Origin of the sequence: Undibacterium sp. Di24W (assembly GCF_049340325.1) — a bacterium.
Lineage (GTDB): Bacteria > Pseudomonadota > Gammaproteobacteria > Burkholderiales > Burkholderiaceae_D > Undibacterium.
Genome location: NZ_JBMPOP010000003.1, coordinates 57,672 through 115,342 on the forward strand (window position 1 = coordinate 57,672; position 57,671 = coordinate 115,342).

Annotated in this window: 51 protein-coding genes and 1 other RNA gene (1 of these 52 only partly in view); 35 read left to right on the forward strand and 17 right to left on the reverse strand. The window is 45.4% G+C overall.

The annotated features are described in order from the left end of the window. The 11 genes from ACO0KZ_RS06575 to ACO0KZ_RS06625 all read left to right on the forward strand — a co-directional run. Positions 1–1,201 carry the 3' portion of a multidrug effflux MFS transporter gene (locus ACO0KZ_RS06575; protein ID WP_422993985.1) on the forward strand. 17 nt of this gene lie to the left of the window's left edge, so the window shows 1,201 of its 1,218 coding nt (coding positions 18–1,218); its start codon lies beyond the left edge, outside the window; the stop codon is at positions 1,199–1,201. 395 nt (positions 1,202–1,596) lie between these two features. Beyond that, positions 1,597–2,607 carry a porin gene (locus ACO0KZ_RS06580; protein ID WP_422993987.1) on the forward strand — a complete coding sequence of 337 codons (1,011 nt, stop codon included), beginning with the start codon at positions 1,597–1,599 and terminating at the stop codon, positions 2,605–2,607. Between the two features lie 218 nt (positions 2,608–2,825). Continuing rightward, positions 2,826–3,365 carry a DUF3016 domain-containing protein gene (locus ACO0KZ_RS06585; protein ID WP_422993989.1) on the forward strand — a complete coding sequence of 180 codons (540 nt, stop codon included), beginning with the start codon at positions 2,826–2,828 and terminating at the stop codon, positions 3,363–3,365. Positions 3,366–3,626: 261 nt separating this feature from the next. Further along, positions 3,627–4,391, forward strand: a complete 765-nt coding sequence (gene trmB / locus ACO0KZ_RS06590; RefSeq protein WP_422993991.1) for a tRNA (guanosine(46)-N7)-methyltransferase TrmB — start codon at positions 3,627–3,629, stop codon at positions 4,389–4,391. 116 nt (positions 4,392–4,507) lie between these two features. Next, on the forward strand, positions 4,508–5,680 hold the full coding sequence (locus ACO0KZ_RS06595; protein ID WP_422993993.1) for an MGDG synthase family glycosyltransferase: 1,173 nt from the start codon (positions 4,508–4,510) through the stop codon (positions 5,678–5,680). An 85-nt stretch (positions 5,681–5,765) separates the two neighbouring features. Continuing rightward, positions 5,766–6,257, forward strand: a complete 492-nt coding sequence (locus tag ACO0KZ_RS06600) for a hypothetical protein (protein ID WP_422993995.1) — start codon at positions 5,766–5,768, stop codon at positions 6,255–6,257. A 276-nt stretch (positions 6,258–6,533) separates the two neighbouring features. After that, on the forward strand, positions 6,534–6,965 hold the full coding sequence (locus ACO0KZ_RS06605; RefSeq protein WP_422993997.1) for a GntR family transcriptional regulator: 432 nt from the start codon (positions 6,534–6,536) through the stop codon (positions 6,963–6,965). A 107-nt stretch (positions 6,966–7,072) separates the two neighbouring features. Further along, positions 7,073–8,029, forward strand: a complete 957-nt coding sequence (locus ACO0KZ_RS06610) for a TraB/GumN family protein (RefSeq protein WP_422993999.1) — start codon at positions 7,073–7,075, stop codon at positions 8,027–8,029. 71 nt (positions 8,030–8,100) lie between these two features. Next, on the forward strand, positions 8,101–8,967 hold the full coding sequence (locus ACO0KZ_RS06615) for an ABC transporter ATP-binding protein (RefSeq protein WP_422994001.1): 867 nt from the start codon (positions 8,101–8,103) through the stop codon (positions 8,965–8,967). Positions 8,968–8,977: 10 nt separating this feature from the next. Further along, positions 8,978–10,417 (forward strand): hypothetical protein, encoded by a 1,440-nt coding sequence (locus ACO0KZ_RS06620; protein ID WP_422994003.1) that lies wholly within the window; start codon positions 8,978–8,980, stop codon positions 10,415–10,417. 70 nt (positions 10,418–10,487) lie between these two features. Continuing rightward, positions 10,488–11,972, forward strand: coding sequence for a hypothetical protein (locus ACO0KZ_RS06625; protein WP_422994005.1), 1,485 nt, complete (start codon positions 10,488–10,490; stop codon positions 11,970–11,972). Positions 11,973–12,026: 54 nt separating this feature from the next. Here ACO0KZ_RS06625 and recQ read toward each other — a convergent pair whose 3' ends face one another. From recQ to ACO0KZ_RS06640, 3 genes are all read right to left on the reverse strand, one after another. Next, positions 12,027–13,862, reverse strand: a complete 1,836-nt coding sequence (recQ, locus tag ACO0KZ_RS06630; RefSeq protein WP_422994007.1) for a DNA helicase RecQ — start codon at positions 13,860–13,862, stop codon at positions 12,027–12,029. Between the two features lie 10 nt (positions 13,863–13,872). Next, positions 13,873–14,712 (reverse strand): undecaprenyl-diphosphate phosphatase, encoded by an 840-nt coding sequence (locus ACO0KZ_RS06635; protein WP_422994009.1) that lies wholly within the window; start codon positions 14,710–14,712, stop codon positions 13,873–13,875. Positions 14,713–14,828: 116 nt separating this feature from the next. Next, a complete protein-coding gene (locus tag ACO0KZ_RS06640; RefSeq protein WP_422994851.1) occupies positions 14,829–15,053 on the reverse strand; it encodes a YkgJ family cysteine cluster protein in 225 nt (74 codons plus the stop codon). On the opposite strand from ACO0KZ_RS06640, the gene ACO0KZ_RS06645 reads away from it, so the two are divergent. From ACO0KZ_RS06645 to ACO0KZ_RS06665, 5 genes are all read left to right on the forward strand, one after another. Next, the gene (locus ACO0KZ_RS06645; RefSeq protein ID WP_422994874.1) at positions 14,980–15,132 is read left to right on the forward strand and encodes a hypothetical protein; all 153 of its coding nucleotides are present in this window, start codon (positions 14,980–14,982) and stop codon (positions 15,130–15,132) included. The two genes, ACO0KZ_RS06640 and ACO0KZ_RS06645, sit on opposite strands and share 74 nt — an antisense overlap. A gap of 217 nt (positions 15,133–15,349) precedes the next feature. Beyond that, positions 15,350–15,994, forward strand: coding sequence for a TetR/AcrR family transcriptional regulator (locus ACO0KZ_RS06650; RefSeq protein WP_422994011.1), 645 nt, complete (start codon positions 15,350–15,352; stop codon positions 15,992–15,994). Between the two features lie 270 nt (positions 15,995–16,264). Continuing rightward, a complete protein-coding gene (locus ACO0KZ_RS06655) occupies positions 16,265–16,915 on the forward strand; it encodes a protein-L-isoaspartate O-methyltransferase family protein (protein ID WP_422994013.1) in 651 nt (216 codons plus the stop codon). Between the two features lie 41 nt (positions 16,916–16,956). After that, entirely contained in the window at positions 16,957–17,280 is a 324-nt protein-coding gene (locus ACO0KZ_RS06660; protein WP_422994015.1) for a rhodanese-like domain-containing protein, read from the forward strand. 116 nt (positions 17,281–17,396) lie between these two features. Further along, complete coding sequence (locus ACO0KZ_RS06665) at positions 17,397–18,716, forward strand: TolC family outer membrane protein (protein WP_422994017.1); 1,320 nt, start codon at positions 17,397–17,399, stop codon at positions 18,714–18,716. 66 nt (positions 18,717–18,782) lie between these two features. Here the strand turns inward: ACO0KZ_RS06665 and ACO0KZ_RS06670 are convergent, their stop codons facing one another. Further along, positions 18,783–21,272, reverse strand: a complete 2,490-nt coding sequence (locus ACO0KZ_RS06670; RefSeq protein ID WP_422994019.1) for an adenosylcobalamin-dependent ribonucleoside-diphosphate reductase — start codon at positions 21,270–21,272, stop codon at positions 18,783–18,785. A 349-nt stretch (positions 21,273–21,621) separates the two neighbouring features. On the opposite strand from ACO0KZ_RS06670, the gene ACO0KZ_RS06675 reads away from it, so the two are divergent. Then, complete coding sequence (locus tag ACO0KZ_RS06675) at positions 21,622–21,990, forward strand: FeoA family protein (protein ID WP_422994021.1); 369 nt, start codon at positions 21,622–21,624, stop codon at positions 21,988–21,990. Then, entirely contained in the window at positions 21,987–23,897 is a 1,911-nt protein-coding gene (gene feoB / locus ACO0KZ_RS06680) for a ferrous iron transporter B (protein WP_422994023.1), read from the forward strand. The genes ACO0KZ_RS06675 and feoB overlap by 4 nt, the downstream gene beginning before the upstream one ends. A 22-nt stretch (positions 23,898–23,919) precedes the next feature. Here the strand turns inward: feoB and ACO0KZ_RS06685 are convergent, their stop codons facing one another. The 5 genes from ACO0KZ_RS06685 to ompA form a co-directional block, all read right to left on the reverse strand. Beyond that, a complete protein-coding gene (locus tag ACO0KZ_RS06685; RefSeq protein WP_422994025.1) occupies positions 23,920–24,339 on the reverse strand; it encodes an SRPBCC family protein in 420 nt (139 codons plus the stop codon). A gap of 100 nt (positions 24,340–24,439) precedes the next feature. Next, positions 24,440–24,799: a transfer-messenger RNA gene (gene ssrA / locus ACO0KZ_RS06690) on the reverse strand. A gap of 82 nt (positions 24,800–24,881) precedes the next feature. Then, positions 24,882–25,559 carry an HAD family hydrolase gene (locus tag ACO0KZ_RS06695; protein ID WP_422994027.1) on the reverse strand — a complete coding sequence of 226 codons (678 nt, stop codon included), beginning with the start codon at positions 25,557–25,559 and terminating at the stop codon, positions 24,882–24,884. Continuing rightward, positions 25,556–26,281: a bifunctional 2-polyprenyl-6-hydroxyphenol methylase/3-demethylubiquinol 3-O-methyltransferase UbiG gene (gene ubiG / locus ACO0KZ_RS06700; protein WP_422994029.1), complete on the reverse strand. Its 726-nt coding sequence runs from the start codon at positions 26,279–26,281 to the stop codon at positions 25,556–25,558. The genes ACO0KZ_RS06695 and ubiG overlap by 4 nt, the downstream gene beginning before the upstream one ends. Positions 26,282–26,482: 201 nt before the next feature. Next, positions 26,483–27,157 (reverse strand): outer membrane protein OmpA, encoded by a 675-nt coding sequence (ompA, locus tag ACO0KZ_RS06705; RefSeq protein WP_422994031.1) that lies wholly within the window; start codon positions 27,155–27,157, stop codon positions 26,483–26,485. A gap of 602 nt (positions 27,158–27,759) precedes the next feature. Here ompA and gyrA point away from each other — a divergent pair. The 14 genes from gyrA to cysM all read left to right on the forward strand — a co-directional run bounded on the left by gyrA (position 27,760) and on the right by cysM (position 44,104). Further along, positions 27,760–30,405, forward strand: coding sequence for a DNA gyrase subunit A (gene gyrA, locus ACO0KZ_RS06710; RefSeq protein ID WP_422994033.1), 2,646 nt, complete (start codon positions 27,760–27,762; stop codon positions 30,403–30,405). A 143-nt stretch (positions 30,406–30,548) separates the two neighbouring features. Next, positions 30,549–31,655 carry a 3-phosphoserine/phosphohydroxythreonine transaminase gene (serC, locus tag ACO0KZ_RS06715; protein WP_422994852.1) on the forward strand — a complete coding sequence of 369 codons (1,107 nt, stop codon included), beginning with the start codon at positions 30,549–30,551 and terminating at the stop codon, positions 31,653–31,655. A gap of 197 nt (positions 31,656–31,852) precedes the next feature. Continuing rightward, positions 31,853–32,926, forward strand: a complete 1,074-nt coding sequence (gene pheA, locus ACO0KZ_RS06720) for a prephenate dehydratase (RefSeq protein WP_422994035.1) — start codon at positions 31,853–31,855, stop codon at positions 32,924–32,926. A 184-nt stretch (positions 32,927–33,110) separates the two neighbouring features. Continuing rightward, positions 33,111–34,019: a prephenate dehydrogenase gene (locus ACO0KZ_RS06725; protein ID WP_422994037.1), complete on the forward strand. Its 909-nt coding sequence runs from the start codon at positions 33,111–33,113 to the stop codon at positions 34,017–34,019. A gap of 113 nt (positions 34,020–34,132) precedes the next feature. Beyond that, entirely contained in the window at positions 34,133–35,470 is a 1,338-nt protein-coding gene (aroA, locus tag ACO0KZ_RS06730) for a 3-phosphoshikimate 1-carboxyvinyltransferase (protein ID WP_422994039.1), read from the forward strand. Then, the gene (gene cmk, locus ACO0KZ_RS06735) at positions 35,467–36,153 is read left to right on the forward strand and encodes a (d)CMP kinase (RefSeq protein WP_422994041.1); all 687 of its coding nucleotides are present in this window, start codon (positions 35,467–35,469) and stop codon (positions 36,151–36,153) included. The genes aroA and cmk overlap by 4 nt, the downstream gene beginning before the upstream one ends. 144 nt (positions 36,154–36,297) lie before the next feature. Beyond that, the gene (gene rpsA / locus ACO0KZ_RS06740; RefSeq protein ID WP_422994043.1) at positions 36,298–38,013 is read left to right on the forward strand and encodes a 30S ribosomal protein S1; all 1,716 of its coding nucleotides are present in this window, start codon (positions 36,298–36,300) and stop codon (positions 38,011–38,013) included. A gap of 27 nt (positions 38,014–38,040) precedes the next feature. Next, positions 38,041–38,346: an integration host factor subunit beta gene (locus ACO0KZ_RS06745; protein WP_186889975.1), complete on the forward strand. Its 306-nt coding sequence runs from the start codon at positions 38,041–38,043 to the stop codon at positions 38,344–38,346. A gap of 210 nt (positions 38,347–38,556) precedes the next feature. Continuing rightward, on the forward strand, positions 38,557–38,883 hold the full coding sequence (locus ACO0KZ_RS06750; protein ID WP_422994045.1) for a LapA family protein: 327 nt from the start codon (positions 38,557–38,559) through the stop codon (positions 38,881–38,883). 37 nt (positions 38,884–38,920) lie between these two features. Further along, positions 38,921–40,096, forward strand: a complete 1,176-nt coding sequence (gene lapB, locus ACO0KZ_RS06755; RefSeq protein ID WP_422994047.1) for a lipopolysaccharide assembly protein LapB — start codon at positions 38,921–38,923, stop codon at positions 40,094–40,096. A 140-nt stretch (positions 40,097–40,236) separates the two neighbouring features. Further along, positions 40,237–41,610: a UDP-glucose dehydrogenase family protein gene (locus ACO0KZ_RS06760; RefSeq protein ID WP_422994049.1), complete on the forward strand. Its 1,374-nt coding sequence runs from the start codon at positions 40,237–40,239 to the stop codon at positions 41,608–41,610. A 25-nt stretch (positions 41,611–41,635) separates the two neighbouring features. Further along, entirely contained in the window at positions 41,636–42,550 is a 915-nt protein-coding gene (gene rfaE1 / locus ACO0KZ_RS06765) for a D-glycero-beta-D-manno-heptose-7-phosphate kinase (protein ID WP_422994051.1), read from the forward strand. A gap of 125 nt (positions 42,551–42,675) precedes the next feature. Then, entirely contained in the window at positions 42,676–43,029 is a 354-nt protein-coding gene (locus ACO0KZ_RS06770; RefSeq protein ID WP_422994053.1) for a ComEA family DNA-binding protein, read from the forward strand. A 172-nt stretch (positions 43,030–43,201) separates the two neighbouring features. Beyond that, on the forward strand, positions 43,202–44,104 hold the full coding sequence (gene cysM, locus ACO0KZ_RS06775; RefSeq protein ID WP_422994055.1) for a cysteine synthase CysM: 903 nt from the start codon (positions 43,202–43,204) through the stop codon (positions 44,102–44,104). 128 nt (positions 44,105–44,232) lie between these two features. Here cysM and ACO0KZ_RS06780 read toward each other — a convergent pair whose 3' ends face one another. The 5 genes from ACO0KZ_RS06780 to ACO0KZ_RS06800 all read right to left on the reverse strand — a co-directional run bounded on the left by ACO0KZ_RS06780 (position 44,233) and on the right by ACO0KZ_RS06800 (position 50,045). Continuing rightward, entirely contained in the window at positions 44,233–44,544 is a 312-nt protein-coding gene (locus tag ACO0KZ_RS06780; RefSeq protein ID WP_212674312.1) for a hypothetical protein, read from the reverse strand. Between the two features lie 270 nt (positions 44,545–44,814). Continuing rightward, entirely contained in the window at positions 44,815–45,915 is a 1,101-nt protein-coding gene (gene mltB, locus ACO0KZ_RS06785; protein WP_422994058.1) for a lytic murein transglycosylase B, read from the reverse strand. A 147-nt stretch (positions 45,916–46,062) separates the two neighbouring features. Beyond that, on the reverse strand, positions 46,063–48,027 hold the full coding sequence (locus tag ACO0KZ_RS06790) for a transglutaminaseTgpA domain-containing protein (protein WP_422994060.1): 1,965 nt from the start codon (positions 48,025–48,027) through the stop codon (positions 46,063–46,065). A 56-nt stretch (positions 48,028–48,083) separates the two neighbouring features. Beyond that, the gene (locus tag ACO0KZ_RS06795) at positions 48,084–49,085 is read right to left on the reverse strand and encodes a DUF58 domain-containing protein (protein WP_422994062.1); all 1,002 of its coding nucleotides are present in this window, start codon (positions 49,083–49,085) and stop codon (positions 48,084–48,086) included. A gap of 39 nt (positions 49,086–49,124) precedes the next feature. After that, on the reverse strand, positions 49,125–50,045 hold the full coding sequence (locus tag ACO0KZ_RS06800) for an AAA family ATPase (RefSeq protein ID WP_422994064.1): 921 nt from the start codon (positions 50,043–50,045) through the stop codon (positions 49,125–49,127). Positions 50,046–50,452: 407 nt separating this feature from the next. Here ACO0KZ_RS06800 and ylqF point away from each other — a divergent pair, with 407 nt between their 5' ends. From ylqF to ACO0KZ_RS06815, 3 genes are all read left to right on the forward strand, one after another. Beyond that, positions 50,453–51,394, forward strand: a complete 942-nt coding sequence (gene ylqF, locus ACO0KZ_RS06805; RefSeq protein WP_422994066.1) for a ribosome biogenesis GTPase YlqF — start codon at positions 50,453–50,455, stop codon at positions 51,392–51,394. Between the two features lie 26 nt (positions 51,395–51,420). Further along, positions 51,421–51,948 carry a hypothetical protein gene (locus ACO0KZ_RS06810; RefSeq protein WP_422994068.1) on the forward strand — a complete coding sequence of 176 codons (528 nt, stop codon included), beginning with the start codon at positions 51,421–51,423 and terminating at the stop codon, positions 51,946–51,948. Positions 51,949–52,065: 117 nt separating this feature from the next. Beyond that, the gene (locus ACO0KZ_RS06815; RefSeq protein WP_422994070.1) at positions 52,066–53,748 is read left to right on the forward strand and encodes a M28 family peptidase; all 1,683 of its coding nucleotides are present in this window, start codon (positions 52,066–52,068) and stop codon (positions 53,746–53,748) included. A 124-nt stretch (positions 53,749–53,872) separates the two neighbouring features. Here the strand turns inward: ACO0KZ_RS06815 and ACO0KZ_RS06820 are convergent, their stop codons facing one another. From ACO0KZ_RS06820 to ACO0KZ_RS06830, 3 genes are all read right to left on the reverse strand, one after another. After that, on the reverse strand, positions 53,873–54,535 hold the full coding sequence (locus ACO0KZ_RS06820; RefSeq protein WP_422994072.1) for a GntR family transcriptional regulator: 663 nt from the start codon (positions 54,533–54,535) through the stop codon (positions 53,873–53,875). A gap of 259 nt (positions 54,536–54,794) precedes the next feature. Next, on the reverse strand, positions 54,795–56,219 hold the full coding sequence (locus tag ACO0KZ_RS06825) for an aldehyde dehydrogenase family protein (protein ID WP_422994074.1): 1,425 nt from the start codon (positions 56,217–56,219) through the stop codon (positions 54,795–54,797). 113 nt (positions 56,220–56,332) lie between these two features. Continuing rightward, positions 56,333–57,244 carry a dihydrodipicolinate synthase family protein gene (locus ACO0KZ_RS06830; protein ID WP_422994076.1) on the reverse strand — a complete coding sequence of 304 codons (912 nt, stop codon included), beginning with the start codon at positions 57,242–57,244 and terminating at the stop codon, positions 56,333–56,335. Between the last annotated feature and the right edge of the window lie 427 nt (positions 57,245–57,671).

Below are 57,671 nucleotides of genomic sequence, written 5' to 3' on the forward strand. Positions count from 1 at the left end.
ACTCAGTAACGCCGGTCTGGCGACTCTGCTTGCCGCCTTGTCCATGTTGGGGCCGTTTTCGATTGATGCTTATTTGCCGGCATTTGCGTCGATACAGGCTAGCTTAAATACCTCGTCGATTGAGGTACAGCAAACCTTAACTGCATATATGCTGTCGTTTGCGGTGATGACTTTGTGGCATGGTGCTTTGTCGGATTCGTTTGGTCGTCGTAATGTCGTGCTGGTCGCCCTGGTGGTATTTGCGATTGCTTCATTTGGTTGTGCCTCGGCGCATAGCGTGCATTATCTCTGGGGCTTTCGCATTATGCAGGGTGTTGCTGCTGGCGCTGGGATGGTGATAGGCCGGGCGATTGTGCGTGATCTATACTCGGGTGCGCCTGCGGAACGATTGCTGTCGTTGGTGACGATGATCTTTTCGATTGCACCGGCGATTGCGCCGATTATCGGCGGTTGGGTGGTTTCTCATTCGGATTGGCGTACGATTTTCTTGCTGCTGTTTGCTTATACCGTTGTGCTATTTATTAGCTGTTATAAATTCTTGCCAGAGTCCTTGCCTGTCGAGAAGCGGCAGCCTTTTAATGTCGAGTTCTTGTGGCGTAGTTATGGTGATGTATTTAAGTCGCCAGGTTTTCATTTTATGGCAGGGACCATTGCTTGTAATTTTGCTGGGATATTTCTGTTTATCTCTTCGGCGCCTGCGTTTGTCACGCAACATTTGAAACTTGATGCACAGAGCTTTGGTTGGCAGTTTGTGCCTATGGTCGGCGGTATTTTTTTGGGCTCATTGGCTGCCAATCGTTTGGCTGGGCGCTTGACGATTCCTAAGCAGATCAGTATTGGCTTTATGTGTTTGATGGGCGCTGCTACGGCAAATGTTTTGTTTCATTTCTTTTCAGCACCGATGTTGCCTTGGTCGGTTATACCTTTGTTTTTCTATGCCTTTGGTATGTCTATCGTGTTTCCAGGCGCGACTTTGATGGTACTGGAATTGTTCCCAAACATTCGCGGTATCGTTGCTTCCTGTCAGTCCGCTTCCGTTACTTTACTTAGTGCATTTGTGGCTGGTGTGATGGCACCAGCGCTGGACCATTCTGTGTTGTCGTTGGCCTTAGGTCAGTTTGGTTTTGCATCCATGGGTTTGATACTTTGGTATAGTGGTCGTGCTTATCAACGTGCGCGTAGCCGTGCAGGACATCAATAGAATGCGATGTGTTGTTCGATAAGTAAAGTCTCTACTTTGCGCGGGAATGTTTTTAATAAGGCAAAGAATTGCTGCGTTGCGGTATTTTGTTGGTGATCATGTTCTGTGTAAATGTCACAATTTATGACACAGTTTTTGTTTGTCATCACTTCTGTCATAATTACAAAGCTGAATCCAGCTATCATTCACGACTTATCGGTTTTTCACTGGTATTAGACTTTGATTAAAAAATTAAACAACGTCATCAAGTTGTCATTTTTGATGGTTACACTGCGCACTGTCATTGGATCGCTGTGTTGGTTCAAGGCTTCAAAAAAGACTTGTAGACCGTTTTTGCCGCAGGTTTTTATGCACTGCAGCAAAAAATAATTTTTTAATTTTCTGGAACGTAAACTATGAAAAAATCAATTCTTGCACTGGCACTGTTGGGTGCATTCTCTAGTGCTGCTATGGCGCAGTCTTCTGTCACTATCTACGGCATTATTGATGCTGGCGTGGCATACAAAGATGCAGGTGCAGGTAAGCTCACGTCCTTGGATAGTGGTTTGAATTCCACATCACGTCTGGGTTTCAGAGGTACAGAAGCTTTGAGCGGTGGTTTGAAAGCAAACTTCAATTTGGAAATGGGTTTGAAATCAGATACAGGCGCAAACGATGCAGCTATTTTTGCACGTGGCGCATGGGTAGGTTTGTCTGGTGAAGATTTTGGTTCTGTGAACTTTGGTCGTCATAAGTCTTTGACTTACATCTACGGCGCACAAATCGATCCATTCATGGATGGTTTGTTAGGTAAAACTGATCTGATGTTCAAGATCAACAACGTACGCGATAACTCTATCACTTACACATCAAATAGCTTCAGTGGCTTCTCAGTTGCTGCTCAATACGGTTTCGGTGAAAAAGCAGGCGATGCAACGGCAAATCGTGTTACTAGCGTTGCTGCTTCTTACATCAATGGCCCATTGAACGCAAATATCGTTTGGGATCAAATGAAAGATGCGAACGGTAATTTGGCAATCGGCGGCGAAAAATTGTTGGCTGGCGCTTCTTACGATTTGGGCAAAGATTTCTACGGCGTTAAATTGAATGCTATGTACGAAGAAATCAAAGGCTCTACTAGCTTGACTAACTTGAAAGAAACCAAAGAACAGTTGTACGTTATTGGTGGTTCAATCAAAGCAGACGCGAGCACATTTATCCTCAGCTACACTGATTCCAATGTAAAAACGAGCGTGAATGCAAATTCTAGCCGTATCGCTTTGGGTTACACTTATGATTTGTCTAAGCGTACTAACTTGTACGCATCAGTAGCAAACGTTAAAAACGAAAAATCAGTCAAAACCTTGGCTGATTTGAACGGTGCAACTGCACGTTTGTTCAACGTTGGTATTCGTCATAAGTTCTAAGCAAGTGACTAAGTGAGAAACTAAGGGTAATTCTCCTTAAGTTTTTGCTAAAAATAAAAACTGCCTGTGCAAATTTGCCAGGCAGTTTTTTTATGTCAAAAATTGTCGGAAGAATGCGGGTAATTTGTGAGTAAAGTGTACAAACGCTTGTTTCTAAAAATGATTGAACTACAATGCAGGCACTAGTTTCATTTTGTTTTGTAATGTGAGGTGTCATCATGAAAAAACTTTTATTGAATTGCTTTTCTACATGCGTGTTTTTGGGAGCATTTTCCGGCGTTGCTCACGCAGGAGAGGCCAAATTAACATGGGGAAATCTGGATAATTTCAGTGATATTAGCCCCGGCTATGAAATGAAAGATGCTTTTCGTGAGCGTTTAATGAAAGAGTTTGGTTTGGTTTTTTCAAATTTTGCGAAGAAGCTGCCTGATGGGTATCAGTTAGATGTGGCGGTGAGTGACGTTGATTTGGCCGGTGATGTGCGGCCTAATATGTCGTCTGCCAATCAGATCCGATTTATGACTTCAATTTATTGGCCACGTATGAAGTTTCATTATGAATTGCGTAACGAAAAAAATGAGGTAGTCAGTGTTGGCGATGAAGAGTTGCGCGATATGGATTATCTTGGTCGGGTGCGCATACCATCTGGACATACCAGTTTTGAGTACGAAGAAAAAATGATATCGGATTGGTTTAGAAAACAAACAAATGCAGGTGTGTTTCCATCCAAAGACTTGAAAGCTGTCGCAGCAAAGTAATTATCGATAGGTTTTGGAAGAAATTAGCTTATAAAGGCTGATCTTTTAGTGGGTTGGCCTTTTTTTATTACACTCATAACAATCGGCTAAGTTTGCCAATTGTCCCTGAAGCCACGTAAAATGGCGCCTTTACGAAGTAAGCATGCTTTAATTGGGCTGAAGTAAGTTGAAATTGGCTCAAGTAAGCTAATCAGCCTAATGAAGCAATTAGCGTAGGCAGTCATTGCACATTTACTTCATTCACCTTCCTTCTATTCGATTATGTCCACAGATAAACCACATGCAGACGTGCGAGCGGCTGACAAAGATGCTCTGGCTGAAGAAATACATGAGCCGCGCAAATCACTTTTTTATGATCCGACAGAGCATCGCATCCGCAGTTTCGTAACACGCGCTGGGCGTTTGTCTGATGCGCAGGCAAAAGCGATAGCGACACTGGGGCCTAAATTTATGATCCCCTATCAAAAATCTTTGCTGGATGTCGATGCTGTATTCGGACGTCATGCACCGACGGTATTTGAAATCGGTTTTGGCATGGGCGAAACCAGCGCAAAAATCTCTGGTTTAATGCCAGAGAAAAATTTCATTGGCGTTGAGGTACACACGCCAGGTGTTGGTAGTTTGTTGAAATTGACCGATGCTGCGGGTTTGCAAAACCAAAGGATCATCCAGCACGATGCGTATGAAGTATTGACTAATATGATTGCACCAGCATCTTTGGCTGGCGTGCATGTGTTCTTTCCTGATCCTTGGCATAAGGCGCGCCACAATAAACGTCGCTTGATACAAGGTCCTTTAGTCGCCTTGCTCGCATCGCGTTTGCAAGTCGGTGGCTATCTGCATTGTGCTACCGATTGGGAGGAGTATGCGGTGCAGATGTTAGAAGTGCTGAGTGCTGAACCGACTTTAAAGAATACAGCAGATGGCTATGCACCGCGCCCTGATTATCGTCCAGTAACTAAGTTTGAAAACCGTGGTTTGAAACTGGGACATGGTGTTTGGGATTTGGTATTTGAGAAGAAGTAAGTTTGCTTCTTTATAGCTGATGTGGGTGTATTTTGATGGCGTGCCTCGATAGTATCGCTCTCGCATCAGCCTCCTGTCACAAGCCTGTCATGTAGTCTTTGTAATATCTGGCACATATGGCAGATATTCTAGAACCCGCAGGTAAAAAAATCCTCATACTCAGTGTTTCCGCAGGTGCCGGGCATGCCCGCGCCGCCGAGGCGATACGCGCCTATGCTGCGCTACACGATCCTGTTAGCACCGTCATTCATCTTGACGTAATGGATTATGCGACGGCAGGTTTTCGCAAAATCTACACAGATTTTTACATCAAGCTCGTCAATAAGGCCCCGACTTTGTGGGGTTATCTGTATAACTTCACTAACGAAGCAAAACGCGATAGCAGCATCGAGCAATTGCGTCGATGTTTGGAGCGCTGGAATGCGAAAGCACTGTTGCGCGAGATAGAAAAATTTCAGGCAGATGCGATTATCTGTACACATTTTTTACCTGCCGAGATGTTGGCTCGATTAATCGCTAGGAAAGAGTTAGCTTGTCCGGTATGGGTACAAGTGACTGATTTTGACTTGCATAGAATGTGGGTGCATGAAGGGATGACGGGCTACTTTGCAGCGAACGAAGAAGTCGCGTTTCGTATGCGTGCCCATGGTATCGCAGCTCAGCAGATTCATGTCACAGGAATTCCTATTGTGCCCGCTTTTACGCAAGTTCTAGACCGAGCGGTTTGTGCGGATGAACTTGGCTTAAGTCCAGATAAATTGACCTTTATGCTGATGGGTGGTGGTGCGGGCTTGGGTAATATGGAAGTGCTTGCCCAGCACTTGCTCAGCATGCGATGTGATGATGAAGACAGCGATGCAGCATTTCAGTTGATCGTGTTGACTGGCAAGAATACGCAAGCCTTACAGGCATTGCAGCAACTCGCAGAAAGCTATCCGCAACGTTTATTTCCGTGTGGTTTTACGACGCAAGTCGAGCGCTTAATGATATGTGCGGACGTGATCATTACCAAGCCAGGTGGGTTGACGACTTCTGAATGTCTGGCATTGGGCTTGCCTATGATAGTCAATGCGCCGATTCCCGGACAGGAAGAACGCAATGCTGACTATGTGATGGAGCAGGGCGCTGCGCTCAAAGCGGTCGATAGCCTCGCTTTAGAATTCAGATTGCGCGAGCTGATTGCGCATCCAGAAAAACTGCAAGCAATGCGAGCGCAAGCGCGACGCTTGGGGCGTCCACATGCGGCGCAAGCGGTATTTGAACGAGTGATTGCTGATCTTTCCAAATAGCCGGCTAAGCGCTATGTAATTACTTGGGCGGTCATTTGAATCTAGCAAAGTGAAATCAATAAAATCAGCACTAAGGATAGTTGCGATGCGCACAGCACACATGAATTGGAAAGGTTTGTTTTTGACCGTATTTTGGGTCAGTCTGATGGCGATATTTTTCGCTCAGGTTGAGATACAAATCGAGGGCGGTGCAGGTTGGGCGACCAGTTTACCAACTTGGCGACTCGAACAACATTGGTTGCTCGATATTTTTTGGGGCGGGCGTGCCATGACCGGCTATCACGCTTGGATGTTTCCATTCATCGCAATGATTTTTCACTTACCATTTTTCTTTTTACAAACGTGGAATTGGCGCTTACAGGCTCGTGCTTTGGCGTGCATTATGTTGTTCTGGATCGTGGAAGATTTTCTTTGGTTTATGTTAAATCCGGCGTTTGGCTGGCAGCGTTTCAATCCGGTGGATGTGTTTTGGCATAAGCAATGGTGGTGGGGTGCGCCTAAGGATTACTGGACTTTTTCTGTGTTAGCAATTGTTCTGTTTTGGTTTTCTTTTAGGGATCGCGTGAAATCCACTTAGTATGCTTGGCCGGTTCTTTCTAACATGGGCAGGTTCCTATGTTTCAATCGAATCGAGCCGTGATTTCAGACCACTGGCAGTCAGCGCCCAGAGTTTTTACACTTTCTTCTTTCCTATTTATGGCCTGCTTCGTGCCAGACCTGGCTTGAACCGACGCACGTCGTAGCCGACTTGTGCGCGTCCCAGTCATTTCAAGTTCTTGCTAAAAAATAACACTTGAAAATTCAAATATACTGTATTAGTATATGCATACAGTGAATTCAAGAAGACGTTCTTATGGCAATAAATCGAGATTTATCTCCTGATATTTTTCAAATCGCAACAGGCAGTAGTGAGCCTATTTATCGACAAATGGTTGAGCAGTTGCGTCGTCAAATCTTGGGAGGGCAAATTAGCGCAGGGGATGCCATGCCATCGGTGCGAGAGGTGGCGACCGCTTTAGGGGTTAATCCTATGACCGTGTCAAAAGCCTATAGCTTGCTCGAAGGTGATGGTTGGCTAGCTCGTCGTCGCGGGCTAGGCATGGTGGTTGCCGAACGCGAATCACAGTTTGCTTTGGCTGAATCGCGTCTTGAACTGATACGCCCTAGCTTGCAAAGAGTCGCCATCGAATCGCAGCAGTTGAAATTGCAATCCGAAGCGGTATTGCAGTTATTTTCAGAAATTTTAGTTGGTGACAAGGGTGACGTTAATTCGGCGACGAATTAATTTTTGTGTGTTTTGTTATCGGTTTGCCGTGTTTGCGGTGTTTGCTTTTGGGTTTGCTTTAATTTGTTTTTAAATTTTTTTAAATTCATTAAATTCTTAGGAAAATCATGATCTCTATTTTTCAACATATCTGCATCACTATCTCAAAATTTCTGGTGATGAGTTTCTTGGGTTTGTTTGCCTTCTTGTCTTCTGCTGCGCATGCAGAAACGCGGGTCACGACCAATGACAATAAAGCGATAGATGCCTCTGCATCTGCGACTCGCGGCCTCTTGTTTGAAATTAAATCGGGCAAAAATGTTGCCTATTTATTCGGCTCTATCCATATCGCTAAAGCGGATTTCTATCCTATGTCGCCCAAGGTTGAAGCGGCTTATTCGCAGGCCGATACGGTCGCGATAGAAGCTGATACGTCCGATGCACAGGCGGTGCAAGCCATGATGCCTAAACTAAGTTACGCAGCGCCAGATAAGTTAGAAAATCATATTACACCCACTACTTGGAATAGCATGAAAAGTGTATTTGGGCCGGCAACCGAGCAAATGCAAGGGTTTAAACCTTTTGTCGTCACTTCCGCATTGGCAATGCAAGTCGGTATGCAAATGGGTTACGACCCAAAGCAAGGTATTGACCTGCATTTTATTAATCGCGCAAAAACAGATAAAAAATCACTAGTGGAGTTAGAGAGTCTCGATTTTCAAGCCAGTATCTTAGGTGGTTTATCGGATGAAGATGGTGATGCTTTGCTCTCGTCCACGATAGAGTCCTTAAAAAATCGTGAATTTTTTAGAGACTTAACAAGTATAGAAATGGCCTGGAAAGCGGCTGACGCTGATGGCATTGCAAAATTATTTGTCGAAGCAGCCAACAAAGACGCCGCATCCAAAAAAATGATGAAGCTGCTGATGGATGATCGCAATGAAGGTATGGTCACGAAAATTAATAGCATGATGACGAGCGGCAAGAAGCTGTTTGTCGTCGTTGGTGCTGGCCATTTAGCTGGCGAGAAAAGTGTGGTCGATCTTTTGAAAAAACAAGGTTTGGAAGTGAAGCAGATTCGTTAATTGAGAAGGCATCCTTACCCCCTCAATAAACTTCATTTGTTTGAACATGATTAGAATAATTAGGACATCGTATGCACGCACCGATAAGTATTAAAGGTTTGAGTAAGCAATTTAAACCACAAAGGGTTTTAAAAAATCTGGATTGGGAAGTGGAGGCGGGTAGTATTGTGGGCCTTTTAGGGCGCAATGGTGCTGGCAAGTCCACCTTGATTGAATGCTTATTGGGTCTGCGTGACGCAGAACCTGAGAGCGAAGTGCGATTGTTTGGCGACGATGTCCGCCATTTATCTGAAAGTACCAAAGCAAAAATTGGCTACGTGCCGCAAACCAGTGATTTGTTTGAATGGCTGACACCGCGTCAGATGTTGGCGTATTTTAAAGCTTTGTATCCACACTGGAATGATGCAAAAGTTGATAATTTGATGCAGCGCTGGGATCTGCCTTACGACAAAATTATCAGCAAATTCTCCGGTGGACAGAAGCAACGTTTATCTATCATTAGAGCCTTGGCGCATGATCCTGAACTATTGATTTTAGATGAACCGGTTGCCAGTCTCGACCCGGCTGGTCGTCGTGATTTTTTACGCGAAATTGTGGATAGTGTGATCGATCAAAATACGACCATCGTGTTTTCTACCCACATTCTGTCTGATCTGGAACGCGTTGCAATGAAAGTCGCTTTTTTATCGAATGGCAGAATTGTCCATCAACAAATGCTGGATGACTTGATGGAGGTGAGCTTACAGGTGACTGGGCCATCGGCCATCGTTACACAACTTGGCCCGCAAAAAACTTTGCAAAGCACCATTTTGAATGACGGTAATACGCGTCTGTTGGGACAGTGGAGCGAAACACAATGCGGTCAAATCATGGCGCGCAGTGATCTGAAAGTCGAACGATTGAGTCTCGAAGACTTATTCATAGAAATGACAAGATAAGTTAATACTCATGAAACCGATATTTCATATTTGGCTGGCACCCTTGTATTCTCGCTGGAATTTAGGGGACAAGAAATCCTTGTTAGTGTGGATCTCGATTCTTCCACTCTTGGGCTTACTGATTGGAATTGCGATCGTGTTAGCAGGTGATGGCAAGAAGTCTTGGATAATCATTCCCGCTGCATTTGCTATCGGAGTCGCGTTGATTTTAGGAATGCTTGTTTTCTTCTGGGCTATTTTACTGATACTTAATATTGGCACACAATTTTCCCCAATCAATGCGCATTTAGTGCCCGGTTTTACGCGGCATTTAAAGAGAGCGTTAGCAATACCCGTGCTGTTGTTGCCTGTCATTCCGTATCTTGTTTTGGGCTTTGCCAAATCGTATTGGGTGCCATCCCTGTGGTTTTTATTTGTATTGGTTTTGCTTGGCTATACGTGCAGCATTCGAGTTCGATGGTTACTGCTTATACCGATTGTTATGATGTTTCAATTAGATCGTTTGTTGCACCTTCATTCGGTCTTTTTGTCGCAATGGTCGAACACTAGCTTGTTTCTCTATAGCGTCTTATTAGTATTGGCTGGATTTGTAATTACCTACACCATGCTAACTTGGGCATTTGCGTTTCGTGGTGATCCTTTATTCAAGTCAGCGAATGCTTACCGAGGTCGATTCTCTAGCATCAACGGGGCTCAGCTTGGTAATGGACGTTTCATGTTTCCCCAGTTTTTCTTTGCGAGTTTTCAGCGGGTATTCACGCGAGGCGATGTTGCAAGCCGAGCACTCGCCTTTAGTGTGGGACCCAATGCTCATTGGAGTCGACATATACCGATTATTTTTTTGATGAGCTTGCTCTTGTGGCCATTGTCGATGGTTTATCAACGTCATTCGTCAAATAGAGATACGAACGATATTTTGCTTTTATTGTTTTGTTTTATGACTTATGTGTTACTACCATGCGCGACGGTATATGGTATTCATCAAGCGATTTATCGTAATCAAAATGCACAAAAAGTGGTAAGTCTCACCAGTTTTGCCGGAAGCAGCCTAGATCAAACAAGGTATTTACTTCGATATTTGTTGCTGCAGTTTTTGATAGTTTGGTTTGCTTCTTTGTGTGTGTTTTCGATTTTGTCGTTTGTGTTTTCTTTTAGTACCATGGTAGTGATACCAACAGTTTTGGGAATTTTTTCTATTTTGCCGATGGCGGCGTCCTTGATCAAGAATCATGCGTCAACCAAATCATCAAGCGACTCCCATCTTTTCTCTTGGTTTTTTGTTTGTATCTTTGGGTTTGCGATGGCGTCGTTTTTGCAGTGGCACTTACCTTCTACTGTGGTTTGGCCCTGGTGCGCTCTCTTGCTTTTCTTGTCAGGTGTCCTGTTGTATCTCCGCTGGGAAATAGTGAAAAAAGTGCCAGTGATTTTTCCGGTTGGACGCGCTTGTTAGTGAGAGTTTTTAAGATGCAAGTTTGGCAGTTAACATTAGAAAATAAAAATATTTCGATAGAGATCGCAAAATGAAAAAAATCCTGACTATTTGGATGCAGCCTATCTATGCTCGCTTGAATATGGAGAGCAAAAAGTCGCTATTTGTTTTGCTAGCATTGTTCCCAGTTGCCGGGCAGGTGATTGCTGGTTTATTGCTTCTATCGCGTCCAGATAAATTTGAAACGAGTTATTTTTTGATCGCCTTACTCATGAGTTTGGCGGTCTTGCTCGCTGTACTTTTTATTTCTTGGTTTGTGGTTTTAGCGCAGAATATCGCTTTGCAATATTCGCCGGCGAATGCTCGCTTGGTACCGAACGTATCGCGAATTTTGAAACTGGCTTTGTGTATTCCAATTGTCACTATCGCCTCCTTGGCATCGGGCTTAATGTTTGTGGTGGCGCAGAAATTTTCATTTTTTCCAGCTTTTATCAGCGTATTCATATTGAGTTTTTTGGTGCTGATATTCCGTAGTTCTTGGATTGTTGTTCCGTTTATTTTGTGCTTTCAGATACCCTCCATCCTTAAACATTTCGATGTGAAGGCTGTAGATAAATTATTTGCTGAAAATCTAGGCGTTTCATTTGAAAGTGTGCTGCTCTTCTCATCAATTTTTATCTTGTGGGCGACACTGCATTGGATATTTTCGATACGCGATGAGGCACTATTTAAATTGCAGGAACGCAGTCATATACTCAGAGATGCAGTCAGTGGAAAGAAAATAAATGAGAACAAAATTTCTATGGGGTTTGCCACACCTTTTCTGATGTGGATGGGTACTTGTGTCGCAGGCTGTGCTTCGTCCATCAATGGTCGCAATGCGACACTCAAACTTAGCCCATTTGCGCTAGGTCCGCGCTTGCATTGGAGCTCGCCTATGCTGCAGATGATTATTATCGTCGTGCTTTGTAGTTTGTCTCTGTTCTTGGTTAGTTTGTTGATCTCTGGTGATGGAAAAGATCTGCTCTCAGGGATGTCAGCTTCGATGGGCGGTCTAAGTTTAATTATGTTGCCTTTTATCTTTTGTGGCATGTTATTTTCCACTTTGTTTCAGACGAAGACAGAGCAAGCGTTGGTTTGTCTGGCCCCTGGTAGTGGTGCTCAAGATATGCGAGATAGAATCATGATGAGTTATCTTTTGCGACAGTTCCTTATCCTGTTTATTTGTAGCATTTTGTTTGCTGTATTGATGGGATATTGGGTAATGCAGAACGACAAAGAAAGCAAAAAATCGATTGCGGGTATCGTACTTTTGCTAAGCTGTTTTTTTCCTATGATCTTGGTATTGACTAGGCAGCATGCACGCATGGAGAGTATTGCTGACCATCCACTTCTTAAATCTTTTGTCGTATGCGCATTGCTTTTTACGGCTGGCTTGGTGATGATTTTTTATATGCCGTTGAGCCTAACTTTCGTCTTTTGTGGCTTGGTCTTGTTGATGACCGCAATTCTATTTGCACGTAATAAACGTCTGCAATTTTCGCGGCCTATTTTTCCTGTCGGGCGTGCTGTTTAGGTCGATTTGAGTGATTAGGTGAAGTTGGTGTGAGCTTGATCGTGGTTGCGGCGCTTATAAAAACTCGGCAATCAATTTGATTAATTCTTCGCCATAGCTTTCTAATTTTTTTGCACCGACGCCGGTAACACCACGTAAGTCATCAAGTGATCGTGGTTTGGCTTTGGCGATTTCACGCAAGGTGGTGTCGTGGAAAATGATGAAGGCGGCGGTGTTGTGGGCTTTGGCAGTTTCGACGCGCCACCAGCGTAGGCGCTCAAAGATCGCTTGCTCACTATCAGATAGATTCGCTTCAGAGAAATCTTTGGCGGATTGGCGTTTATGTTTGACTGCTTTTTCCGCTTTCTTGTACTGGCGTAGCTGTATTTTGGTTTCGCCACGTAATACTGCGCGTGATTCTTCAGTCAGTTTGAGCGAACTGTAATTCTCATAGTCGACCGCGACCAGACCGAGCGCTATCATCTGACGCAACAGCGCACGCCATTCTGCTTCGCTTTTATCTGAACCAATTCCATATGTGGAAAGCTGGTCATGACGCCATTGCTTGACACGTTCGGTATCAATACCACGTATCACGTCGATGACATGTCCTGCGGCGAAGCGTTGATCAACACGATAGATCGTTGAAAGTATTTTTTGTGCCGCAACCGTGCCATCAAATGAGCTTGGGGGCAACAAACAAGTATCGCAGTTGCCGCAGGGCTGAGATGCTTGTCCAAAGTAATCGAGGATGTGAACGCGACGACAGTTCAGCGTTTCGCATAAACCCAACATAGCATCTAATTTGACACCTTGTACACGTTTGAATGTTTCGTTCGCTTCAGACTCATCGATCATGCGACGCTGTTGCACCACGTCTTGCAAGCCGTATGCCATCCAGGCATTTGCACTCGCGCCATCACGTCCGGCGCGTCCGGTTTCTTGGTAATAACCTTCGATACTCTTAGGCAAATCTAAGTGGGCGACAAAGCGTACGTCAGGTTTATCTATGCCCATACCAAAAGCGATGGTGGCGGTCATGACGATGCCATCTTCACGCAGAAAACGCGCTTGATTGCGATAGCGATCAGATTGCTCCATGCCTGCATGATAGGGCAGCGCAGTAATCCCATTTTCATTCAGGAATTGGGCCGTCTCCTCGACTTTTTTGCGTGACAGGCAATACACGATGCCGGCATCGCCGCTGTGTTGCGCGTTGATGAAGTCGAGTAATTGCTTGCGACCATTGGCTTTCTCTACGATTTGATAGCGGATATTGGGCCGATCAAATGAGGAAACAAACTGCATCGCATTTTCTAACTGCAGGCGATGGATAATTTCATCGCGCGTTTGTTGATCTGCAGTCGCGGTCAAGGCTATTCTTGGCACATCGGGAAAACGTTCGTGTAGTACCGATAGCTTGATGTATTCGGGACGGAAATCATGTCCCCATTGCGATACGCAATGGGCCTCGTCAATCGCAAACAATGCTAGTGGCGTAACACTTAGCAATTCTAAACAGCGTTGCGTCATTAAACGTTCTGGCGCGATGTATACCATATCGAGCTCGCCTTCGCGCATCATGCGTTCTATACGCATGGCCTCTTCAAAACTCTGAGTCGAGTTGAGAAAGGCTGCACGGACGCCGACTTCGGCGAGCGCATCGACCTGATCTTGCATCAAAGCGATTAAGGGCGAAACCACGACGCCGACACCGTGCCGTATCAGTGCTGGAATTTGGTAACAAAGCGACTTACCACCACCTGTTGGCATTAAGACTAAGGCATCGCCGCCGTTGACCACATGATCAACGATTTGCCCTTGTTGCGAACGAAAAGCGGGATAGCCAAAAACAGTCTGCAGAAGGTGCAGAGCCTGATCTTGTTCTGGCGTCGTAGCAAGCTGGATCACAATCTTGAACCTATTCCGCCCAATGAATTACGCCGGTGTAGGCGGTAACTAAAATCATGCAACCAAAGGCGATGCGATACCAGGCAAAGACATTGAAATTATGCGTGCTGACATAGCGCAACAACCAACGTACGCAAAAGAAGGCTGAGATAAATGCAGCAATTGTCCCTAAGCCGAACATTGGGATATCGGCGCTGGAAAGTTCATTGCGTGCTTTGTACAAAGAATAGACCGTCGCGCCCAATAGAGTGGGAATCGCCAGGAAGAAAGAAAATTCAGTCGCCGCTTTACGTGACATGCCAAACCACATTCCACCGATAATAGATGCGCCAGAACGGCTGGTGCCTGGGATTAGCGCTAACGCTTGTGCCAGACCAATCTTCAAAGCATCGCTGACACGCATATCATCGACGGTTTCTAGTCTTGGTGTTTGTTGAGCGTTATTTTGTTGATGTCGGCGCTCTGTCCACAAGATAATGATGCCACCTAAAATGAATGCGAGTGCCACAGGCACTGGTTTGAATAGATACGCTTTAATTTGTTTGCTAAATAATAGACCTAGAATAGCAGCAGGTAAGAACGCGACGAACACATTGAGTGCAAAGTTCTGCGCTTTACGATCATGGCCAAGACCTCTGACGACACTAATTATTCGTTGGCGATACTCCCAACAGACGGCAAAAATTGCACCCGCTTGTATGACAATTTCAAACACTTTTACTTTTTCACCGGTGAAGTTCAACAAGCTACCCGCGAGTATCAAATGACCTGTAGAGGAAATTGGCAAAAATTCTGTGAGACCCTCGACGATCCCCATGATAATGATTTTGACTGCGAGTAGTAAGTCCATAACGTCCTGAATATTTGAAAATTGGAAAATCTCCGAAGGCACGAAGCTTATCATGGTAGGCACAGCCTTAGCCTAAAATCATCCAGAAAATGAGTGAGCGTCCGTGCTTGCGGCGCTTAGATTATTGAAAGCTTTTTGAGATCCACAGGCGCTGTAGATTGTTCCAATTCTTTTAGCCAGAGCAATGCGTAAGTGCGAGTATCACCGCACATTTCCTGAGATGCTTGCAATCCTGAACAGCAGGGCGGCCGTTCAGGTTGGCCAAAGATGGCACAGCGCAGGTCTTCCATCAATTGGATGCAAGGAATTCCTGCAGGCTTTCCTTCGGGCATACCTGGTATAGGGCTGGTGATGGATGGCTCAATGCAACAGGCAGCGCAATGTGGGCGACATTCTTTATTTTTCATCAGCGTATTGTAAACCGCCCACTCTTGATTTAGGTTTGGAAAGCGCAATCTTAGTTCTAGTCAGCAAGTCGGCTTCAAAAAAGTGAAACCTAATTTTTTTATAGCAGACATGCGTATACATTGTTTTGATATGCAGCGCTAGACATAGCTCGACCAAAGCTTGACCAAAGTGAGCATAGCGCTTACATTACTGACTCTGGAGTAAGTTAATTTGATGGTGTGTTTTTAATATGATGTCATGCCCTTTTAAGCCGCGCTGGGAGCGACGTAAAGATGCTCGTCCGCAGGAGTTGTTGGATGCGGCGCTCGATCACTTTGTGGCGCGAGGATTTGCGGCTACCCGTTTAGATGATGTTGCCAAGTCAGCTGGCGTCTCAAAGGGTACTCTATATCTCTATTTTTGCAGCAAAGAAGAATTGTTTAAGGCTGTGGTGCGCGAATCTATCGTGCCACTGATTGGCGAAGCGGAAGAGGTGATTGAACAATTTACTGGCACCAGCGAAGATTTATTTCGTAATTTGATGCGAACTTGGTGGGACAATGTCGGTGCGTCAAAACTGTCAGGACTTCCTAAATTGATGATGGCTGAGGCCGGAAATTTCCCAGAACTCGCGCGGTTTTATCAAGAAGAAGTCGTGGATCGGGGTGAAAATTTGGTTGCAAATGTCCTAAAGCGCGGTATTGTGCGTGGCGAAGTACGTCAGTTAGACTTGGAAATCGCACCGAGAATGATTACTGCTCCGATGATTATGATGATGATGTGGAAACACTCGAGTGGTGTTTGTAAAGTCGAGGAAAGCAAACTACCTGCTTATCTGGAATATTACATAGACATGGCATTGCGCAGTATTCTGATTGAAAAAACGCAGGCCTAATTGATGAACTTTGACGAAAGAACGGTTTTGCCGTAGTTTTGAGTAGGTTTTTCTTAAATTATTGTGTGATTACAAGGTAATAACTGATTTAAGTACGCAGTTTTTAGCAAATATGGATGTAAATGCTTCTTTTCATTGCGTGCTTTGATAAAATGCAGTTTCTTTTTTGGGCTTCACCTGAGTAATTCTCTTGTGGTGGTAAATGTACAAGGGAATCGACAAAAGACTTATGGTGACCTTTGACAACCAATGCAAGTGAGTAAATTGACCATGAACATCGAACAAGCCCGTTTTAATATGATTGAGCAGCAAATTCGTCCAACCAATGTGAGTTCACCAGCGGTGTTGGAGTTGCTCAGTATAGTAAAACGTGAAGACTTCTTCCCCTTAGCACAAAAGAGTTTGGCTTTTTTTGATACTGGCTTGCCGCTTTTTCCTGGTATTGTTTCTTTGACTCCAAAATTAGAAGCACGCATCGTTCAAGAAGTCGCGGCGAAAAAAACAGATTCTGTATTGGTGATTGGAGCAGATACAGGTTATCTTGCGGCGATGTTGGGATATCAGGCGCGTCACGTTACCGTGATGGAAGCAGTGCCGGAAATTCGTGAATTGGCACAAAATAATATTACTAAAAATGGCATTCGTAATGTCGATGTGCAGTGGGGCGACGCCATGCAAGCAGATACATTTGCTTCATTTGACGTAATCGTCGTAACGGGATCGTTAGAGTCTGTGCCGCAATCTTTGCAAGAACAACTTAATGTCGCTGGTCGTTTATTTGTCGTTGTTGGCAATGAACCAGTGATGACCGCGCAGTTAATCACACGCGAGTCGGAGTTATTCTTTAATACGACGAAATTATTTGAAACATCGATTCCGCGTCTGTCTCAGGTAGCGCCAGCATCGACATTCAGTTTGTAATTTCTTCAGAATAACACTTTCGTTTCGATAGAAAAGTACTTATGCAACACGTTACAGCACTCGAGTTAGCACAATGGTTAGCTGATTCCTCAAAAAAGGCGCCATTTTTGCTCGATGTTCGGGAACCTTGGGAGTACGAAACTTGTCATATTCCCGAGTCGCAGCTCATACCTATGCATACGGTACCATTGGAGTTTGAGCAGTTAGATCGTGAAAACACGATTATTTGTATTTGTCATCATGGTGGGCGCAGTATGCAAGTAGCACATTTCCTCGAGAGAAATGGCTTTGATCAAGTTGTTAATTTGACCGGTGGAGTACATGCGTGGGCATTGCAGGTTGATACCTCAATGGCTACATATTAGGGCAGTCTTTAGTGGTGCTACTGACGCCTGCATTTGATTTATTGACTTCATTTGTTGCTATCTGCGTATAAGTAGATTAACAATTGAAGTGATACTTAATTTTTTCGGAGCATTTTATGCGTAAATCTATTATCGCTAGTGTTATCGCGACCGCGTTTCTTTCCTTTAATGCCGGCGCCAGCGATTTGCTGCAAATCTATAAAGAAGCATTGGTCAATGATGCCCAGTTCAGCGCAGCTCGCGCTTCAAAAGTGGCAGGACAAGAGCGCTCAGTACAAGGTCGTTCAGCCTTGTTGCCACGTGTTGGTTTAACTGGTGGGGTGAATAAAACCCGTTCAGAGTTCGATCCTGATGTTGGTGCGACGGTGAAAAGCACTACCAATGGCAATTCTATGACTTTGTCTTTGAGTCAGCCTTTGTTTAATCTAGGCGCATGGGAAAGCTACGAGCAGTCAAAACTGTCAGTGATCGCGAGTGATATACAATTCGCTAGCGCCGAGCAAGATTTGATGCTGCGCGTTAGCCAGGCTTATTTTGATGTATTGGCGGCAGAAAATACGTTAAAAACTTTGCAAGCGCAAAAAGTCGCGGTTGCCGAACAATTAGCTTCTGCAAAACGTAATTTTGAAGTTGGTACACAAACGATTACTGACACACACGAAGCGCAATCTCAATATGATTTGATTACTGCGCAAGAATTAGCGGGTCAAGGTGATCTGGATGTGAAACGTGCAGCCTTGCGCCAAATTATTGGTAAAGATGCTGGTGACTTGGCAAAGTTAAAAGATGGTGTGCAATTGGCTGCACCAGTGCCCGCGCAAATTAATGACTGGGTCAATAGTGCAGAGAAACAAAATTTTTCTGTCACTGCCTCCCAAGTCGGTTTAGAAGTCGCACAGCGCGAAATCAAAAAGAGCCGTTCGGGTCATTTACCAACGATAGATTTATCTGCCAGCACAGGACGTAGTACTGCAAACTTAGGTGGCTCGACACCATCTGGTGTATCGAAACCAACTAGCATCGGTGTTTCCGTCAATATTCCTATCTTCGCTGGCTTTGGTACTGACAGTAAAGTGCGTGAATCCATTGCTTTAGAAGATAAAGCACGTAACGATCTGGAAACTGCACGTCGTAACGCAGCTCAGGCTGCACGTCAATCTTACATCGGCGTCGTTAGTGGTCTGGCGCAGATCAAAGCATTTGAAGCTGCGGAAATCTCCAGTCAATCTGCTTTGGATTCGACGAAACTTGGCTACCAAGTCGGTGTACGTATCAATATCGACGTTTTGAATGCGCAACAAAAGCTGTCAAACACACGTCAAAGTTTAGCAAAAGCACGCTATGACTCTATTATGAGTGGCTTGCGTTTGAAAGCCGCGGCGGGCACTTTGAAAGAAGCTGATTTAGCAGAAGTTAACGCCTTGTTGACACAATAAAGTTATTCAATTGAAGTCCAATAAAAAACCCGCAATTTGCGGGTTTTTTATTGTCTATCTGTCAGCTTAACCGCATGCCCCCACATATCCGCAAGAAACACAGCGCGAACAGCCGTCGATTTTCTGTAACGCATAGGCGCCGCAGTCAGGACATTTTTTGCCTGTTGCGGTGTAGGTCATAGGAGCTGATTCGGGATCATATGCCAAATCATCCATGCCATAGGCGAGCTGCTTATTTTTGAATTTTTCAGCTAATACGATGATAGGTACTTGATTGCCACCCGCGTCTAAGAAGCCACGTTTCATGAGTATCCGCTGCAAAGAATAACCAATCGCCGCAACTTCGGATTCATGAAACAGGGGCGCTTGTGAACCGTCATCTTTGGTGATCATACCGCAACGTACCGTGCCTTTGTCCCAAACGACTTCGCGCATATCCGCGAGGGCTTTGGCGATGGAGCCACCTGAGCGCGCCGCCATCGAAAGCAAACGCATGCTGGCAGATATCCATTGCTGACCATCGTTCTTTTGACCAGCTGGCATGAAGAACTCAAAGGGACGTTCTATGGTTGCTAACTCGCCGCCAACCATGCCTTGGATGTGAATGAAGCTGACTGTCAGATACACAGTTTTTTTGCCTTCATAGGTCATGTATTGAACTTTGGATGTCACTGATTCGAGATCGCCGAACGGACGTCCATCAAATTGTTTGCGCAGTAGATCGTCATCTGGCACGGTTTTGACAGCGGGTGCTGCGGTTTCAGTGCTGACAGACAATACGCTACCAAGAATATTGTTAGGACGATAGGTAGCCAGTCCTTTTAGTCCTGCGCGCCAGGCATCCATATATAAATTTTGGAAATCCGCATACGGATAATCTGCCGGTACGTTGACGGTCTTGGAAATAGCAGAATCGACATAAGGTTGCACCGCTTGCAGCATTAGCATATGGTCATTCGCGGACATGTTTAGAGCAGTGACAAAGGCGGGCGGTAATTTACTATCGTCTGATACGTCATTACCCAAATGGCGATACAAACGCCAGGCATGATCTGCAACTTCATAAATTTTACTGTCCCCTACCGCCATGCGTTTTTTGCGGTTGTAAACCCAGGAAAATGCGGGTTCGATACCGTTCGAGGCATTGTCGGCAAAAGCTAAAGTAATCGTGCCAGTCGGGGCAATTGAGAGTAAGTGCGAGTTGCGCAAACCATGTTGGGCGATTTGTTGACGTAAACTATCCGGCAGGCGTTTTGCAAAAGCGCCTTGCAAATACTGTTCATTATCGAATAGAGGAAATGCGCCTTTTTCTTTTGCGAGTTCGACTGAGGTTTGATACGAGGTATTACGCATCGCTTCCGCAACCTGGGTTGCAAATGCGCGTCCTTCAGCAGAATCATAACGCAAGCCCAACATCACCAATACGCTGCCTAAACCTAAGAAGCCCAAGCCGACACGGCGCTTTGACATAGCTTCATCTTGTTGCTGCTGCAACGGCCAAGCGGTGGCATCGAGCACATTGTCCAGCATACGGGTAGCAACACTCACGACAGCTTGAAATGCTTCGAAGTCAAAACTGGCTTGTTCAGTAAATGCCGACTTAGCGAAGCGTGTTAAATTGATAGAACCGAGACAGCAGCAACCGTAATCTGGCAAAGGTTGTTCGCCGCAAGGATTGGTGGCTTCGATGGTTTCGCAATAGTGCAAATTGTTTTCTGCGTTGATGCGGGATAAAAACAGAATCCCAGGCTCAGCATGGTCGTAAGTCGACTTCATGACTTCATCCCACAGATCACGCGCTTTCACTGTTTGGTATACCCATAGCCCTTGCTCATTTTGATACGCGCCGTTTTGCTTTTTGTCGTCGCTAGGTTCCGCTTTGTGAGTCAATAAAAAATCACCATCACTGGCGACTGCGTTCATAAACGCATCGGTGACGCCTATCGAAATATTAAAATTGGTGAGGCCACCTTGGTCTTTGGCGTGAATAAATTCCAAAATATCAGGGTGATCGCAGCGTAATACGCCCATTTGTGCACCACGTCTAGCTCCGGCCGATTCAACGGTCGAGCACGAGGCATTAAACACTTGCATAAACGAGACCGGACCGGAAGCGCGAGATCGTGTGCCTCTCACCAAAGCATCTTTTGGTCGTATCGTCGAGAAATCGTAACCGACACCGCCGCCGCGACGCATAGTTTCTGCCGCATCCGACAGGGCGGTGTAAATACCGGGTTTGCCATCGGTGGTGCTGGAGACTGAGTCGCCCACCGGTTGTACGAAACAGTTGATCAAGGTGGCGTGTAAATCCATACCAGCGGCGGAATTAATCCTGCCTGCAGGCACGAAGCCATTCTTTTGTGCCCATAAGAATTTCTCTTCATAGTAGGCTTGGAAGTCTGGTGCTTCTACGCTGGATAGCGCTTTGGCGACTCGCGCCTGCACGTCGTGGATGGTCGCTTCCTCGCCTTTGGCGTATTTTTCCAAAAGGACATCGAGGGAAATTTCTTGTGGTGACATATCAGTCAATCCTAGGATTTTGTCGTTGGCATTCATGCTATTTTTTTCGTGGAAGGAGATCGGAGAGTGATGCTTTGCAGCAGAAATTAACGCCCCATTATAGACCTCTACGCAGTTTTTTCCTTGACTCTTCTCAATTAGAAAATAATGATTTTTAAGTAATTTTTTTTGCTATTGAGGCTACTCCTATTGTGCATTCAAGTCGAAAAAAGGGCCGGGATCATCAGTATTTTTCGAGACACTTTGAAAAATGGCAGGTTTATTGATTTAAGTTAAGGGTTTCGACCCTATGAGTAGGTCGACTTTGATTTACATAAGAATGATTCTCGTTTATAGTTTTGTCTTGAAACAAGTTTCCTAATTGATTGCGACCCAGTCTAGCACTATGAACTCCATAAATATTGATATGGCAACCCCTGCTAATTTCACCAAATCTGCACTGGCAACTCCGCTGCAGTCGCCATCGCTGACTATTTCGGCTGAGGTGAAAAAGCTAGCGGATACTGCGATTGGAGAAAAATGTGTGGTACGCCAATTGGTCGCCCCGTCCGGAATGCCAGAATGGCTGACACAATTGGAAGACATCGGTTTTATCGCAGGGGAGCCAGTCACATTGATGGCACGCGGTGCGTTTGGCGGTGATCCTTTGGTGGTTCGAATCGGCCTTTCCACTTTTGCTCTGCGTAAAGCCGAAGCGGCTTGCGTGTTGGTCGATGTACTACAAGATTCTTCCGTAAGCAAGGTCGCTGCATGAAGCAAGTGAAACCCGCAGTCGTACACTTTCATGCGAGTGGTCCCTTAGTTGCCTTGGTCGGCAATCCCAATTGCGGTAAAACTGCCTTATTCAATTTACTTACCGATAGCAAACAAAAAGTCGCCAACTACGCTGGCGTGACGGTAGAGCGCAAAGAAGGGCGTTTTCATACTGCTGCGGGTAAAATCTTGCGCGTACTGGATTTGCCCGGCACATATAGCTTGCATCCACGCTCTCCTGACGAACGCGTCACTCATGATGTCCTTTACGGTAACGCCGTAGGCGAAAAACGTCCTGATTACGTGGTGTGTGTGGTGGATGCCACCAATTTACGGCGCGGTTTGCGCTTAGTTATCGCGGTGCAGCGTCTTGGTATCCCGTGCATGGTGGCACTAAACATGACGGATATGGCGGAGCAACGCGGTTTGCATATTGATGAGCAGGCACTGGCGAGCGAGTTAGGCATTCCGGTAGTACGCACGGTTGGGATCAAGCAAGGTGGTGATCTCGCTCTAAAAGCCATGTTAGATGGTTTTCAAACAATAAATCAAACATCGGAAAGTCATGCACAGCTTGATGAGAGTGACCCTGCAACTAAGTCACATACCGATTTGGACCATGAGCGTGTGCGTCAGATTTTGACGAAACTGGATTTAGATGAAATAGTCCCACATAACGCCAGCGATAAGATTGATCGTGTCGTACTACATCCCGTGCTGGGGCCGATATTATTGGCGATTATCTTATTTTTGGTATTCCAAGCCGTGTTCGCCTGGGCAACCGTGCCTATGGATTTGATTAAAGCGGGCACAGAATGGCTGGGTGCAAGCGTCTCTAATCTACTGCCTGAAGGCTGGGTCCAAAGTTTGATCGTCAACGGCATCATTGCGGGTGCCGGTGGTGTGATTGTATTCTTGCCACAAATTCTGATTTTGTTCTTCTTCATCTTGATATTGGAAGAGTCTGGCTACTTGCCACGAGCCGCCTTCTTACTGGATCGCCTGATGGGCGGCGTTGGTTTGTCGGGACGTTCTTTTATTCCTTTGTTATCCAGTTTTGCTTGTGCAATCCCAGGCATCATGGCTGCACGTACGATAGCCAATCCACGTGATCGCATGGTGACGATTATGATCGCGCCTTTGATGACTTGTTCAGCGCGCTTGCCAGTTTATGCCTTATTGATCGGTGCTTTCATTCCGCAACGCGATGTTTGGGGTATTTTTGAATTGCAAGGATTGGTTTTGTTCGCCTTATATTGCGCAGGCATTATCGGTGCATTGGGAGTTGCTTGGGTTTTGAAACGCTTTACGGCGCAAAGCCAGATTCGTACTTTAATGATGGAATTGCCGAGCTATCACTTACCAACGATTCGCAATGTGTTGATCGGCTTGAAGCAGCGTGTTGCGATTTTTATGAGTCGCGTGGGTGGCATCATTTTGGTGTTGACGATCGCCTTATGGTTTCTTGCCAGTTACCCTGGAGCACCCGCAGGCGCAACTGGAATGCCGATTGAATATAGTTTTGCTGGGTACATCGGTAAAGCTTTGGCAGTTGTGTTTGAGCCTATTGGTTTTAACTGGCAAATCAGTATTGCTTTAGTGCCGGGTATGGCAGCACGTGAAGTTGCAGTGAGCTCCTTAGGAACTGTATATGCCTTGGCGGCAGCAGGCAGTGATACGGCAGAAGCACTCGCACCTTTAATTGCACAACAGTGGAGTATTGCAACCGCTTTGTCACTATTGGCATGGTATGTCTTCGCGCCGCAATGCTTATCTACATTGGCAACAGTCAAGCGCGAAACGGGTGGTTGGAAAATGCCTATGATCATGATGAGTTATTTATTTGCACTCGCTTATCTGGCGTCGTTCATCACTTACCGAATCGCACTCGCTTGTGGCTTGGGCTAGCTAAGATCAGAGCTACATCAATTTAAACAAGCTGGGCGAGATTTTCTAAAATGTCCGTCCAGCCTTGGATTACACTGGCTTCATACTCTGCCCACACGCCTTCGTGCACAAGGTATAAAACACAACCAGACTCGGATTCGCTAATGTTGAGCATGACGTTGGTCGCAGGAAAAGGATTACCACCAAAACTAAAACGCAGATGCTGTGGTCTGTCGATCTCCAAATACTGACCCACGTGCTCCGCATCGACACCGTTTCTGACCTCGATAATACAAAATTTGCCGCCAACGCGCGGATCGATCTCCACCGTTTTCATCACGCCAGTTGGTGTCGCAAACAAAAATTTCCTCGCTTTTTGCGGATTTAGCCAAGCATCAAAAATGGCCTCCGCGGAAGCAGTAAATTCGCGTGATACGCTCACGATGACTGTGGCTTGGAGCATTTTGGTTCCCTTTTTTCTCCCCCGGCGGAGGCCAGTTCGATTCCTGCCGATCCAATGAAAAAAAGCCATCCAAAAGAAATTGGATGGCTTTTTTGAATCTTGGTGGAGTCGGCGGGAATCGAACCCGCGTCCAAGAGCACTCTACAGACAGTTCTACATACTTAGTGCTGTCATTTAATTTAATCTTGACGACGCGGACGCACACGCTGCGGCAAAACGAGTTACCTATTATTTAGTTCCAAGCTAAGTAACCCAACTTGAGACGATTCCCTATAAATGACTCTAAGCTGTTACCAGCCCGCCCTAGGGAAGAAGCGGTTAAGAGTTAGCGAGCGATTAAGCTGCTAATGCGTACGAGTTATCGTTTGCAGTTATATATTTCTGATTGTATTTACGAGGTAGTCAGGCCTCGGTATGCCCTGCGCTGCTTTGCAACCCCTGTCGAAACCAGGTCGACCCCAAAGCGGTACTAAGTATACTCCATATGAGGCAAGTGCTCCAAGTTTCAAGCCCCAATTCGGTTTATAAATTCAATGTGTGATTTATGCCGCTTGTGTTTGCAATATCTTGCCTCGGACTAATTCTAATAATTCCAATGGTGAATCAAGTATGGCGTCGGCTTTCCAGTGTGTTGGTTCAGTCGCTCCGCAATAGCCCCAGGCCGCAGCAATGCTAGTCATGCCGGCAGCTTGTGCTGCTTGAATGTCGCGCAAATCATCACCTACATACCAGCATTCAGATGGTTTGACATTAATTCTTCGTGCGGCTTCTAACAGTGGCTCTGGGTGTGGTTTTGCATGTGCAGTGGTATCACCGGAAATGACGCATGCTGCATTTTCTAACCCAATTTGTGGAATCAGAGGGTTGGTAAATCGTTCTGCTTTATTGGTAATGATGCCCCAAGTCAGGTTTAATTGACCAAGTCCATTTAGTAATTCTTCGACACCCGAAAATAGTTGACTGTGTATTGCAATCGCAGCTTCATAGTTAGCAAGAAACTCTAAGCGCATTGATTCATAGTCAGGGTGTTCTGGCGTAATTTGAAACCCAGCGCCTATCAGGCCACGCGCACCGGCGGAAGCAAATGGCCGTAAGCTAAGATAGGGTGCTGGATCCAATGCGCGTTTCGTACGCATTAAGTTGACGGCAGCTGCGAGGTCAGGTGCTGTATCGGCAAGTGTGCCATCTAAATCGAATAGAACTGCTTTTGGTGTGATCATAATGGGCGAGTGCAGGCGACTAAATAATTTACGCTAGTGTCTTGATTTAGTGAGTAAATTTTGGTTAAAGGGTTATAGCTCATGCCTTTCATTGCGTCGACAATGAGTCTTGCATTGCGGATATCCTGTGTTAATTCAGCTGGTGTGATGAATTTTTCGTAGTCATGAGTTCCCTTGGGAAGCATCTGTAGCAAATATTCGGCGCCAATGATGGCAAACAGATATGCTTTGGGATTGCGGTTAATAGTAGAGAAAAACACTTTCCCTCCGGGCTTAACTAATTTTGAGCAAGCGCGAATCACGGATGCTGGGTTGGGGACGTGTTCCAACATTTCCATACAAGTTACAACATCGTATTGACCTGCCTCACGTTCTGCCATGTCTTCGGCAGCGATTTTTTCGTAGTGAACTTGTACGCCGGATTCTAGGCTATGTAAGTCGGCCACTTTTAATGCTTTATCTGATAAATCTATACCAGTCACATCAGCTTTTTTCTTCGCCATGGATTCAGCCAAAATCCCGCCACCACAGCCGATATCAATAACTTTCTTGCCAGCTAAAGGTGCTAAGTTATTGATCCACTCTAGCCTTAATGGATTAATCTCGTGTAAAGGTTTGAATTCTGAGCTGGGATCCCACCAGCGATGAGCCAAATCGCTGAATTTTTGAATTTCAGAAGGATCGACGTTGATGTTTGTTTTATCGGGAACGATTGTTGACATGATAATTCTTGGCAGTGGTGAGAATAAACACAACTGAGCGACAAGTGCGAGCGTATCAATTGTGAAGAAATTGGCGTCATTTTAAAGCAAATAAGGATGAAAATTAATTTCACCAGTGTTGCACGTGAAAGAAACTGAAACTTTCTTGAGCGGCCATAAAAAAACCCGCCGAAGCGGGTTTTTGTCTAAGTAAATCTAAAATTACTTAGTGATCGTGCGTGTACCAACCACTTCGATTTCAACGCGGCGGTTTTTAGCGCGGCCTTCTTTAGTTTTGTTATCAGCAACTGGCTGCTTTTCGCCTTTACCTTCGGAGAAAACACGTTTTGCATCAATGCCACGGCTGATGATGTAAGCTTTTACTGCCTCAGAGCGACGGATAGACAATTTTTGATTGTATTCGTCTGTACCAACAGAGTCAGTGTGACCAACCGCAACGATGACTTCGAGATTAACATCTTTTAATTTAGATGCCATGTCGTCTAATTTAACTTTAGCTTCTGGTTTCAAGATTGCTTTGTCGAAATCAAAGAACGCGTCAGCTGCAAACGTGACTTTTTCAGATGTAGGAACTGGCGCTGGTGCAGGAGCTGGCGCTGGTGGCGGTGGTGGCGGAGCTACCGGCGCTGGTGGCGCTACTGGCGCTTTAGGTGCCGGTGGCGCGAGTGGTAAATCGCAACCTGCTACCGCATCTGCTGGGGTGTAATACCCTGTGCGCCAGCATAAACCGAATGGATCACGAACGATTACGCCACGTGCGTCTTGTACGTAGGCGCTATATGGTGTGTTTGCTTTGATGTCAGTGATAGTTTGAGCAGATGCCGAAAACGTGGCAACGGCACTAGCTGCAATCGCGAGCTTGACTAAAAGTTTCATATTTTTTCCCTCGGTTGAGAATATACGCAGAAAACTGCGTTAAAAGATGCAAAAGTGCAAATGCAAAGAACATAAGTATAGAATTTTAACACGTGCTGGATGACATGACTATGACAAGCACCATGATGTAAAGAAATTTTTCAATTGACTTGTGCAATGCGGCGAATCGATTTTGCCATAAGTCGACTTCGGAACATTGAAATGAATTCGATTGAAAACGCAGGAGTTGATGCTTTTGTCTTTTTTTGACAACATGATAAATATGTTTTTTGAAAGTTTCAGGCTTGTGATCTTTTAGGTAATTAAAGTGAAAGTCGTCAATGGACTATTTCTCGTATTTTTAATGGCTTTTTTATTGTCGAATTTAACGGCTCGTATGGGCGTTTACAAAAACGGTGATATAGCAGGGTAGCCGTGCTAAAATGAGCAGTTCAAAACTAAATGCCGCTGCTGTGACAACACACAAATAAATTAAGTAGGTTGTGACTTGATAGCGTCGATGTAGTTAATAGTCGCAGGTCTTCCGCCAGCCTTGTGCTGGCTTGTTATTTTAACCAAGCTTACTGCTGTATTTTTAAGCACTTAGACAAGTCTGACCGCCAATGGATCAATTCGCAAAAGAAACACTCCCGATTTCCCTTGAAGAAGAAATGCGCAAGAGCTACCTCGATTACGCCATGAGCGTTATCGTTGGCCGTGCTTTGCCGGATGTGCGTGATGGTTTGAAGCCCGTGCATAGACGCGTTTTGTTCGCGATGCATGAAATGAATAATGTCTACAATCGCCCATTCGTCAAATGTGCGCGTGTGGTCGGTGAAGTCATGGGTAAGTATCACCCGCATGGTGATGCTTCAATTTACGACACCTTGGTACGTATGGCACAGGATTTCTCCTTGCGTTACACCTTGGTCGATGGGCAGGGTAACTTTGGTTCTGTCGATGGTGATAACGCCGCTGCGATGCGTTATACCGAGTGCCGCTTAGATAAAATCGCGAATGAAATTTTGGCGGACATCGACAAAGAAACCGTTGATTTCGTGCCTAACTATGATGGAAAAGAAAAAGAGCCATCCGTATTGCCAACCCGTATTCCGAATTTGTTGATTAATGGTTCGTCGGGTATCGCGGTTGGTATGGCGACGAACATTCCGCCACACAATATTACTGAAATCATCAATGGCGCTTTGCACGTATTGCGTAATCCAGAATGCACGATTGATGAATTGATTGAGATTATTCCTGCACCAGATTTCCCGACCGCTGGTTTGATTTACGGTGTTTCTGGTGTGCGTGACGGTTATCGTACTGGTCGTGGTCGCGTCGTGATGCGCGCCAAGACACACTTTGAAGAATTTGGTAAAGAAGGTCGTACAGCGATTATCGTTGATGAGTTGCCATACCAAGTCAATAAAAAATCCTTGTTAGAGCGTATCGCTGAAAACGTACGTGACAAAAAGCTCGAAGGTATTTCTGATATTCGTGATGAGTCCGATAAGTCGGGTATGCGCGTTGTGATTGAATTGAAGCGTGGGGAAGTGCCTGAGGTTGTGTTGAATAACCTGTACAAGCAGACTCAATTACAAGACACTTTCGGTATGAATATGGTAGCGTTGGTGAATGGTCAGCCGAAGCTGTTGAACCTGAAGCAAATGTTGGAATGCTTCTTGTCGCATCGCCGTGAAGTGGTTACACGTCGTACCGTTTTTGAATTGCGCAAAGCGCGCGATCGCGGTCATGTGTTGGAAGGTTTGGCGGTCGCATTAGCGAATATTGATGATTTCATCGCGATTATTAAAGCCGCGCCAACACCACCGATTGCGAAACAAGAATTGATGACGCGTGCCTGGGATAGCTCCATGGTGCGCGAGATGTTGACGCGCACTGCGGCGGATAATCCAGTCGGTATCGAAGCTTTCCGCCCAGAGAGTTTGCCTAAGCATTACGGTATTCAAACTGATGGTTTGTACAAATTGTCCGACGATCAAGCGCAAGAAATTTTGCAAATGCGTTTGCAACGTTTGACGGGTCTTGAGCAAGATAAGATCGTTAATGAATACAAAGACGTGATGGCAGAGATCGCCGATCTTTTGGATATTTTGTCTAAACCAGAACGTGTGACTGTCATCATCACGGATGAAATGACAGCCTGCATGAATGAATACGGCATCGGCAATAAAGACGCACGTCGTTCAGAAATCGTTTTGAATGCGACTGATCTTGAAACAGAAGATTTGATTACACCTGTCGATATGGTTGTCACCTTATCGCACACGGGTTATATGAAGTCGCAACCATTGTCTGAATACCGAGCGCAAAAACGCGGTGGTCGCGGCAAGCAAGCGACAGCGACAAAAGATGATGATTGGATTGAGCAATTGTTCGTTGCGAACACGCACGATTACATCTTGTGCTTCTCGAATCGCGGTCGTTTGTATTGGTTGAAAGTGTGGGAAGTGCCACAAGGTTCACGTAATTCACGTGGCAAACCGATTGTCAATATGTTCCCATTACAAGACGGTGAAAAAATCACGGTGATCTTGCCATTGTCTGGCGATAACCGTACTTTCCCTGAAGATCATTACATCTTCATGGCGACTAGCTTGGGTACAGTCAAGAAAACTGCATTAAATGATTTCAGTAATCCACGTAAAGCCGGCATTATCGCTGTTGATTTAGATGACGGTGACTTCCTGATCGGTGCCGCATTGACCGATGGTAAACATGATGTGATGTTGTTCTCCGATTCTGGTAAGGCCGTACGCTTTGATGAAAATGATGTTCGTCCTATGGGCCGTACTGCTCGTGGTGTGCGCGGTATGAATCTGGAAGAAGGTCAGCAAGTGATCGCTCTGTTAGTCGCGGAAAATGAACAGCAATCTGTCCTGACTGCAACCGAAAATGGTTTCGGTAAACGTACGCCAATTACGGAATACACACGTCATGGCCGTGGTACCAAAGGCATGATCGCAATTCAAACTTCTGAGCGTAACGGTAAAGTTGTTGCCGCCACTTTGGTTGAGCCAACTGACGAAATCATGTTGATTACGACAGGTGGTGTTTTGATCCGTACTCGTGTTTCTGAAATTCGTGAAATGGGTCGTGCGACACAAGGCGTGACTTTGATTGCAGTCGAAGATGGCACTAAACTTTCTGGCTTGCAGCGTATTGTTGAAACTGATGCTGATCCAGAGATCGAAGGCGCTGAAGTAAGTGGTGACGCAAGCGGTGATGCAGCTGTTGAAGAATAAACCTAAGCTGGGCACGGTTTGTTTGTCCACGCGTTACGGTTAAATTACTTCGAAAAAAATTATCTAAAATGTCCGACATTGGTCGGACGCGTGGGCACGAAAAACGTGCCCACCCTACGCTTGAATACAACGGTTTAAAGACCATGAATACGATCTACAATTTCTCAGCCGGCCCTGCCGTGTTACCCAAAGAAGTCCTGCAACAAGCCGCGAGCGAGATGTTGGATTGGCGTGGTAGTGGCATGTCGGTGATGGAAATGAGTCATCGTGGACCTGAGTTCATGTCCATCTTGGCTCAGGCGCAGGCTGATTTGCGTGAATTGTTGAGCGTGCCTGCCAACTACAAAATCTTGTTTTTGCAAGGTGGTGGCCTCGGCGAAAACGCGATCATTCCTTTAAATCTGGTGGGACGCAAAGCGCAGCCCGCGACGGTTGATTTTGTCCACACAGGTTCCTGGAGCGGCAAGTCGATTAAAGAAGCAAAAAAGTATGCTAATGTGAATGTCGTCGCGTCCAGTGAAGGCACTGGTTTTGATTGTGTGCCAGATCCATCTACTTGGAATCTATCAAGCGATTCCGCTTATGTGCACCTCTGTACGAATGAGACTATCGATGGTGTTGAATACCATTTTGTTCCTGATGTAGCGCAGCAAACTAATGGCGCGCCATTGGTTGCCGACATGTCTTCCCACATTTTGTCACGCGTTGTCGATGTGTCGAAATATGGGGTGATTTTTGGTGGCGCACAAAAAAATATTGGACCGGCGGGTTTGACGCTGGTCATTGTACGTGAGGATTTATTGGGCTCGGCGTTGTCGATTTGCCCCTCTGCATTCGATTGGAAAATCGTCGCAGATAACGACTCCATGTACAACACGCCACCAACCTATTCCATCTATATTGCCGGCTTGGTCTTTCAATGGCTGAAACGCCAAGGTGGTGTCGCGGCGATGGAGCAAAAGAATATCGCCAAAGCGAGTTTGCTGTACAACTATTTGGATAGTACCGATTTCTATGTCACACGCGTTGCCAAAGAATTTCGCTCGCGCATGAATGTGCCTTTTTATTTGAAAGACGAATCCTTGAATGCTGCATTTTTAGCGGCAGCAAAGGAACGCGGTTTGTTGCAATTAAAAGGGCATAAATCAGTAGGCGGTATGCGCGCCTCGATTTATAACGCAATGCCGATTGAAGGTGTGCAGGCATTGGTCGCGTTTATGTGTGATTTTGCGTTGAGCGATAGTAAATAAAACTTGGACTAAATCAGTCCAAGTTAGTAAAAATAGTCGACATCATCAGTCCTTTCTTCGCATGGTATCCACCATCACCTAGAAACCGTGGCGCTGATGAATCAAGTCAAAAGCTTGAATAAGATTGAGCATATTTTTTTAATTTTTCAATTGCGCCATATGTGCAGTTGGTCGAAAAACGGTTTTTAGGTTTTCAAATGAACGACAATAAATTACTCCCCCTGAGAGAGAAAATTGACGCCATTGATGCGGCGATTTTGGAATTGTTAAATCAACGCGCCATGGTTGCGCAAGAAGTTGGTCACGTGAAAGCCGAAACCAACGCGCCTGTGTTTAGACCGGAGCGCGAAGCGCAAGTTTTACGCAATATGGCAGCGAAAAATACGGGCCCTTTGCTCAATGAGGATATCCAATTGATTTTCCGTGAAGTGATGTCAGCATGCCGCGCTTTAGAGCGCCGTGTTGTGGTGGCATTCTTGGGTCCAGTAGGCACCTTTAGCGAGCAAGCAGTTTATAAACAATTCGGTCACGCGATCGAAGCTTTACCTTGTATTTCCATTGATGAAGTGTTTCGGGCTACCGAAGCTGGTACGGCAGATTTTGGTGTCGTTCCAATTGAAAACTCTTCGGAAGGGGCAATCAATCGTACTCTAGATTTGCTCTTGCAAACTAGCTTAGCTATCAGTGGTGAAGTGGCGATTGCTGTTCAACATAGCTTGATGAGTAAATCCGGCACGATGGAAGGAGTGACGCGTATTTGTGCGCACTCACAGGCTTTGGCGCAATGTCAGGCTTGGCTCAATCAACACTACCCGCATGTCGAACGCCAAGCAGTGGCATCGAATGCCGAAGCAGCACGCATGGCGTCCGCTGATTACAGTGTTGCTGCGATTGCCAGCGAAATCGCAGGGAATCAATACAACCTTGGCATTGTTAGCGCGCATATTCAGGATGATCCGCATAATCGTACAAGATTCGCAGTAGTCGGGCGTTTGAATACGACTCCTAGCGGTAAAGATCAAACCTCCATCGTGCTCGCTACGCCAAATAAAGCTGGCGCGGTTTACAACTTGTTGGCACCATTATCAAAGCATGGCGTCTCGATGACGCGTTTTGAATCACGGCCTGCGCGTACGGGTAATTGGGAGTATTACTTTTACGTTGATGTTGAAGGGCATGTGATGGACGCTAAGGTGAAAGCTGCGATGGAAGAGCTCAATCAAGATGCTGCGTTTTTTAAGATTCTGGGGTCGTATCCTTGTACGGTTTAAGCACGCTTAGGCGTGCTTGAATTCCTCTTGGTTGTCGTTCCCGTGAAGGCGGGAATCTAGTGTATTCCCTGAATAACGAACAACGCTGAGCTCGTGCCTTTGCCGGGGCGGCAATTAAATTACCCTAGGCTTCTAGCCTGAAATGATTTGAGTTGATACAGAGATGGAAAACCAAGCGACGCGAATGCGTCCACTTTTCAATAAGATAGTCTTGATCGGCGTTGGCCTGATCGGTGGATCTTTCGCTTTATCTTTGAAAAAGGCACAAGCGGTCGAGCATATTGTCGGTGTAGATCGACATCTGACCTCTTTGGAGACTGCAAAACTGCTTGGTATCATCGATAGTTTTACTCACGATATGGCGTCCGCCGTCGTTGATGCAGATTTGATCGTGATCGCCACACCCGTTGCACAAACCGCCAAAATACTTAGCGCGATTTATCCTTACTTGCAAGCAAACACGATTGTGACGGATGCCGGAAGTACGAAGGCTGATGTGGTATTGGCGGCGCGACATTCTTTGGCAGAAAAGATCTCGCAATTTGTGCCAGCCCATCCGATTGCAGGGCGTGAGAAAAATGGTCCAGAAGCGGCGATTGATGATTTGTATGTCGGTAAAAAAACCGTTATTACAAGCTTGCCAGAAAATTCCGATCAAGCGGTCGAGTTAGTGGCGCAAGCTTGGCGTTTATGTGGTGCGATTGTTCATCATTTAAGCCCTAAAGAGCACGATCATGTTTTCGCTTCGGTCAGCCATTTGCCGCATTTATTGGCGTATGCGCTAGTCGACGATATCGCGGCAAAACCGCATGCAGACCGTTTGTTTCAATATGCTGCCAGTGGATTTCGTGATTTCACCCGTATTGCTGGTTCATCACCAGAAATGTGGCGCGACATCAGCTTGGCGAATCGTGATGCAATTCTGGAAGAACTTGATTCCTATTGCCTTAAATTGACACAATTGCGCGCTAGTTTGGAAGCCAGTGACAGCCTTGCTTTAGAAGCGATTTACAGCCGTGCACAAACAGCTCGCGTCAATTGGATTGCGGCAATTGAGGCAGCAGAGGCTCAGAATAAAGATGGTGGCGATTAAGGTTGTTTTAGTAAGCTGCGCCGTGCGAACCTAAGTTTCGCTTGTTTGAAAAAAAGCTACGCATTGTGCGTCCTTGTAGATTAAATTCTGTAGTGAAATTATTGAGAAAAAGCATGAAAGAACATAGCAAACAATATCCGCATCACCTCGATTTGCATCCAGTCATGAAAGTGCAAGGCACAGTGCGCTTGCCCGGCTCAAAAAGCATTTCCAATCGGATTTTGTTATTAGCCGCTTTAGCCAATGGCACAACGCAGATTCACGACTTGTTGGCATCGGACGACACCTTGGTGATGTTGAATGCTTTGCAAAAACTTGGTGTGCATTGGACGCAAGAAGGCGACTCACACAATTACACAGTGACCGGCGTTAATGGCGTTTTTCCAAATCATCATGCTGATTTGTTTATGGGTAATGCGGGCACAGCAATTCGCCCTTTGGTTGCAGCACTGGCAGTCTTGGGTGGCGATTACACCGTGCATGGCGTGGCGCGTATGCATGAACGTCCTATCGGTGATCTGGTGGATGCCTTAAATGCTGTTGGTGCACAGATTGATTACACCGGCAATCCAGGTTATCCACCATTGCATATCAAACGTGGCCATATTCATGCACAAAAAATGCAAGTGAAGGGGAATGTTTCCAGCCAATTCTTAACCGCTTTGTTGATGGCTGCGCCCCTCGCGGCACGTCACAGGAACGTGGTGATTGAGGTCATTGGTGATTTGATTTCTAAACCTTATATCGAAATTACATTGAACTTGATGGCGCGTTTTGGTGTGGAGGTTGTGCGCGATGGCTGGCAACGATTCACGATTGAGGCTGGTCAACAATATGTGTCGCCAGGGGTGATTTATGTGGAAGGGGATGCCTCATCGGCATCGTACTTCTTGGCTGCAGGTGCCATTGCGGGCGGTCCAATTCGAGTTGAAGGTGTAGGTAGGAACAGCATACAAGGCGATGTGCGCTTCGCCGAGGCTTTAGAAAAAATGGGTGCTAAAATCACCATGGGCGACAATTGGATAGAGGCTGAAACGCAGGGCGCCTTGCATGCCATTGATATGGATTTCAACCATATTCCTGATGCAGCAATGACCATTGCGATCGCTGCTTTGTATGCGAATGGCACTACAACTTTACGGAATATCGAAAGTTGGCGTGTCAAAGAGACGGATCGAATTGTGGCAATGGCAACAGAATTGCGCAAACTCGGTGCGATCGTTGAGGAAGGTCAAGATTTTATGACCGTTACGCCACCTCCACAGCTTGCGCCAGCGACTATTGATACTTATGATGATCACAGGATGGCGATGTGCTTTTCCTTGGCGACTTTGGACGGTGTCGCACGACGCGGTGCGGCAATGCGGATTAACGATCCTAAATGTGTTGCTAAAACGTTTCCGGAATTCTTCGAGGCTTTTGTTAAGATCAAACACGAGGACTTATTTTGAATGATTTAGTCAAATCCCCTGTTATAAGTATTGATGGTCCAACCGCGTCTGGTAAAGGTACGGTCGCACATCGTGTTGCCAAGCAGTTAGGTTTTCATTATCTCGATTCTGGCGCACTGTATCGTTTGACTGCCTTGTCAGCAATACGTCATGGGATTGATTTGTGGGAAGAACAGCAAATAGCCGATTTGGCACGAGCGTTACCATGTCGTTTTGAAAAGGGGCACGTTTTTCTTGCCGATGACGATGTCACAGATGCAGTTAGGGAAGAAGCAATTGGTGTTTCTGCATCAAAAATTGCGGTTTTACCCCTAGTACGCAAAGCTCTGGTTGAGTTGCAAGTGTCATTTCGGCAAGCTCCAGGTTTGGTCGCAGATGGGCGCGATATGGGGACGGTGATCTTCCCAGATGCCATGCAAAAAGTCTTTTTGACAGCAAGTGTAGAAGCGCGTGCAAATCGTCGCTATAAGCAATTGATTGAAAAGGGTTTTCCTGCTAATATGGAAGACTTGGTAAAAGATTTGGCAGAACGTGATGCTCGCGACATGGCTCGCACAGAAGCGCCTCTCAAACCCGCACCAGGCGCGTTTATACTCGATACATCTCATATCACTGCGAATGAAGCAGTACATCAGATCCTCAGTCTCTACGCAATAGCGTTAAGAAATCAGAAATCAATTTAGTTCGTCTGCTGAATTGCTCGAACAATTCTTAACGCGTTTTTAGTTCCCATTTAGTTTTTACTTCAATGGAAAATCAAAGTGGGGTTGTTTAACCCAACCCGGTAAATAGACCTTTTGTCCTATTCCGGCTAACTCGTAAAAATTATGTCTACTGTATTCATGACTCAAGATTACGCAACTGGTGCTGATAGTTTTGCAGCCCTGTTCGAAGAATCTTTATCCCGCCAAGATATGCGCTCTGGCGAAGTGATTTCTGCTGAAGTCGTTCGCATCGACCACAACTTCGTGATCGTTAATGCTGGCCTCAAGTCAGAAGCCTTCATCCCTGTTGAAGAATTCAAAAACGACCAAGGTGAATTGGAAGTTAACATCGGTGATTTCGTATCCGTAGCGATCGAATCATTGGAAAATGGTTTCGGCGACACAATCTTGTCCCGCGACAAAGCAAAACGTTTGGCATCATGGCTCGCACTTGAAAAAGCGCTTGAGTCTGGCGAAATGGTTATCGGTACTGTTAATGGTAAAGTTAAAGGTGGTTTGACTGTTCTCACGAACGGCATCCGCGCTTTCTTGCCAGGTTCTTTGGTTGATACACGCCCAGTTAAGGATACAACTCCTTACGAAGGCAAAACTATGGAATTCAAAGTTATCAAGCTCGACCGTAAGCGTAACAACGTTGTGTTGTCACGTCGTGCAGTTGTTGAAGCATCTATGGGTGAAGAACGTCAGAAATTGATGGAAAACCTGAAAGAAGGCACAGTGGTTACTGGCTTGGTTAAAAACATCACTGACTACGGTGCGTTCGTTGATTTGGGCGGCATCGATGGCTTGTTGCACATCACTGATTTGGCATGGCGTCGTGTGCGTCACCCATCTGAAGTGCTTACAGTTGGTCAAGAAATCACTGCTAAGATCCTCAAATTTGATCAAGAGAAAAACCGTGTGTCCCTGGGCGTTAAGCAATTGGGCGACGATCCTTGGACAGGTTTGGCACGTCGTTACCCAGCAAACACACGTTTGTTCGGTAAAGTAACGAACCTCACTGACTACGGTGCGTTCGTTGAAGTCGAGCAAGGTATCGAAGGTTTGGTCCACGTTTCAGAAATGGATTGGACAAACAAAAACGTTGCACCAAATAAAGTTGTTCAATTGGGCGACGAAGTTGAAGTTATGGTTCTGGAAATCGACGAAGAGCGTCGTCGTATCAGCTTGGGCATGAAACAGTGCAAAGCAAACCCATGGGATGATTTCTCCTTGAACTTCAAAAAAGGCGACAAAGTTAAAGGCGCGATCAAGTCTATCACTGACTTCGGCGTGTTCATTGGCTTGACAGGCAACATCGATGGTTTGGTGCATTTGTCTGATTTGTCTTGGAATGAAACAGGCGAAGAAGCAGTTCGTCGCTTCAAGAAAGGTGACGAGTTGGAAGCCATCGTTTTGGCGATCGACGTCGAGCGTGAGCGTGTTTCCTTAGGTGTTAAGCAATTGGAAGGTGACCCATTCAACAACTACTGCGCAATGAACGACAAAGGCGCATTGGTTACTGGTACAGTGAAATCTGTCGAAGCTAAAGGCGCAGTGATCCAATTGGCTGATGAAGTTGAAGGCTACTTGCGTGCATCTGAAATCTCCCGCGATCGCGTGGAAGATGCTGGTACACACTTGAAAGTTGGCGACTCTGTTGAAGCTTTGGTATTGAATATTGATCGTAAAGCACGTGGTATCCAATTGTCTATCAAGGCAAAAGATTCCGCTGAAACACAAGAAGCAATGCAAAAGATGTCTACGGACTCCAACGCAGCTTCTGGCACAACAAGCCTCGGTGCTTTGTTGAAAGCTAAGCTCGATAATAAAAACTAAGCAACGACCTAGTCAGAGGCTTCATTTATGACCAAGTCAGAGCTGATTGCTCGTCTGGCCGAGCGGTATCCACAACTGGTAGCTAAAGATGTGGATATCGCCGTCAAAACTATTTTGGACGCGATGTCTGATGCCTTGGCCACTGGTCAGCGCATAGAAATTCGTGGCTTTGGTAGTTTCGCTTTAAATAGCCGTCCACCCCGAATTGGACGTAATCCTAAATCCGGTGACAAAGTGATGGTGCCTGAAAAACGGGTGCCGCACTTCAAACCAGGTAAAGAATTGCGCGAACGGGTAGATGCGACTGTCGGTCAGCCCATACTGCATGATTAAAGTGTGATCAGGTGTGGAAAAAGTGAGTAATTTGCACGAAGAAAACAAAACGGCATAACGGATTTCCGATATGCCGTTTTTTTTCACGTACAATTTCATTTGTCGTTCATTGTCTTGCGTATGTTGGTTGATTGCTATCTGTAAGCATGCTGGGCAGTGACAAATACGCACTTTGATTATTAATCGCAACTTAGGCAACTTAGCTTAACTATGAAAATTATTTCTAAATTTATTTGGCTGTTGGTATTCATTGCGTTTTTAGGCTTTGCACTGAAAAACGATAAAATCGTGACACTCGAATATTTCTGGGGCTACCAGCAATCGGCACCTTTGGTGATTTTGTTGTTGTGTTTTTTTGTTGCTGGCGCCGTATTTTGTTTGTTAGCGATGGCGCCGACGGTGTTTCGTCATCGTCGTGATATTTCGCGTCATAAAAAGACTATCGCGGAAATCGAAAAAGAGCGCCAACTTGAGCAGGCGGCTGCAAATCAGGCACCAACACCTGACGCGATACCCAACGTGATTCGCAATTCTTAAAATTTAATATTTAATCCTCCCACTGAGACCCGTCACTATGGAATTTGAAATCTGGTGGTTACTAGGTATTCCTCTATTTTTTAGCCTTGGTTGGATCGCTGCGAGGGTCGATATTCGTCAATTGATCTCTGAGTCAAGCAGTCTGCCAAAAGGTTATTTTAAAGGCTTAAATTTTCTACTCAATGATCAGCCCGATAAAGCGATTGATGCCTTTATCGAAATCTTAAAACTGAATCCCGAGACCGTTGAATTGCATTTTGCGCTAGGTAATTTATTCCGTCGTCGCGGTGAAACTGAGCGTGCAATTCGAGTTCATCAAAATTTATTATCGCGTCCAGACTTGCCGATAGAGCAGCAAACACAAGCGATGTTTGAACTAGGGCAGGATTATTTGAAGGCGGGTTTGTTAGACCGCGCTGAAGAGACCTTTAATCAATTGGTCGCAGGCCAATACGCTATTCCAGCGCGCAAGGCTTTGCTGGAAATTTATCAACGCGAAAAAGAATGGCTGCGCGCTATAGATGCCGCTCATGCTTTACAAGAATCGGGTGCAGGTGGCAGGCAAAAAGAAATTGCTCAATTTTACTGCGAAATCGCGCAAGATGAATTAGTGCATACGCATCCTGAGGCGGCGATGGTGATGTTAGATAAAGCGATTGCCACCGACCGTCATAATGTCCGTGCTGCGATTCTTTCGGGTGATATTCATCTGGCAAAGGGTGATGTTGAACAAGCGGTATTGGCCTGGCGTAGAGTAGAGCAGCAAAGCGTGCCACATGTGGCTCTGGTGGCACAACGCTTAATGGATGGGTATCGCAAATTAGAACGACCGCACGAAGGCCTTAACTTGTTGAAATCATATATGGCAGAAACGCCTTCTATCGATTTGCTTGAGGTTGTATTTAAAGCGACTTTGGAATTAGAAACCGTAGTCGAGGCGAATCAGCTGGTGAGTAATGAATTGCGGCGCACACCGACCTTATTGGGCTTAGATAAATTGCTCGATGCACGCATGATGGTCGCACCTCCAGAAGTGTTGCCAGAGCTCTCTATTGTAAAAAATCTAGTCAGTGGCTATGCACAAAAATTCACACGTTATCAGTGTACTCACTGCGGTTTTAAAGCGCGTCAATTCTATTGGCAATGTCCGGGTTGTAGTAAATGGGAAACGTACCCACCGCGCCGGACTGAAGAACTGAATGTGATGAATTGAACCGCTTAATGACAATAGAATAAACTTTGCGGCAGAAGCGCATAGAGGATCGAAATACGGCGCCAGTATTGCGTCTTCTGCGTCCCTGTAGTTTGGTTTCTATTTTTAACACGTAGATTTTTTATGGAATTGTTTTAGAAATGAAAATAACGATTGTTGGTACAGGTTATGTTGGCTTAGTAACTGGCGCATGTTTGGCCGAAGTCGGGCACGATGTGTTTTGTTTAGATGTGGATCAGCGCAAGATCGATATTTTAAATGGCGGCGGTATCCCGATTCACGAGCCAGGTTTGGACGAAGTGGTTGCGCGCAATGTCGCTGCTGGCCGTTTGCGTTTCTCTACCGATGTCGCCGCGAGTGTGGCCCATGGTGAGGTGCAATTTATTGCGGTCGGTACGCCTCCGGACGAAGATGGCTCTGCGGATCTGCAATATGTGGTCGCCGCCGCACGAAATATTGGTAAGTACATGACGAGTTTTAAAGTCGTCGTCGATAAATCGACTGTGCCAGTTGGTACAGCGGATCGCGTCTCTGGTGCGATCTCTGAAGAGTTAAAGACACGTTTTTCCGATTTGGACTACGCAGTCACTTCAAACCCTGAATTCTTGAAAGAGGGCGCAGCGGTTGCCGATTTCATGAAGCCGGATCGCCTCGTGATTGGTCATGGTAATGACGTACAAGGTCTGCGCGCGCAACAAGTGATGCGTGAGGTGTATGCAAGCTTTGAAGCTGCGGGTCATAAAATCTATTGGATGGATGTGCGTTCTGCTGAATTTACAAAATACGCAGCAAACGCGATGTTGGCGACACGTATTTCGTTTATGAATGAATTGGCGAACTTGGCAGACAAAGTCGGTGTTGATATCGAAGCAGTGCGTCAAGGCATCGGTTCTGATCCACGGATAGGGCCAGGTTTCTTAATGGCTGGTTGTGGTTATGGCGGTTCTTGTTTCCCGAAAGATGTGCAGGCATTGGTGCGTACATCGCAAGAATACGGCCATGAGTTAAAAATTTTGCAGGCTGTTGAAGACGTAAATGAAAAGCAGAAGCATGTATTGGGCGCAAAAATTTTTGCGAAGTACGGTAAGAATTTGCAAGGTTTGAAATTTGCTCTGTGGGGGCTGGCCTTTAAACCGGACACTGACGATATGCGTGCGGCCTCTTCGCGGGTCTTGATACAAGAGTTATTGCGTGCAGGCGCAAATATTGTGGCTTTTGATCCGGTAGCGATTGATGAAGCGCGACGTGTGTTGGCCTTGGATTTTGCAGATGCGCCTGAATTGTTAAATAGGATTAGTTTTGCGGCAGATCCGCAAACGGCTTTACCAGCGGCCGATGCCTTAGTGATTGTCACAGAATGGAAAATCTTCCGCACCGCAGATCTGAATCAAGTGAAAACTAGCTTAAAGCAAGCAGTCATATTTGATGGTCGTAATTTATATGATCCGCGTTTGGTCAAATCTTTAGACATTGAATATCACGCGATTGGTCGCGCGGTACTGACGCAAAATTAAGTCAAAACTAAGACTGTATAAAACTATGACGAGTACACAAAAGCGTATTTTGGTGGCGGGTGATGTGATGCTGGATCGCTATTGGTTTGGTGAAGTCAATCGTATTTCGCCCGAAGCACCAGTGCCTATCGTGCGCGTTGAGCGACGTGAAGAACGCCTAGGTGGCGCTGCAAATGTTGCGCGTAATGCCGTGGCATTAGGCATAGAAACCAGCTTGTTAGGCGTGATTGGTGAAGATGAGGCGGGTCGTAATGTCGAGACTTTGTTAAGTGAAGTTGGGATTCGAAGTTACCTTAATCATGATCCTAGTATTTCAACGATTATTAAGTTACGTGTAATCGGTCGTCAGCAGCAACTTATTCGTATTGATTTCGAAGAGAAACCGACTGAACAGATTTTGCAGGATAAATTGTCACGTTTTAATAGTCTGATAGCCGAGCACGATGTGATCGTCTTATCTGACTACGCCAAAGGTAGCTTGGTGAACGTCGCGACCATGATAGCGCTCGCAAAACAGCTAGGCAAATACGTGTTGGTTGATCCCAAAGGAAGCGATTATTCCATCTATCAAGGTGCCAGCCTCTTGACGCCAAATAAGTCAGAGTTGCGCCAAGTGATTGGAAGTTGGAAGGACGAGGCTGACCTAACCAAGAAGGCGCAGGCACTGCGTAAAGAGCTCGATATCGCCGCCTTATTGCTGACCCGCTCAGAAGAGGGGATGACTTTATTCACTGATGAAGAAATTCTGCATGTACCTGCAATGGCACGCGAAGTATTTGATGTGTCAGGAGCTGGAGATACAGTCATCGCGACGGTCGCCGCGATGTTGGCAGAGGGTAAGAATTTGCATGATGCTATCTTAATCGCCAATCAAGCCGGCGGCATTGTTGTTGGTAAATTGGGAACAGCAACCGTCACTAGAGAAGAATTGTTTCAATAAATGTAGGTTTTATGTAAATTTAATGTAATATGTATTTGCAATAATAAATTTATATTTATATTTATATTTATATTTATATTGCGAGCAGATCATATTTTATTAATTTCATTTATTGGGAGTTTACGATGTTGAAAAAAATCATATTTGCTGTTGCTACCTTGTTCGCAAGTATCAGTTTTGCCTTTGCCGATGTGGATGTGAACAAAGCTGATCAAGCAGCTTTGGATGGCGTAAAAGGCATAGGCCCGGCAAAGTCAAAAGCTATTTTAGCTGAGCGTGTTAAAGGCGGTAATTTTAAGGATTGGGCCGACTTTGAAGGTCGTGTAAAGGGTATAGGCGGAAAGAATGCCATTAAGCTGTCAGACGCTGGTTTAACGGTGAATGGTCAGGCTAAGGCGGCTTCAAAAATGGAAGCTAAACCGGATGCCAAAGCTAATAACGCCAAATCCAAAACTTCCGCAAAAGCTGACGCCAAGTAGCGTTGGGGGATAGGAATCCAAGTGAACTGAAAATCCTCGCAGAAATGTGAGGATTTTTTTAACAAATTTGCCAAATATTCTTAATAGAAATTGATGGGTTTTCGCTCTTTTAAGCAGAAAGCACCTACAAGGTTTAGAATGTGACTTTGACTTTCCAATACGTCTTATTACTATGAGTTATATAACGATCGAAGACACCATTGGCAATACGCCACTAGTTCGCTTACAACGTTTGCCCAGTGAGGAGTCTCGGCGTCGAAATAATATTATCTTAGGCAAACTAGAGGGAAATAATCCTGCTGGCTCAGTCAAAGATAGACCTGCACTTTCTATGATTAAGCGAGCGGAGCTGCGAGGACAGATTAAACCGGGTGATACCTTAATCGAGGCGACTAGTGGTAATACTGGGATCGCGTTGGCCATGGCGGCAGCGATGCGTGGTTATAAAATGGTTCTGCTAATGCCCGAACATCTCAGTGTAGAGCGGCGTCAAAGCATGGCCGCTTATGGCGCAAAGATTATTTTAACCCCGCAGGCTGGCGGTATGGAAACCGCGCGTGATCTGGCGGAGCAAATGCAAAAAGAGGGGCAAGGTGTCATCTTGGACCAATTTGCTAATCCTGATAACCCTTTGGCGCATTATGAAGGTACTGGACCGGAGATTTGGCGTGATACGAAAGCTCAGGTTAGTCATTTTGTGAGCGCGATGGGAACTACAGGGACCATAATGGGCGTTTCAGCCTACTTGAAAGAACAGAATTCAAATATACAAATCATCGGTGTGCAACCCGAGGACGGTTCTCAGATACCAGGTATTAGAAAATGGCCAGAAGCCTATTTGCCGAAGATCTATAACAAAGCACAAGTCGATACCGTCGAATCTGTTAGTCAGGCAAATGCTGAATTAATGGCAAGACGCTTAGCTGTAGAGGAGGGAATTTTTTGTGGCATCTCTGCCGCGGGCGCATGCGAAGTGGCTTTAAGAATCTCAGAAACCGTAGAGAACGCGACGATAGTATTTATCGTGTGTGACCGAGGTGATCGTTACTTATCGACCGGTGTTTTTCCAGCTTAAAGAAAATAGTTAAATGTTGTTAATAAACAACATTTTAAGCCGATTGGTTCTTTTTCCATCATTCTCAAAACAAAAAATCGAAGTCAGTACCCACTGAGCTTCGATTTTTTTATCGCAGGCTATAAAAATTAGCCGTTGTTTTCCGCATCTTTAGGTTTGAATTGTTTATCACTGATACGGAACTTCGCGCGACGATCACCCATCAAAGCACGTAAGTCTTTGATACTCACATCGCTAATTTCGTGCATGCGGATTAACAGAGAAGCGCCAACTGGCAAGCGGCGGTGACGGATTTTACTGATGACTGGTGGCGCAACTTCCAATGCTCTGGACAAAGCGGCATCATTTTTCAAATGCAATTGTTTAATCAAAGTATCCAAGAGATTGTTTGGATCGTAGTCGATTTCATCTGATTCTAGTTGAGTCAAGTTTGGCATCATTACCTCGTTATTTGTTTATTGATGTTGCAGTAGGGTGCAGTAATAAATTACTTAATCAGTAATACTATATCTTTAAACCAAATTTATCTACTTTTTTAAAAATTAAGTAAGAAAAATAAGTGGCAAATTCATTAAATCTATTGACACTTTCTGCAAACCATCATAAATGTATCATTAGATAACATTACTCTAGTATAAAAAATTCTTATTTGCAATATTTTTTATTGCGTATTTTTCAAATGGTATGATGTTATTTGGGTAATAAAAGCATTAATCGTTTTTTCTTCGGGCGAGGCTTATTACTTTTCCTAAATCGATGACTGACATCGCATAAAAATAGCTGCGGTTGTATTGCGTAATCGCAAAAAAGTTTTCAGTACCTAACCAATATTCAGTCGGGTTGTCCCCATTCTGTAGATCGATCAGGCCGTATTTGATATTGCGTGGTGCATTTTCGTCGGGCGTACTGACTATAGGTCGTAATTCGTCAATAACGTAGGTTGCTTTTAAACCTTGCCCTAAAACTTGAGCTAACTGTTTTTCATCAATTTTTTCGCTACTTAAGCTCGCAGGGAATGCGTATGGCACATTTTTCTTCCATCCATGAATTGCTAAATAGTGAGCAACACTACCGATGGCGTCGGTTTCAGATTCTTTCAGATTAATCTTTCCATCGCCGTCAAAATCAACCGCGAATTGGCGCAGACTGCTGGGCATAAATTGCGCCAACCCAAGGGCGCCGGCATAAGATCCTTTGACGTCAAAGACATCGATCGCAGATTCTCTAGTCCACAATAGTAGCTCGCGCAATTCTTTCTTAAAGAATGCCATGCGTGCTTCTTTGTTTGGTGTTTCGGGATAGGAAAATGACAGCGTGGTAAGCGCATCGATGGCGCGGAAATTGCCCGTGTTCTTGCCATAAATGGTTTCGACACCGATTAGGCCAACGATGATTTCTGCCGGCACACCGTACAAATTTTCTGCGCGATTAAGAGTCTCCACATTGCGCTCCCAAAATGCGACACCTGCGCCAATACGTGCGTTTTCTACAAAACGTGCGCGGTAAACTTTCCAATTCTTTGGCTTACCAGCTGGCATAGGCTTGATCAACTGAACGACCGAATCTATATAGCGTGTCTTGGCAAAAATTGCAGATAACTGAGCTTTGTCAAACTGATATTGCGTTTGCATTTGCTCGATAAAGTCCTGTACTTCTTTCCATTCAAGGTAGTGTACGTCTTCTGACAGAATAGGTTTTGTCGTAGCAGGTTTGTTTTTTGCAGATGCTTTTTTCGAGTGAATGGTTTTCTTTTTGTGACTAATTTTTTTCTTATCTGGTGTCGCCGCATTCGCATGTTGGTTGGCTAGCATGCCAACACCTGTTACGAGAAAGGCACTAAGAACAAAAGTAAAACTCAGAGAGCGCAATAGGCGTTTGTTGTTGAATGAAATTTTCAAGATGTACGTATCGTTAAAAGTGCGTGTCAATGAAAGGGCTGAGTTGAATCAGCTAAGAAGCTATTTTATCTTTTTTAGCAGTCCTTTGAGTTGCTGAATTTTTTCATTTAGATTCGTAGTAGGTTTCCCGTATTTTATCTGCAGATAGAGCGCGACGAATTTGTTTACATCCGTAACTTGCGCTGTCGTTAAGTGTTCGTGTAAGCGTAAGGCATAACTTGCCGGCGCTTCATGGATTGCTGGCTGGTATCCTCTTCTTTGCATTTTCTTGCAGAAAGTCAGATAGAGTTTGTCGTAGATTGTCAGCTTGGTTCGATGTGATAGCAGTGGTATGGCGAATATTGCTAACACAATTAATCCCAAAACAAATACAGTCAATAAAGTTCTCTCCCAATTGATACTGGAAAGTCCCAGACTTTGCCAAAGACTCTCTTGCTTGGACTGGTTGTAATTTAAGACCCACTGGTTCCATGCATTATTTACCGCACTCCAGCGCATACGTAGATCGTTCGTCCACGAGTTTTGGACAATGAACTTGTTAACAATTCCCGCGATTCCTGTGTTTTTTTGAGTCGCGTCCAAATTTCTTAAAATACGGTCGGGCGCTACTGCTGCAGTGGGATCAACCCGCAGCCAGCCAGCTTGTTCCACCCATACTTCAGCCCAAGCATGCGCGTCTGATTGTTTGATCTCGTAGTAGCCATCTTGCGTATTGCGCAAACCGCCTTGGTATCCGGTTACGACGCGTGCCGGAATACCCATGGCGCGCATCAACACAACAAAGGCACCAGAATAATGTTCGCAGAAGCCGGCACGACTGGAGAAAAGAAATTCGTCGACACTTTGACGTCCCAATGGTGGCGGCTCTAATGTGTAATAAAACTTCTCTTCTCTAAAATAACGTAATACCGCGTTGATCCTGCTCGCCGGATCCGGAAATGTTTGTCGAAGCTGTTGCGCAAACTTCATGGTTTCGGGATTAAATCCAGGTGGCAGGCGTAAATTGATTTGAATTTGTTGGGCGTCAAAATCAGCATTGAGGCGATAGCTAGTTTGTGAGAAAACCTGATATCGAAGACGTTTACTAATTGGTAGTTCGCTACGGATTTCACCCAGGGCATTCAAATGCGATGCCATGCTCTCGAGTTCAGGTGTTTTCGATACGCTATCAAGTCCAAATAAATATTGGTTATTACTCGGCTCAAGGGTGATTTCTTGGGCGAGCGGTTTGCCCTTTACTTCTAGCTTGATCGCTCCTTGAGGCACAGCTTGTGCTATTTGTGTCCAACTGCGACCATCAAATTGACTCAAGATGATGGCGCGCCAGTACATCGCAGATTTAGCGGGCGTCTCTTCCAAAAACTTAACTCGAAAAACTAACTCTTCTGACATTGCCAGCTTGCTGAGATTGCCAGGTGTCATAGAATCGGAAAGGCCACTACGGGCGATATTGGCATCACTAGGTAGGCTCCATAGAGGTCCTTGAATTCTGGGGAATAGATAAAAGCAAAGCACTGTTAATGGCGCGGCTAGTAAGAGCATCTTTAGAATTAACCTGCAGCGCACCCAGAGTGAAGGCGCTTTTTCTGAGAATTGAAACGATAACTGAGCGAGTAATAAACTAAATGCCGAGACTAATACTTGAAATGCTGAGCCTAAACTTTGGGAATCTAGAAAGCTGGTAAGCAGAAGGAAAAGACCAAGGAACACGACGACGAACAGATCGCGTTTGGCATGCATCTCTAACATTTTGCATGCCAACAGTAAGGTCAGCATGGCGACGCCGGTTTCTCGCCCAACAAAGCTGCGAAACTGCCAATATATCGCACCCATTAGTAGGCTTGCAATTGCTAGTAGTAACCAGCGCGCCGGCAGTTGGCGGCCGTTCAAGGTTAGCCAAGCGCGCCATATCATCAAGCCGATCGCACTTGCGCTGATCCAGCTGGCGTTAGAACCCAGGTGATTGGCAACGACCAGTAGGCATGCAAACACCAGCAGCAAGGTATCAACTTTTTCACGACCCAACCTGCTCCAAAAGGATATGAGCCTATTGCTGTTAGCGTTAAATGTTATTGACGTATTCATGACCGCACATCCGATTTCTCATCAAGGCCATAAAGTGCCAGAGCACGTAAGCATGCGGCGCGATGTTCTTCATTCAAGGCAGGTGGATAGTCGATATGATCGAGCTTAAATCCGTAGGCAAGACCCTGTCGCTCGGCATCTAGAATCCATGCTGTCATACGCGATAAGCGCAGTTCTACATCGAGTTGCGTACTTAAGGCGGCAAAATCGAGTATGACTTCGCCCTGCGCACCACCGGAAAATAGTTTGGTGACTAAGCTACCGCCAGTATCTACATCAATTCTTGCGATGTGTTTCCAGGATAAATGCTTGAGTGGATCACCTAATTGGTAGCTACGGACACCTGCAAAGTCTTCATCGCCGTTGCTATGTAAACCTGTCCCATCGTCACTTAGACTTAAGGGGAGTGCGGGCGAACTTATTTCTGGTGTCGGATAGACCAGTGCTTTAGCATCGGGTAGCCAAGTACTCCAAGCTCGCAATAATCCTAAGGGAAACCAAGTTTGAATTCGAATTCTGGGGATTGCTAAGTAGCCGCGATGCTTGCTTTGTACCTGCAAGCGTAATAGCAAATTTTCTTGAGGATTGATGTCGACAATGTGGCCCACTGTATTGCTGGTGACGAAACTAAAGTGCAAGGCGTAGCGTGCTAAATTTTGCGTATTCTTGATGTGTATTGGAAATTCCGCCACATCGCCAGCAAAAATAGGTGAGCAAGTGCCTGCGTTTAAACGTAGATAGGCCAGATTTCTAAAAGTGAATAATGCATTGATGGCGGCTAATCCTGTCAGCAAATAGGTCATTGCAAAACCAAGATTTAAATTGTAGTTAGTGGATGCTAAAAATAACAAAACCAGCATGCCAAAAAAAAATAAACCGGGTTTGCTCGGTAGTGTAAATACGCGTCTTTGTTTGAGTACGATTTCTCCCACTTCTGGACGTTTTTCCAGAAAGACGACACTGCGCCATTTTAACTTCAATTGATTAATCAAATTCATGAACTGATTGGTATTAATTGGGGCAAGGTTGATCTATCACTAAACCGGTACTTTTAACATTAATTGTGTCAGCAAGTCGGCACTGGCGCTGGCCTTGTTATGCATAGCTTTGATAGGACGCAGACGATGCGCGATAACAGGAATGAGCACAGCCTGAATATCTTCAGGCAACACGTGATCGCGACCTTCCAGCGCCGCCCATGCACGCGCTGCCTGCAGTAAAGCGATGGCCGCACGCGGACTCATACCTTCCGCAAATAAACCTGATTCACGAGTGGCTTGCGAAAGTTTTTGCAAATAATCTATCAGAGCGGGAGACGCATGGATATTTCTGACTGCAGCTTGGGCTTCGATGAGTTCATCAGGTTGCATGAGGGCGGATAATTGCTTGAGTAAAGTTCGTCTGTCTTCACCCATTAGCAAGGCTCGTTCAGCTTGCGCATCGGGATAGCCTAGCGCGACACACATTAAGAAGCGATCAAGTTGTGATTCAGGGAGAGCGAAAGTGCCGACCTGATGCGTAGGATTTTGTGTAGCAATTACGAAGAATGGAGAAGGGAGAAGGCGTGTTTGCCCTTCAGCGCTAACCTGCTGTTCTTCCATTGCTTCTAATAGCGCGGATTGTGTTTTCGGCGTCGCACGATTAATTTCATCCGCTAACAAAACTTGGGTGAATATAGGGCCTGGATGAAAAACAAATTGACTTTTTTCCCGTTCAAAGATGGATACCCCAATCACATCAGTTGGCAATAAGTCAGAGGTAAATTGCATGCGATTGAATTTAAGGCCCAACGATATGGACAAGGCATGCGCTAAGGTTGTCTTACCTACACCAGGTACGTCTTCAATTAATAGATGACCTCCCGCCAATAAACAAACCAGAGCTTGTTGTATCTGTTTTGGCTTGCCAATAATTACCTGGTTCAGTTGCTTAGCTACGTCGTGGACTTTTGAAAACATAGGTTCTTCCCATAGAATCGATAGAGTATCTATATACCTGATTGTAAGCAGATTTCGATTTATTTGTTTGTTAAGTTCAATCTTTAGTCACATCCAAGATAAATATTCTTTAATTAACTTTGTAAGCTGAAATAGTACTCGCCTCAACGTATCGTTAGTTTATTTGAAATTCTTGCGTCTAGATTTCTGCTTTTTAAGCAAAACAATTTCCTAGGTAATGCCGCAAGTCCGTAAAATAGCGAATTAAGTTTAATTTTGCTAGATCAGCTAAATTATTCCAACTACCTCAATAAACTCAGATAGAACCTCTTTTTGTCGATGGCTTTGCCGGAGATTCCAGTATTTACTGTGAATCTTCCTCGCATGATTCGACAGCGATCGTTCTGATTCATCAAAGAAGAATACGCATGTCAATACAATGGTTCCCAGGACATATGAATGCAGCGCGCAAGAAAGCTGCAGAAACCATGGAAAACACCGATCTGGTGATAGAAGTGCTCGATGCCCGCATTCCGCAAGCTAGTTGCAATCCTATGGTGGAACAATTGCGTTTGTTTCGTCAGCGTCCTTGCCTGAAAATTTTGAATAAAAGCGATCTGGCGGATCCGCATGCGACTAAAGCTTGGTTGGATTTTTACAATGCACAAAAAGGCGTCAAAGCGGTTGCCATGAGTTGCAAGAAACCTGCGGATGTTGCCAAGGTACCTGGCTTTGCTTTAGAAATGGCGCCACATCGTGGGGTGCCGACCAAGCCTTTGCGCATGATGATCATGGGTATTCCCAATGTTGGTAAATCGACTTTGATGAATGCTTTGTTGAAAAAGCGAGTTGCAAATGTCGGCGATGAGCCTGCAGTAACCAAAGTGCAACAGCGCCTGTACCTCGGTAAGAATATGATTTTGACTGATACGCCTGGTATGCTTTGGCCAAAGATTCAACATCCGACTGACGGTTTGATGCTGGCGGCGAGTCATGCGATTGGTGTGAATGCTTTGATTGAAGAGGAGGTCGCGACCTTTCTGGCTGAACTTTTATTGCAGCGTTATCCGCAGTTTTTGACTACTCGTTATGGTTTGGATATCGAAGGTATTGATGCGGTCAGCGTCATCGAAGGTGTCGCAAAAAAACGTGCCTACCGTTTGAAAGGCGGTGATTGGGACTTTGAAAAAGCAGCTCATACTTTATTGCTCGATTATCGTAGTGGCGTATTAGGGCGGGTCAGTTTGGAGACACCGCAAAGCCGTGAACATTTGCTAGCTACTTACGTGCCGCCTGTTTTGTTGGGTCAAGGTAAGAGTGTTGATACTGGGATGATGGAAGATGCCTTGGATCAGGACGAAGATCAATAGGCATATTGCGTGAGGATCGGCAGTGAATGGGAAAATTACTTGCCAAAATACTGTGTAGCGTGCTGATGGCTTATGGGGGTTATGCCGCTGTGGAGTGGTTTCTGCCTGGTATGGGCGGTATAGGGATTGTGTTCACATCAAATTTTTGGGGGCGGTTATTTGCACGTGATTTAATCAATTTTTTTTCCTGGATTAAATATCAAGCGAAAAAATCTGCGGTGTTTCATTGGCATGGTAGTTACTATAGTTTTGATGGGCGGCAGATTCGTTTCTTCTTGATTGAAGGCACTGTTTGGATTCCTCTTCGCGATTTGCAGCGTTTGTTGGAGCCTGACGTAAGCGAGCGTGAGTTACGTTTATTGGGTGCAGCTTACGCTGTGATTCCAGACCAAAAAATGAAGGGTGTAACGGAAGATGGTCTGTTGCAATTGCTCAGATCGCGCACAGAAAGCCGGCATACTAGCTACAAGATGGTCAGGCTCAAAAAGTGGTTGCTGACCAATGCCTTGCCGAACGTCAAACGTCTACCTAAGTCTGCAATAAATAATATTTGATCGTGCACGTCCATGCAGCTTGTGTGGCTGAGTTGAATTGGCGTTGTGAATTTACTTCGCGCATTGGTTGTGAAAAATTGTGAATAAAAAATAGTAGAAGAATCTGGGAGTTTTTGAATGCGTTTGATCTATAGCCTGATTGTTGCAAGTAGTTTGAGTATGCTATCCCTGGCTGTTGAGGCACAAGTACAGTCACCAGCAATATCCAAAACAAAGAGAACAGCCGCTGAAAAGCAATTTGTACCTAAAGTGCAGGAATCGATTTTAAGACCGCATTTGGCCTATCTGTCTGATGATTTGTTGGAAGGTCGTGGCACAGGACAGCGTGGCGGTGATTTATCCGTGCGTTATCTAGAAACTCAGGCTGCTTTAATTGGTTTGCAGCCAATCGTCGCGAATCAAGCATTCCCTTATCGTCTTCCGGTGCAGATCATAGGTTCGTTGACTTTGCCAGATAGCCAAATTGACTTTCAAAACGCAGGTAAAACTTATGCGCCGAAAGCAGGCACTCAAATATTGATCGCTAATTCGAATGGCCACGAACAAGTCGCTTTTGAGGCTCCTCTGGTTTTTGTCGGGTATGGCGTGATTGCGCCAGAAGAGTCATGGGACGATTACAAAGGTTTCGACGTTAAAGGCAAAGTATTGGTCATGATGGTGAATGATCCACAGCCAACCGCGGCTGAGCCTACGCGATTTGGTGGTGAGGCAATGACTTACTATGGACGTTGGGTGTATAAGTTTGAGGAAGCCTCCCGTCTTGGTGCCGCCGGTGTGTTATTGATACATACCAATGCGTCTGCCGCTTATGGTTGGAATGTACCTCAAGCGAGTTTTAGTCATGAGCGTTTTAGCCTTGCTGGCGGCGGTAACCCTATGGAGGGATGGTGGGCTGAGGAGAGTATTCAAAGCGTATTTGCTGACGCAGGTCTCAACCTTGATGAGATGCGTGCTCAAGCTGAGCGCCGGGATTTCCATCCTATTCCTTTGTCTCTGCAGGCTAAAGTGCGTCTACGCAGCGCGGTGCGGCAAGTTGAGCAGTTTAATGTGATCGGTTTGGTACCGGGTACTGATCCGCAACTTAAAAAAGAAGCAGTCGTCTACTCTGCGCACTGGGACCACTTGGGTAAAGTCGAAGAGGCAGGCAAACCGGTTCAAATTTGGAATGGCGCGGTAGATAATGCGACTGGTGCGGCGGCTCTATTGACGATGGCGCAAGCAGCGGTCAAGCATCCGGCAAAACGCAGTCAGATTTTCCTGTGGCCTGCGGCAGAAGAGCAGGGCTTGATCGGCAGTCTCGCCTACGTGCGCAATCCTGCATGGCCGTTAGCAAAAACCGTTGCCGATCTGAATCTAGATAGTATGAACTTTGTCGGTAAAACTAAAGATATAGGCATTGCAGGCAGTGAGCGTTCCAGCTTGTTCGAAAGTGCGCAGCAAGTCGCGAAGCAGATGAATCTTAAGATTGCTAAGAGCGTGCCTGACTTGGGGGGGGCTTATTATCGCGCTGACCACTTTAATTTTGCCCGATCTGGTGTGCCTGCATTTAATGTAGGATCGGCTGTGTTTTCTGGTGATGGGCATTTTGAATTTTCAGACCATGAGCATGCATCCGAAAAGAAGATGAAGGGCTTTAAGACGTCATATCACACCGTGAATGATCGCTATGATGCCAACTGGGATTTAAGCGGCATGCTGCAGCAAGCGCAATTCACTTTAAATCTCGGCTATCTGATCGCCAATGAAAAACAAGTACCGCGTTGGAAAAAAGGCGATCCTTACAGTTTGATTAAGCGATAGATTTGTGAAGCGATAGATTTGTGAAGCGATAGATTTGAGAACAGAAAAAAAAGCGACTGGATTGAAAAATCTAGCCGCTTTTTTTTCGACATTCTTAATTCAAGTTTCTGATCTGAATCAGATTTTAGCCATTGATTACTTTGCGCGTATAAGACTCTAGGTAGTCCATCAAATTTTCTGCACCGCTTGCTGCGGCTGCTTCATTGCCATCGGCAATTCCTTGCGCTAACAGCATATGGCAGCGCGCTGCTTCATGCAAATCGCCTTCATGTTGATAGGCGTACCAAAAACGACGGCATTTAATGATCAGTGGAATAACGGCAGCAACGGCAGACGGATTGCGACAGGCTTCGTGAACAACATGATCCAAAGCCTGATCGGCGAACATGAATTCATCTAATTTACCGTTCTCGGCAGCGCTGACCATTTTTTCACCACAAGCCAAAATATCTTGCCGTAATTGCGGGCTGGCACGTCGTGCGGCGCTGCTGGCAATCAACTTTTCGATGACGCGGCGGGTTTCAATCAAGCTGACGTGTTCGGCCGCCTCGATATCTTTGACGATCAAACCACGACGCGGCAATTGTAGGATCAGGCCATTCGATGACATACGCATGAGTGCTTCGCGTAAAGGGGTTCGCCCTAAGCCTGTTATTTCTATCAACTCAGATTCCACAATGGGCGCACCAGGCTTGAGTTGTAAAGTCACAATCATGCTTTCTATCGCATCGTAAGCGACATCGGCAGCACGCATTTTATTTTGAGGTGTTACTTTGGCTGGTTGCATACACGGTGTTGTGGAAATATTATGAAAATTATCATTGGATTATAAGTTATTCACCTGATTTTTCTCAATTTTATTTTGAAATTTAGCCTGAATAACATACAAAAAAAGCGACAGAGGGTTCAGTTCATCCCTATGTCGCTTATTTCTCTGGGCTAAAAGGCTTGTTAATTTGTTTAAATTGGCCTTTGTCAGAATTGTTGACTCGAATTTAGGCTCTTTAAAGCTAATTTCCTTAAATTGAATCAATTTGATGCAAAACTTACGCCAAATAATGCGTCTTCACTTTGGTATAAAACTCCAAAGCCATACCACCTTGTTCGCGTGGTCCGAAGCTCGACGCTTTGCTGCCGCCAAACGGTACGTGGTAATCGACCCCAGCGGTGGGCGCATTGACCATTACCATTCCGGCTTGCATTTCACGTCTGAATTGGTTCGCGTATTTGAGTGAAGTGGTGCAGATGCCACCAGATAGACCATAGGGGGTGGCATTCGCGACTTGGATTGCTTCCTCAAAATTATTGACTTTTACGAGCGTGCTGACCGGACCAAATACTTCTTCTTGATTCAGGCGAGCATATGGGTTGTGATTTTCTATCAGCGCGGGGCTAAAGAAATAACCCTCACCGCTAAGACGTTCACCACCCGCCAATAAAGTTCCACCTTCTTCTTTACCTATAGTGACGTAGTGCAAATTTTTATCGAGTTGACGTTGATCGACCACGGGACCTATTTGGCTGGCGGTATCAAGCGCTGCGCCGACTTTAAGCGCTTTCGTTCTTTCTAAAAAAGCGGCTGCAAACGCAGGGTATATCTGCTCAGTGACAATAGTACGGCTTGAGGCGGTACAACGCTGACCCGTGGAATAAAAGGCGCCATTGACCGCGCATTCAACCGCAATGTTTAAGTCGGCATCATCCAAAATGACTAAGGGATTTTTGCCACCCATTTCTAACTGAAATTTTTTCAAATTCAGTGCGCAATGCTGAGCGATTAATTTGCCAGTGCCGACCGAGCCAGTAAAACTAATCGCATCGACGGCTGGATGTTCGACCAATGCCTTACCTGCAACGCCATCACCCATCACTAAATTGAATGCGCCTTTAGGAAGACCAGAGCGTGAGATGATTTCAGCCAAGGCCCAGGCGCACCCAGGTGTTAATTCCGAGGGCTTGATGACGACGGTATTGCCACAAGCGAGTGCAGGTGCGCTTTTCCAGGCAGGAATCGCGATAGGGAAATTCCATGGCGTAATTAAGCCAACGACGCCAACTGCTTCACGTGAGGTGATGACTTCCATGCCCGGTCGTACTGAGGCGATGGCAAGGCCGCCAATGCGCAGAGCTTCGCCAGCAAAGAATTTAAAGATATAGCCGGCACGTGCGACTTCACCTATGGCTTCCGGCAAAATTTTGCCTTCTTCACGAGCGAGCAACGTGCCGAGTTCTTGTTTGCGCGCGAGAATTTCAGTGCCAATAAAATCCAAGACATCAAAACGTTGTTGCGGTGTTGAGCGACTCCAAGCAGGTAACGCTGCTTGCGCAGCTTGTACCGCTAATTCGACATCTGCCGTATCGGCTTCGGCATATTCCCCAATGATTTCATTTGGACTTGATGGGTTAATATTGGCGCGTGTTTTTTGGGATGCGAGCCATTCGCCGTTGATAAATTGGGAGAAAGTGGACATTCAATTTCCTTAATTCGCAGAATAGATTTCGGTCGTCTGTTTTAAATGAAAACACCGCAGGACGCTGATATGGCGTACCGCGGTGTCTTTTTGGTTTAGCTTATTTTTGTGAATTACAGATAGGCGCTAACATCTGGACGCGTGTCCAAAGCCTTACGAACGATTGCACTGACGCGTTCGCGATCAGCACCAACCAGCGGTTGACGAGGGCGACGTACACATTCATTACCGACGCCGACCATGGCTTCCACCAGTTTTAAGTTTTGCACCAATTTGGTAGAAACATCCAAATGCATCAAAGGCATGAACCAGCGATATAAGGCCAAGGCTTCATCGTAACGTTTTGCTTGCATCAGGTTATATAACGCAACGGTTTCGTGCGGGAAAGCGACCACTAGTCCTGCCAGCAAACCATCAGCGCCGACTGCCAGACCTTCGAAAGACAAATCATCAACACCCATAAAAATCTGATAGCGGTCGCCTATGGCATTACGCAAATCGGTGACGCGACGGATATTGTCGGTCGATTCTTTGATCGCAGTGATCCATTTGCAATCAGCGAGATCTTGGAAATCTTCCGGTGTCAGATCGACCTTGTAAGTCACCGGATTGTTGTACACCATAATTGGTAATTGTGCGGCATCGGCAATCGCACGTAAATTGTCTTTCGCTTCGCGTGCATCAGCTGCATAAAGAACAGATGGCATCACCATGAAACCTTGTACGCCCATTTTGGCTGCTTGCTCTACAAAGCGTAATGCGTTCGTGGTGCGAGTTTCTGAGACATTGGCTAACACCGGGATACGTTTATCCGCCACATTTAATGCGATACGCGTGACTTCTAATTTTTCTTCAAAAGAGAGCGTACTTGCTTCACCCAAAGAGCCCCCCGTCACCATCCCGTGCACACCCGCATCGATTTGGAAGGCAAAGTGTTTCTCCATCGCTGCTTGATCGAGATCTTCGTTTTCTTTGAACTTTGTAGTTACAGCAGGAAATATACCGCGCCATTTTGGGAGATTCATGTTTGCTTCCTCATTAAGATAAATATGAACGACTGCACAAGGTGGTAGTGTAATGTCAGTCAAATATATTTACAATATATTTGATAGGGTTTTTTAATATTTTTATGTTTATGCGGTATTTTTGATTATTTGAGTAAAAAATTTCAAGCTATTCTTTCGTTTTAGTCGCAAATAAGACAATCGATAAAATTGCTACAGACACTAAGTGGTACGGTGTGCGATGCGAGTTTTGCCGTGTTTGCCTCATTCTCTACACCGGTATAAAAAGTGAATCAAATAGAAAATTAATCATCTGATAATTAAGTAGCCAAGCCATTTTGCTAAATGGTGATTTAATCAATAAATCATAAGGAAACTAATGAAATCTACTTTATTTTTCACAAAGTTGATTTTCAAATTGTTTGAATTGAGATAATATTTTGTTGAA

Bases quoted from the DNA above. Each gene is read 5' to 3' on its own strand.
- ACO0KZ_RS06580 (WP_422993987.1), top strand. From the start codon at position 1,597: ATGAAAAAATCAATTCTTGCACTGGCACTGTTGGGTGCATTCTCTAGT.
- ACO0KZ_RS06585 (WP_422993989.1), top strand. From the start codon at position 2,826: ATGAAAAAACTTTTATTGAATTGCTTTTCTACATGCGTGTTTTTGGGA.
- trmB (WP_422993991.1), top strand. From the start codon at position 3,627: ATGTCCACAGATAAACCACATGCAGACGTGCGAGCGGCTGACAAAGAT.
- ACO0KZ_RS06595 (WP_422993993.1), top strand. From the start codon at position 4,508: ATGGCAGATATTCTAGAACCCGCAGGTAAAAAAATCCTCATACTCAGT.
- ACO0KZ_RS06600 (WP_422993995.1), top strand. From the start codon at position 5,766: ATGCGCACAGCACACATGAATTGGAAAGGTTTGTTTTTGACCGTATTT.
- ACO0KZ_RS06605 (WP_422993997.1), top strand. From the start codon at position 6,534: ATGGCAATAAATCGAGATTTATCTCCTGATATTTTTCAAATCGCAACA.
- ACO0KZ_RS06610 (WP_422993999.1), top strand. From the start codon at position 7,073: ATGATCTCTATTTTTCAACATATCTGCATCACTATCTCAAAATTTCTG.
- ACO0KZ_RS06615 (WP_422994001.1), top strand. From the start codon at position 8,101: ATGCACGCACCGATAAGTATTAAAGGTTTGAGTAAGCAATTTAAACCA.
- ACO0KZ_RS06620 (WP_422994003.1), top strand. From the start codon at position 8,978: ATGAAACCGATATTTCATATTTGGCTGGCACCCTTGTATTCTCGCTGG.
- ACO0KZ_RS06625 (WP_422994005.1), top strand. From the start codon at position 10,488: ATGAAAAAAATCCTGACTATTTGGATGCAGCCTATCTATGCTCGCTTG.
- ACO0KZ_RS06635 (WP_422994009.1), bottom strand. From the start codon at position 14,712: ATGGACTTACTACTCGCAGTCAAAATCATTATCATGGGGATCGTCGAG.
- ACO0KZ_RS06645 (WP_422994874.1), top strand. From the start codon at position 14,980: ATGGCACAGCGCAGGTCTTCCATCAATTGGATGCAAGGAATTCCTGCA.
- ACO0KZ_RS06650 (WP_422994011.1), top strand. From the start codon at position 15,350: ATGATGTCATGCCCTTTTAAGCCGCGCTGGGAGCGACGTAAAGATGCT.
- ACO0KZ_RS06655 (WP_422994013.1), top strand. From the start codon at position 16,265: ATGAACATCGAACAAGCCCGTTTTAATATGATTGAGCAGCAAATTCGT.
- ACO0KZ_RS06660 (WP_422994015.1), top strand. From the start codon at position 16,957: ATGCAACACGTTACAGCACTCGAGTTAGCACAATGGTTAGCTGATTCC.
- ACO0KZ_RS06665 (WP_422994017.1), top strand. From the start codon at position 17,397: ATGCGTAAATCTATTATCGCTAGTGTTATCGCGACCGCGTTTCTTTCC.
- ACO0KZ_RS06670 (WP_422994019.1), bottom strand. From the start codon at position 21,272: ATGAATGCCAACGACAAAATCCTAGGATTGACTGATATGTCACCACAA.
- ACO0KZ_RS06675 (WP_422994021.1), top strand. From the start codon at position 21,622: ATGAACTCCATAAATATTGATATGGCAACCCCTGCTAATTTCACCAAA.
- feoB (WP_422994023.1), top strand. From the start codon at position 21,987: ATGAAGCAAGTGAAACCCGCAGTCGTACACTTTCATGCGAGTGGTCCC.
- ACO0KZ_RS06685 (WP_422994025.1), bottom strand. From the start codon at position 24,339: ATGCTCCAAGCCACAGTCATCGTGAGCGTATCACGCGAATTTACTGCT.
- ACO0KZ_RS06695 (WP_422994027.1), bottom strand. From the start codon at position 25,559: ATGATCACACCAAAAGCAGTTCTATTCGATTTAGATGGCACACTTGCC.
- ubiG (WP_422994029.1), bottom strand. From the start codon at position 26,281: ATGTCAACAATCGTTCCCGATAAAACAAACATCAACGTCGATCCTTCT.
- ompA (WP_422994031.1), bottom strand. From the start codon at position 27,157: ATGAAACTTTTAGTCAAGCTCGCGATTGCAGCTAGTGCCGTTGCCACG.
- gyrA (WP_422994033.1), top strand. From the start codon at position 27,760: ATGGATCAATTCGCAAAAGAAACACTCCCGATTTCCCTTGAAGAAGAA.
- serC (WP_422994852.1), top strand. From the start codon at position 30,549: ATGAATACGATCTACAATTTCTCAGCCGGCCCTGCCGTGTTACCCAAA.
- pheA (WP_422994035.1), top strand. From the start codon at position 31,853: ATGAACGACAATAAATTACTCCCCCTGAGAGAGAAAATTGACGCCATT.
- ACO0KZ_RS06725 (WP_422994037.1), top strand. From the start codon at position 33,111: ATGCGTCCACTTTTCAATAAGATAGTCTTGATCGGCGTTGGCCTGATC.
- aroA (WP_422994039.1), top strand. From the start codon at position 34,133: ATGAAAGAACATAGCAAACAATATCCGCATCACCTCGATTTGCATCCA.
- rpsA (WP_422994043.1), top strand. From the start codon at position 36,298: ATGTCTACTGTATTCATGACTCAAGATTACGCAACTGGTGCTGATAGT.
- ACO0KZ_RS06745 (WP_186889975.1), top strand. From the start codon at position 38,041: ATGACCAAGTCAGAGCTGATTGCTCGTCTGGCCGAGCGGTATCCACAA.
- ACO0KZ_RS06750 (WP_422994045.1), top strand. From the start codon at position 38,557: ATGAAAATTATTTCTAAATTTATTTGGCTGTTGGTATTCATTGCGTTT.
- lapB (WP_422994047.1), top strand. From the start codon at position 38,921: ATGGAATTTGAAATCTGGTGGTTACTAGGTATTCCTCTATTTTTTAGC.
- ACO0KZ_RS06760 (WP_422994049.1), top strand. From the start codon at position 40,237: ATGAAAATAACGATTGTTGGTACAGGTTATGTTGGCTTAGTAACTGGC.
- rfaE1 (WP_422994051.1), top strand. From the start codon at position 41,636: ATGACGAGTACACAAAAGCGTATTTTGGTGGCGGGTGATGTGATGCTG.
- ACO0KZ_RS06770 (WP_422994053.1), top strand. From the start codon at position 42,676: ATGTTGAAAAAAATCATATTTGCTGTTGCTACCTTGTTCGCAAGTATC.
- cysM (WP_422994055.1), top strand. From the start codon at position 43,202: ATGAGTTATATAACGATCGAAGACACCATTGGCAATACGCCACTAGTT.
- ACO0KZ_RS06780 (WP_212674312.1), bottom strand. From the start codon at position 44,544: ATGATGCCAAACTTGACTCAACTAGAATCAGATGAAATCGACTACGAT.
- mltB (WP_422994058.1), bottom strand. From the start codon at position 45,915: ATGCTAGCCAACCAACATGCGAATGCGGCGACACCAGATAAGAAAAAA.
- ACO0KZ_RS06795 (WP_422994062.1), bottom strand. From the start codon at position 49,085: ATGAATTTGATTAATCAATTGAAGTTAAAATGGCGCAGTGTCGTCTTT.
- ACO0KZ_RS06800 (WP_422994064.1), bottom strand. From the start codon at position 50,045: ATGTTTTCAAAAGTCCACGACGTAGCTAAGCAACTGAACCAGGTAATT.
- ylqF (WP_422994066.1), top strand. From the start codon at position 50,453: ATGTCAATACAATGGTTCCCAGGACATATGAATGCAGCGCGCAAGAAA.
- ACO0KZ_RS06810 (WP_422994068.1), top strand. From the start codon at position 51,421: ATGGGAAAATTACTTGCCAAAATACTGTGTAGCGTGCTGATGGCTTAT.
- ACO0KZ_RS06815 (WP_422994070.1), top strand. From the start codon at position 52,066: ATGCGTTTGATCTATAGCCTGATTGTTGCAAGTAGTTTGAGTATGCTA.
- ACO0KZ_RS06820 (WP_422994072.1), bottom strand. From the start codon at position 54,535: ATGCAACCAGCCAAAGTAACACCTCAAAATAAAATGCGTGCTGCCGAT.
- ACO0KZ_RS06825 (WP_422994074.1), bottom strand. From the start codon at position 56,219: ATGTCCACTTTCTCCCAATTTATCAACGGCGAATGGCTCGCATCCCAA.
- ACO0KZ_RS06830 (WP_422994076.1), bottom strand. From the start codon at position 57,244: ATGAATCTCCCAAAATGGCGCGGTATATTTCCTGCTGTAACTACAAAG.